Origin of the sequence: Affinundibacterium flavidum, assembly GCF_014284175.1 — a bacterium.
Taxonomy (GTDB): Bacteria; Pseudomonadota; Gammaproteobacteria; order Burkholderiales; family Burkholderiaceae_D; genus Undibacterium; species Undibacterium flavidum.
Genome location: NZ_JACOGA010000015.1, coordinates 71,102 through 128,772 on the forward strand (window position 1 = coordinate 71,102; position 57,671 = coordinate 128,772).

A 57,671-nucleotide genomic window follows, 5' to 3' on the forward strand; every position below is an offset into this window, starting at 1 on the left:
GTCCTCTGCCAAAGTCACCGCTTGATTGCTCAAGGTCGGTGCATCATTAACTGCAGCGACCGTCAAACTCACAGTCGCTTCATTTGAATCGACCGTACCATCGTTGACCACATAGCTGAAGGAATCAACAACATTGTAGTTTGCCGCTGGCGTGTACGTGAAGCTACCATTCGCGTTGATCGTGATCGTACCGTGCGCTGGTTGCGTTATGACACGTGCCGTTAATACGTCGCCATCGATATCTGCTGCTGTGACGAATGGCAGAATCGTGATGGTGCTGTCCTCTGCCAAAGTCACCGCTTGATCGCTCAAGGTTGGTGCATCGTTGACTGCTGTCACTGTCAAGCTCACTGCCGCTTCATTTGAATCGACCGTGCCATCATTAACCACGTAGCTGAAAGAATCAGTACCGTTATAATTCGCCGCTGGCGTGTACGTGAAGCTACCATTCGCGTTGACCGTGATCGTACCGTGTGCTGGTTGCGTTACTATGCGAGCCGTTAATGCATCACCATCAATATCCGCCGCTGTGACGAGTGGCAGAATCGTAATCGTGCTGTCTTCTGCCAAAGTCACCGCTTGATTGCTCAAGATTGGTGCATCGTTGACTGCTGTCACTGTCAAGCTCACTGCCGCTTCATTTGAATCGACCGTGCCATCGTTAACTACATAGCTGAAAGAATCAGTGCCGTTATAGTTCGCAGCTGGCGTATATGTGAAGCTGCCGTTGGCGTTGATCGTGATCGTACCGTGCGCTGGTTGCGTTACTACGCGAGCCGTTAAGACATCTCCATCGATATCTGCCGCTGTCACGAATGGCAAGATTGTGATGGTGCTGTCCTCTGCCAAAGTCACCGCTTGATTGCTCAAGGTCGGCGCATCATTGACTGCAGTGACCGTCAAACTCACAGTCGCTTCATTTGAATCGACCGTACCATCGTTGACCACATAGCTGAAAGAATCAACGCCGTTGTAATTCGCCGCTGGCGTGTACGTGAAGCTGCCGTTGGCATTGATTGTGATCATACCGTGAGCTGGTTGCGTTACGATGCGAGCGGTTAATGCATCACCATCAATATCGTTCGCCGTGACAAATGGCAAGATCGTTACTGCGGTGTCTTCGGCAAGCGTGAAGTCTTGGTTGCCCAAAACGGGGGCATCATTCACCGCAGCCACATTCAGATTCACTGTCGCTAATGCCGAATCAACTGCACCATCGTTGACAACATAGGTGAAGCTATCGTTGCCATTGTAGTTCGCCCCTGGTGTATAGGTGAAAGTGCCATCGGCATTCACCGTCACCGTGCCATGTGCAGCTTGCGTGACGATACGAACACTGATTGCATCTCCATCGACGTCAATTACTTTATTCGTCCAATTAATGTTGACACTGGTATCTTCATCTAAAGCCACAATACTGTCTGAAACAGTCGCTGCATGGTTGACGTGTTCTACGTGCAGACTGATAGTCGCTTCTTGTGAATTAAGCTTACCGTCATTCAATACGAAACGGATACTGTCGTCGCCATGGAAGTTCTGCGCGGGTACATAGGTGTAAGTACCATCGGCATTGTTAATCAAACTTCCGTGTGTTGGTTGCGCCGTGATCGTCGCTATCAACGCATCACCTTCTGCATCACTACCGAATAATCCCGCTTTGGCGAAGTTGATGTTGATACTGCCGTCTTCCAACAGTTCCAATTGAACATTGTTCGCAACAGGTGCCGTATTCGCTGGCACTACCGTGAAATGGAGCGTTACCATCGCAGAACTTGCATTGACGCCGCTACCATCCGTATTCGTATCGACCACGTGGAAGCTGACACTATCCGTACCAGCGTAATCGACATTCGCGGTATATGTCCAACTACCATCTGCATTCACGACCACACTACCATGCTCTGGCGGTGTATCGATGACGGCATGTAAGACGTCGCCATCTATATCGCTCGCTTGGCTCAGGTCTAATGGATGAATATCCGCCCCCTTGCCAGCCGTCACTGTCATCGCCAAGCTATCGCCTGTTACCACCGGAGCGTGATTCACATGATGCACATTGAGCGTGACGGTCGCTTGATTCGACAGGCGACCATCGACCGTGGTGGTGTAGGTGAAACTATCTGCCCCATAAAAATGCGGTGCAGGTGTATAGCTGATCGTCCCATCAGCATTCACCACAATACTGCCGTGAGTTGGCTGATTCACGATCGCCAATTGTGCCGCAGTATGATCGACACCTCCACCGAGCAAATCATTGCCCAGCACGTTGATCGTCGTGCTGACATCTTCATTCGTATTCACCGCATCATCGAAAGCAACTGGGTCTTGCACCAACTTAATATCGCGCAAGGAGATACGGCTACCCTGTGCACCAAAGCCCATCAAATCGAAGGACAAGGTAACTGGTGTACCTGTCACCAAACCATGGCTTTCATTCACTGCCTGCTGCAAATCAACGAAGTAAGTATCCGTGCCATCTGCATTATGAACTTTGCGAATCGAGCTCGACTTATTCTCCGTGCCATCACTCTGAATATTCAAAATCGCGTCACTATGCGTCAAGCCATTCGTACCCGCAACTGACAGACCAGTATTCGCGTTCAACAGCGCAACTTCAAAGGCATCGTCTGGACCGAACTCAGAACCGTCTTCATCGACACCATTGGTTTGCATATTGTTGGCAACTGTGAAGCTTAGGTAGCGGTCGCCTTGATGGACTGCGAATGATTGCGTCAAATGAGCATCAGCTTGATCATTTTCACCAAGAATGATAGTGCCATGATCAGTCGTGATACTGCCTTGTGCCTGCCAATTTTCGAGACCTCCAGGTTGATTCTCACTCATCACTCTGACATACCTTGCAGGTTGTCTTTGCGACAATACATGGTTTTCAACTCCACCACTCTGGACCAAAGTTTCAAAACTCTCACTCTGAGTGTTAGCCTGTAGCTCAACAAATATTCCCTCGATATCGGATTGAGAAGGAAGTCGGCGTGTACCGGGCACCAAATATTCATTCATAAGATCATTCGACTGAACATCATGCCCAAGTCCAATAACATGTCCTAGTTCATGTGCCAAAACAGTTAACAAATCGATTTTTCCAAATGCATCGCTACCAAGATTAGATGTAAATGAAGTAGCGCTCTCGTGACTATTAAATTCCTCACTAATTTGAGGTGTTTGATCTACAAACCATCCCCACCCAGCACCGTTCTCCGACAAGAATATTTTCCCATCCTGTGAATATGCAGCAACCCCTTCCGGTAATTTCGCAACAGAAAAACGGATACCATCAAGAACCTCTTGTGAGATACCCGCTCTCAACCAAAATAGTTTTGCAGCTGCAAAAGTTAATTCAACACTTTCTTCCGAAATGGGCGCGTATGAACCTCCACCTTCAAGATTGGGAACTAATTGTGTTGCTGGCCCCGTGGTGCCAGCTGGAAATTGCTGTGGTGAAAACTGTGCTCGCAGTACTGCAACGAGGTGTTTCAAATATGCATCCATATTCTTAAGTTCTACAGTGGCATTTTTCGAATCATACAACGCATCACCTGTCGACCAACTCAACATTTTGATCTGATAGTCGCTTGCAACATTTCCGCCTTTTGGTTTCACCCCTCGCATAAAACTTGGTCCAAAATTTGCACTACCGGTGTTTTGCTTATATTCGTCGCCAAGACCCAATGTATGTGCAGTCTCATGCGCCAACGTGGTACCAAATTCCATGCCAAGTTCACGGAACGTACTCGCAGCTGTCTGCCTTAAATGTGCATCGGTAACGAAAGTGACTTCTTTTTGCGGCCCATAGTCATGCATATACTTTTGCACCACGTACCTTTGTTGAGATGGCGCGAAACTTTTCAAGGGGGCGTAGTTATTATCGATCAATTTTCTAACTACACTAGGAACATACCCTGCTGTAGCATGCGCCGCTGCGACATCACGACGTAGTTGGATTTTCATGTTCGGATCGGATTTATATTTAGCCTTTGCTTGAGCAAAGGTAAACTGTTCAACCTTCACTTTTGTAAAAGACGAACTTGATCCCGCACCCCAATTCCAACTAAAGCTGTTACGATTTTTAAAGTCCTTATAAATTTCGTTCAAACCAGCTTCCATTCCTGCTTGGAATTCAGCCTTCGCTTTACTATCCCATTTTTGGGTTCCAAAATTATCGATAAAGTGCTGATACAGGCCTCCCAGTTTCGGATCTAACGGATTTCCGTCCTCTCCATTGGTGCCACCTTGAAGATTTTTTGTCGCCTTAACGCCATCCAAATCCCATAAAGCATACTTCGAGTTCGCCTTCCATTTCATTAACTCTACTTTATACTTTTCTAGGGAGTTCCAGATTTCATCCAAATTCACATCCACACTACGCGGTGCCATTCCTGTTCCTTGAAGTGTGTATTTTTCTAACGCCTCAACTCTCAATTTATTGCCTTCATCATCCAATGGACGACGAATTTCTAACATAGCTGTATCAGTTCCAGCACCTTTTTTGTACGGAGACTCTGGTGTGTATTCAAGTTTCGTGATGCCTTTATTGCTTGTACCAACCCTAAAGCGGTTTTTCGGATCAACAATTTTTAAATCATAATTCTTGGGATTAAAAACTCGCAATTCTCGCGTCTGCCCTGGAACGGTATCCATGAAACTAAGTAATTTGTTTCGAGAATCGTCAGTCAAATCGGCGATATACGTTACGATCTTCTCAGCTATTGGCTTTGTTGTCGCAACACCTTTCGTCACTCCAAAGACTTGAATTTTTGCATCATCAATCATCATCTCCGCATCATAAAATTGCTGAAGTGTCTTGGATAAAATTTTGTCTTTCCCTAAATCAGGCGTAAGTTTGATTTTCAACTCACTATTGGCAAGGATTTCTTTCTCTTCATAAATAACATTTTCTTTCTTTTCATCCGATGAATGACTCACACCTTTATCATCAACCCACTGCAAAAATCTATTTGGTGCAACTACAACTTTGACAAATATAGATACCTTTGATGAGTTCTTTATAGTTAAAAATTCGTTTGTTGCTTTCAACTCTGGTGCAGGTTCCGATGCAGGCACCGGTGCAGGCGTAGGCGTAGGCGTAGGCGATGAAGCGCTTGAACTTGAAGTATTTGACGCATTTTGCAAATCATCAAGAAATATTTCAGGGTCTGTATTATTTGTCGGCAGAGAGCTCTCGACGTTATCATCGGAAAGCAAGATATACTTATCATTTTCTATACCACTGGTATCTGTAACTCCTACACCTTTATGCGCAAAAATAGTCCCAGCAGGTGCGTAAGAACCAACCTCAATACGTTGTTCATTGAAAATTGATTCATCTCGTTGATCAGTAAATTTAATGTGATGAATCTCTCTATCTTTATCCGTCATCGCTAAGGCCGCATCGATCAAAGCACCTACGTTCCACACATGGGTTTGATGATCTTTTGAGATATTAGGATTGTCAGTACCAAATTTACCGTACAGTTGCCCAAGCAAAACTTTTCCATCTTCAGAAAGGCTGAGGCCTCGAATTCCGTAGCCATCTAATGGTAATGTAGCGCCAAGATACTTGGGCTCCCCCTTCTTTCCAAAAGGGTCTTGCACAATACCAATCTTCCCACCAACGGCAACCTTCTTAGCGCTTACGCTGCCACCGACCATAATCGGAGGTCCCATTGGTGTAAATAGGAACATGGGAGCTTCAAACATCGCACGGTAGTATGGATCATTAAAGTTCAAATTATCGTCAGCAACGATGGCATATTGCACACCGTCTTTTTCGATCAATACTGCACTGTCCGCGCGTTGAATGTCTAACCTATCGACAGAAATACGTTTTTGCCCCATTGAAATTGGCGTCATCACAGCTTGCGTTATTTTGCCTTTTTCACCTCGCGTCAATTTTAAGGTCGCCAACCCCTTATTGTAGTCAAGTACGTTGCTGATTAAGAACTGATCTGGGTCAGAAGTCGCGCTAATCGATTGCGGAAACTTTCCGCTAATGTTGTCGCTAGTTGAAGGAACGATAAATGGTGTATCTATCTTACCCGTCTTTAGATTAAGTGAATCAAGATCAAAAACAAAGAGATCGCCGCGTTTACTCACATTGCCTAATGCAACAGAGGCTCGATCTTTTGGAACTGCAACAACCAAAGTTCTACCGTCTGGCCCCACTGCCATTCCGGCAACACCATTGGCACTATTCTCGACACCAGATCCTTTCAACACGACAAATTTAGGTTTTACGCTAAATGGGTTTTCTTTTTTCGGCGTAAGATCTATTGCAATTAATCGAGCATTGCTCTTTCCAGAACTTGCAGTACTGCCTTCGCCTGCAATTAATAAATTACCCACTGCAGCCAAACTTACAATACTCTGTCCACCATCAATAGTTATGGTATCAATAAGTTTTCGACTAATTGTATCGATTACATAAATCTGCCCCTTACCACCAACATACAGTCTACTTAAATCTCCCGAAAATGCTAAAGGTTGAGCTTTCGTACCAATCTGGTAAGTACCATCTAATTCGTTAGAACCTAACATGCTTACAAGAGCCACTTCGTTTCCGAAAGGTTTGTTTTCTCTGAAGAAGGTAACACCTCTTCGAGTTAAGGCAGCACCAATATCAGGCTTGGGGCTTACCAATACGTTATTTCCGTAAAATTCGGATGGTTCACCCTTTTTTAGCGAACCATTTCCTTTTACCTTAATATTATCTATTACTCTGACAAGCTGCCAGCGAACACTTCCAATTGCAAACTTTGGTGGTACTTGAACGTTCAATACTCCCTGAACTTCCCCTCCGAATGTCTGTACGTCTTCGTACGTATCATCAGAAAAAACAGCACGAGCTACGATTTTCCCAATATTTTGTCCAGGGTCAGGATTTGAAATCGTAAATTTTAGTTGCGCCGTCGCGTCATCAAATTCAGCCTTCGTGATATTGGGTACAACGACTCTGTTATCGCCAATACCTACCGGTGGCGCAATTTTTCCAATGTCTACGATAATAGTGTCGCCGTTCGCTACTTTTGGAAGAGTGAAGTTAGCAAACTGCGGTTGCCCGAGATGGTAGTTCACTGCTGTTCCCTGCTCGGACATTGACGCAACTATGCCGATCATATCGCAGGTTATCGCGGTCTTCATTTTTTCGTTCTCATAGGCGAATGCTAATCCGCCGATATTGACCATATCACTCCAGCCATTCATGAGTTCAAATTTGTCTTTAAATGGAATACCTTTAATACGCTTCAGGACAACATACTCGCCTGATTCATCGGGGCCGTTGTAAGGCGGACTGCTAGTGCGGGCAATGCCGTCTGCTCCGATCACACCATTATCGATTAACCACCAAACTAGTTTTGTACTGCCATCTGGCTGAGGGAAATTACCTTTGCGCAGGAACCAAACTTCTTCGCCTGCATCAACTGCCATATTGTGTTGAACTGGAATTGCTAGTTGCATTGGTAATCGAGTATCTGTGCTACCGATATCAAGACGGAAAGCGCCGACCGCTTGCAACATATTCGATGCAGGAATATCAATGCCTGTGATACTAATCAATTGCTCCGTATCAATACGTTTAATCGATACATTGACATTTTCAACCAAAGCACCTGCTCCAATTTGTACAGTCTCTCCCGTAGAGCTAGAAACAACGCCGCCATGGGCAGCCGTTACTGCGACTCCACGTGTTGCACCTGTATCTTGATCTTCACTCAATTGCGCAGTTTCTACCGTGAGTGTAATGTCACTTTGTCCAAGGCCTTGCTGAATAATGGATCGGTCTTCATCAAGCGCTGTCGTTAGATGAATCACGCTGATTGTCACAGTTCCACGACGCAAGGCAGTAATGACACCCGTTGCACTAACTGTCGCAACAGACTCATCACTACTGACATAACGTGTTCCCGTTGGATAGGCTTCATAAATCGCTTGCGCATAACCATCATCCTTCAACACTTTGATCTGACGTGATCCACCCGGCACCAAAGCCAGTGTGGTTGGATAAAGATTCGGTGCGAATACCAAAGGCTCTAGTTGTTCTCCATCACTTTCATCACCTATCACCTCGATACTTGCTGGGTTGACGTTAAACGCAGAAACCGTCTGAATGGTATGCCCTGCCCCATCTGCATGACTCACCTGAATCATTGCAGACCCTTCTGCATTTGCATGTACGGTCGTTACCCCATCTTGTGTATTAACATTAATGGCGTTTGGCCCTACGTAACCCAATGAGGCGATCTCTGGTGTACTGATCTGCAGGTAGCCTGCATTACCGTCCAAGCTTACGCCTGCCTCATCTTCAAAATCTGCTGTCGCATGTAAAGCGATGGTTTGTCCTACCTGCAGATTCGGAAGAGCTGCCAAATGCAAAGCAACCAACTTCGCCCCACTAACATTCACGCCCATTTCAATCGGTGCACCTACCGCAAAGCCATCATCGGCTTGTACCGTGATCGTGGCATGACCCGCATAACCCACTTCGGGTGTAAACAAGACTGTCACCCCATCGGCTGCCAAGCGGGCTGTGCCATGTGTAGCACCGATCACGCGCCAGAACACCACGTCATTTTCTGTATCTTTGACAAACTGATTGAGCGCCACGCTGCCAGATAAATCTGTGTGGGTTTTGACTGCCGTATTGAGCTTATCTGGCGTTGCAGTTGAACTCAGTTGTGGCGCAAAGTTGGTGCGAACGCCAAAGTTGGCATACAACTCTTGGCGATCGGTCGCATTCAACACGCCATTACCATCAATATCAGCAAGGCGAATTGCCGCTGCATCGTTGTCGCGTAGGGCTTGTTCAAACATGGCGCTGTCGACACCATCGACGTTACCGTCATGGTTGAGGTCACCTGCCATACTCACCTTGACTGCGGCGTGACCACTACCCGTGAGTTTGAGTAATTTCAAGCCTGCTTCTGTGATGGCAATGATGCTGGTTGTGCGGTTGCCTGAGCGTGTTTGTCCCAACAAGCTGGCATCGGTCATTTGCAGTTGGACATCGTCGCCTTCGATTTCAACCACTAAAAGAATCTTACCTGTCGCACCTGCCACTTTAATGCTGGACGCCAATTCGCTGTCACGAATCGTATACGCCAAGTTGATGGCGTTACCTGCAATGAGATCACCACTCCAAGTATTGCTTGGCTGGGCAACACCGCCATTGCTGACCCAATTGACCATGGCACCTAAATTGGCCGTGATGGTGTCAGCAATCAGGCTACCGTCTTGGTGGTAGCCGATTTGTGTACCCGCATCGGTACTGCCTAGAGTACGGGCTAAGATTAAACGTCCTTGTGCGTCATAACGGTAGGCGATTGCTACACCATGATTGTTTGCACCAGCCGAGCCACTGCTTGAGCCGCTAGTTGGACCATTGACTTGAATGACTTGACCTTGATCATTACGGATAAAGTTGACTCGCGTTGCTGGGCTACCGACTAAGGCCACACCTGCGTCACTGATTTGCCATTGTTGGCCATCCGCGAAATCGATGCGTTGGATATTGCCGTTAGCATCTAATTGATAACGTGTGCCGTCTGGTCCCGTTAGCGTGTAGGCCTGTGGCTGCCATGGTAGACCAGTATTTTGGTCATACAGACGACTACCTTGTGCCTGTAAAGCGGGAGACTCAACAGTGAGCCCATTTTGGGTGTCTATCGTCGTGGCAACGAGTGTCCAGCCTTGGCTGGCAGCATTGGCGACAAAGCTTGGATGCAAGATGCTAGGTGCCGAACTTGCACTACTACCACTGGCCATTTTTTCTTTGCTGGTGGTCAACGTGAAGCTTAAGTTTTTCAGCGCAGTATTGGCATTGGTATTGGCTACCGTCAAGAATGCTGGCACTTGCAACCAGACTCGTGCACCTTGGTTCCAGGGCGCGAACGCTCCTAAACCATCTTGGACGATCTGGTCATGTGTTAGTTGGGTATCAAATAGACTGAGGTTCCAATTGCCAAGTGCGTTGGCAGATGTGGCAACTTGGCTGCCGGAATCAAGATTGCGGTTGAGGGCAAATTGATGGTTCCCCAATTGGAACAAGGCGTCTGTTGCACTTGCCTGGTTCAAGGCTTTGTTACCAGAATCGATCACGAGACGGCTGGTGATTTCACTGGTTCGTCCCGATACATCCCATGCGCTCAAGCGTAACTGATAGCTGCCGTTGGCGAACATGGCGGGATCTATGCTGCCGACGTCGAGTAATCCATTCTGAGCCATGGCTTCGGTGTTGGCATGGGCAACCGTCATCCAATTGCTTTGTACGCCAACACCAAAAGAAACTGCTGGGGCGATTTCTAACTTCCAGCCCATCAATTGAGCTTCACTAATGCGGGCTTGAATACTGCTCAATTGCGCAATAGTCAACGGCATGGTGACGCTAGAACTGCCTTGTAAAGCACCACCCCATGTGAGCGTCGGTGCCGTACTGTCTTGCGGATTGCGTACACGAATGGTTTGTACGGTAGTGCCTACAAATCCATCAATATCCGTGGCGGTTACGCGCAACTCTATCAATCCTGCATGCTCTGGCGTGACATAGACACGACCACTGGCATCTAAACTGACATTGGTCCATGCGTTCCAGCTGACTGCACCCGTCATGGCATCGATGTTTTGCGTACGGGATTGTGCTTGTACGGTATTGATTGCGCCATAGCTATTCGCACGGATTGTCGCTAACACGCGCTGGCCTGGCAGAACTGGAGTCGATGGTGTCAGGTCGACCAAGGCGCTTGGTTGATTACCGCTGGCATCACTCACTACCCGCAGCGTGAAGCTTTCTGTGACGACGTTTTTACCGTCACTGACATGTGCATAGATAACGAAGTCACCCATCTGACCTGGGCCAGGTATCCAATGGAAATCGCCACTGAGAGGATCGTAGCTTGCGCCTTCTGGCATGTGATCGAAGCTTACGCTCAATGCTGCCGTTTGTGCTGCACCGTCTGCATCACTGACCGCAATGGCGTTACCTGCTTGATTCAAAGAGGAAGCGCGAATGATCGGGATGCTGAAGTTTTGACCGACGATCAAGGCATGGTTGTTGACCTTGATTTGTGGCTCACGATTGACATCGAGCACACGCACTTTGACTTCGCTGATAGTGCTGAGTTGACCGTCACTTACCGAGAATCTAAAAGTGAATACGCCATTATTGTTGGCAAGATTGTTGACCACATTCGCATCTGGCGTCCATTCGAACATGCCTGTACGTTCGTCAAAATAGACACCTGCTGGCGTGTTGGCATCGCGCAGCAAGCTGGCGCTCATGGCATCACTATCAGGATCCACATCATGTAGAACAAAACCTAAAGTCTCGCCCTCATGCACAATTTGAATAGGCATCGGTGTGACCAGAGGGGCCTGATTGACGTTATTGATGTGTAACTCAATATTTTGTAAGGCAACGCTTGATCCATCACTTGCGCGCAATACGATGCGGTAAGTTCCCATAGGATCTGTACCGATGGTATTAGCACCTTTTGTCTGTGCGGCATAGAAGCCTGGTGTCCAACGCAATACGAGTTTCGATTGCCCGTCGCTCACATTGGTGCGCTCCATCAACATACCGGATGGCATGCCCGAAACAGTCCAATCTATTGCGTCGAAGTCGCTATCTCGTACAATGATCGTCACATTCATTGGTACACCTTCAGACGCGGCAAACACCGTTGTTGCTGGGGTATTAACACTTGCTGGCACGTTGGCAATTTGTGTCATGCCACTCGATTGCACCCCTAAAACATCAGGGGCAATATTACTTGCGCGCACCACAATGCGAACGTCTTTTGAAACGGTGTTTGGCTGTGCCACAAAATTGGCAGGTAAATCAACGCCGGTGTTTTGCGGTGGTAAGCCTCTATCAGTCACTTGCAAACTGACGTCATGATTGCCTAACTGATCAGCAGTAGGTGTCCACACGATCCAGGCATGTCCATACTGTGGATCTTGTTCAATCCGTGCACCATTGGGGAGGCCTTGGGCATCGTAACTTAAGGTATCTTGATCGGCATCGGTGGCGATGATGGGGATACGTAGCTCTTGTCCAACGACCGCCACTGAACGCGCTGGTACATTGACCAACGGTGCTTGCGTCAGACTCGTAGCTGAGAGTACGAAACTCGTTGAGGTCGCCAGTGCCTTGCTTGGGTCGCCTCCACCGTCATTGACAGCGATCACTGTGATCGTGTAATCACCTCGATCGTAAGTTCCCGGCGCAAAGTGGATTTGTGCCTGTGCGTTGGCACCTGTGCCTGTTTGTATGAATGTCGCAAAACTTGGTAATCCTAATACACTCAACGTGACTGCCTGACCACCCGGATCAGCAGCTACCACGGGAATATCGAGGACACCACCCACACCGATCGTGGCGTTGCTGATATTGGCTAAAACAGGTGAACGATAAGCTTCATCTACAATAATGGCTAATGTGATTTGGCTGAAAGCTGGAATTCCAGTGCCATTACCATCATCAGTCGCGGTGACAACAACGTTATAAGTACCCGCCTGAGCATAACCTGGTGTCCACCGAATTTCTAAGGTATCTTCATCAAACACCGCGCCTGCAGGCAAACCAGCAACATGATAGCGCACAGGGGAGATACCATTACCTTCACTCAGAGGCGATTGTGGCGTGAGGCGAATTTTTGGCTCAAAATCTGGATTATCTGGATCATAAGCAAACACACTGACCTGTAATGGCTGACCTTCCGTAATATGCCATGCTTCTACCGGAGCAAATACCGGAGCACCGTTCTTGTTCAGAACATTGAGTTGTAGATTTTGTGTGACTTCTGTGGTGATCGGTTCAGTGCCATCATTTCTGACATACGTGGCCGTGACTGTGACTGGAATACTGAAAACGCCGTGCTGATTGTAATCAGGCGTCCAGCTAAACCAACCTGTGTCTTCATTCAAGCTTGCACCTGCAGGAGTCCAAGGTGCCGAATAGGTCAAGGTCACGACCGTACCATCTGCCTGATGATAGACACTGGCGGGTTCACCTGCATGGTGAACGGCACCAGGCAAACTACTGCCCAATTGAATATTAAAGCTATCACCTTCGCGCAATTGCTGTTGCGCAGGTATCACCAAGACAGGTTTTGCGTAGCCCTGCTGAACACGGATATCGAAGCTGTGTGTCGTGACAGCTTTTCCATCGCTGACAACGACGGTGACATTGCGGTAGTCACCTGCTTGATCGTAGCTAGGTGTCCAGTTCAACATGCCCGTACTAGCGTTATAGCTTGCACCAGCCGGTAAATTACGAACACTGATACTCAAAGTATCGCCATTGGCATCTGATACATTAATCGGTAAAGCAAGGGATTGCCCTTCTGTCAGCGTGATATTGCTACCAGTATTGACTACTGGTGCGATATTTCCTCCATTGACAGGAATCACAAAGGTCTTTAACGACACGCCGCCACGGCTATCTTGAACACGAATCACAACCTCGGTATTCATCAAATCACGACTACTTGGCGTCCACTGTAAGGTCGCCGTATTCGTATAACCAATCGTTGCAGGATTGACGGTTGCACTCGGTGTCAAAGTAAGTCCTAACGGTGCCTTCACAATCTGCCAGAAAAACTTAGTCCCGTCAGAATCGCTGGCTTCCAATGTTCCTGTCCATGGTGTTCCTACAGCAGCGCTACCAAATACGATAGAAGGTTCAGTATCAGTTCCTTGACTTGTAAACAATGTGTTAATGACTGCATACAAGGCTGTCAACTCTGCCTCAGGAAGCGTTGATGGTAGTCCCATGACAGCTAAGAGATCAGCGTCAGTTTCAACATCAGAAAAGTCTTTTTGTAAAATCAATGCAGTCAATGCATCTTGTGAACTTAAATGCATTCTTTGCAGCAAACTAGCCAATGCCGCAGCATCAATAGACGCAGTTGTCGTCGTCGAATTCGATCCTGCAATTTTCAAACTTGGTGGTTGATTCACAAAAGGAACAGCATAAACACTGTGTCCCATATTGAATTTAACCAATTGACCGACGGAATCAGTGCTAACCATATTAGCGGCAGGTCTGACCGTAATCGTCTGATTAGCAACGGTCGCACCAACGCGTAAAATACCACCTTGAGAAGCCAAAGCAGCGCTGAGATCGATCATCCACAATCCCGCTTGTGCGCCACTTCCGAGCGTAGATGGGGCAACCGCGCCACCAAAGTATTGACCTGGATCGAGCAGCAAAGTCATCGGGCCACGTAAATCATCACTCCCCACATTTTGAATGGTAATGTCGTAACTGACTTCACCCGTGGCGTGATTTGCGCGGGTATTGTTGAAACTCAGTTTGAGATTGCTACTAAAATTGAGCAATGTCGTGAAATTACTGATATAGCCGTGATCCAATCCAAGTTGGTGGCTACTCTGGATTTGTGGCGATACCTGTAAACTCCACGCACCCGCGACCAGTTCAGGCAAAACTACAATCGCAGAACGCGTCGCCGCATTCCATGTCACGGAGACTGGATGCAAAGTCAGATTACTATTGGCACCTGTCGCCTGCAATGTGTAGTTGAGTGGGTTGAGGACGCTGTGTTCATCGTCTGGATCCGCACCGTTCTCACCTACCCACATATCCTGATCAAAGTTAATTGCCACTTGATTCAACGGCATTGGAATCATCGCACCATCTGGGATGGTGCTGGCAAGAATACGGGGTGGTTTCAGGGTGGCGATCTCATCGATGTGCGAGGTTTGCGCAACGAGGATACGACCATCGTCTGTGGTTAGAATAGATTCACCACGCGTTCCGCCACTTGCAATTTGCAAGAGACGATGGCTTTGCAGCTCTATCATCCAAACACCCGTGTTGTGTGGCGTAGCATTGGCAGCATTGGTATTGACCGCACGTTGCATAGGGCTGGTACTGGCCAGTAACAGGCCTGCTAAAGTCGACCCTGTCTTACCAAAGCTAATACTATCGATATTTCCAGCGATACGGTATTCCAACTGTGGACGTCCTATTTCACGACCTGACATGGGGAAACTAATAATGTCCGTCGTGACGGTTGGCAAAGAGGAATCGATCTGTCCATCCGTCCAGCGTACGGCCCATAGACGGCCATCTGTACCGAAGGCTAAATCGCTAACCTTGGTATTGGAGAAGTGCTTCCACGCTTTGCCAGCATTGGTTTCACGTGGATTGTAAATTTCAATCCCATTACCTGACGACACATAGATCAATCCATTATCCGGATTGATTGCCAAGGCATGCGTTAAGGTATTGCCACTAGGTCCTTGATGGCGACTAATGATCGCTACATTAGACCCACTTTGGGCGTCGATCAACAAAAGCTCATTGCCCGTCATCACCCAAACTTGACCTAATTGATCGACCGCCATATCCAAGATGGGCGAATCTAAAGAGGCCAACGGAGTCGTGTTGTGACCACCATCCTTACCATAAATGAATAATTCGTTGCGACCAGCGCCAGCGCTTGCCAACACACGTCCGTCCGGCAATTGCACCATCGCTAAGACGCCTATATCGCCTTGACTACCAGAGAAACCATCAGCGAATGCTCGCACCGTCATCGGTGAGACTACCTGTTGCAGATCCCCCGCCTGGGTGGCGATGATAGTACCCGGTGTTCCTTGTAATGCAGTCTGGAAGAGAGGGTTGCTGACGTAGGTTCGGTCTTGCGGTGCCGCCGGCATTTCGGCACTCGTTTGTACGGTTTGATTGTTCCCTAAGTTCACGGCATTACCGCCATCGTCTGGTAATACGGCATTGACGATCGTTGTCGCTTCACGATTGCCAGCGCTGTCGGTAGCCGCTGCAAGGAATTCGTAAGTATGACCTGCCGTGCCCGTGAACACCAACTGACCATTGGCAGTTGTCATCTGCTTTTGCCAGATATGGAAATCACCACCATCTTCTGCTACATACAGCGTGACATACTTGACACCACTGGCATCATCGCTCGATTGCCACTTGACATTCAAGCTCACTTCGTTGGCACGATTATTCGGCAAGGAGGTGACTGTTAATGTTGTTTGTGGCGGTTTTGCATCGAGATTAAGCGAATTTTTCTCACTATCGATTGGCGGCAGGTCATCAAAGAGGATACGCGCACGCGTATCGATCGTTGCACCAACAAGCGCCTTCGGATTTGCTTGGACTGTGTAGCTGACAAAACCTATTTTGTTTCCACCTTTATCATCAGGAATGAGCAAGCCACGAATAGGATCATTCAGCACTTCACCTGTATCTGGATTGATCGCTTGTAATAACCATGTTGCTGTGCGACTTTCTGCATCTACACCACCACTCACACGCAAAATAAAGCCTTTGTTCCGAGTGAAATCAAAATCGCCTTGGAACACTGCCTTATCGGCAGGGATATGAATATTAATATCACCAAGCTTGATGTCATTCAAACGCAAAGTGCGTGCGTCTACATCCGCGTCCAATTGCGTCACAATACGGACTTGACCCAATGCGTGATCACTGGTGTTTTTAAAGTCGAGCGTATAAGGCAAATCGACATTAGCTGGCACATAAGGAACGCCTTGTGTATTCAATACTGGTTGTGGCCCTTTAATGCTGATGACGGCAGCCCCTGCTGTTTCTTTGGCAGCCGCTTGCGCGAGATACTGAACCAAATTAATCGCTTGAGGCCCGATAGGTTTAAAGTCCATATCCAGCAAACCAATATGTCGCAAGTACTCTTGTTCAGCGCGGTTACCTGCAAACACATTGAAGTTAACGAAATGCGTTTCATTCGATGCGTGGGCGTTGTAGTCGGCAGGATTCGGAGCGACTGGCACCGGCACTTCGACATCTTCACCCTGATCCACAGGCCGGTTTTCCATGTAATCGATAGTCGCTGTTTTGGCTAACGGGTCACCCGAGTAACGCGCCGTATCACCGTACCAACTTTGAACACGATTAAAGAAGTCCAGAATGCTCGCCTGTGTCTTATAGTTCTCGCCCCCTTTACCTAACAAGATGCCAGTCGCTAAAGTCGCATTAAGGCTCACCACTTTGGCTTGCAAACGAATCGGAGGCGCTTGATCAACAGGTCGTAACATCCCCGCCGCTTCGAGCGCAGCTAACCAGCCTTGCGTCCATTGCGCGCTATCGGCTGCGAGGATTTGCAGGTTGGCTGGAGCACTCGTGTCTTTCAAGATGGCATCGCGCAAACGTAAGGCATAGGCAGTCTGTTCAGCAATGAATTCTTCGCGAGTGATAGGAGTCGCGTTACCAAAAATATTGAAACGGAACGGCAGCGCGACTGATTCGATTTTAGACAAATGCGTTTCAGGCTCACGAGAGACGAAGCGTCTGGCTAATCCCGGGGCAATCTTGTCAAGATCGGCAATGCCATTATCGAGTAATCCCGACGCCTTCCATTCCGGACGAATTTCATACAGCTTATTACGTAAGCCCGGGAAATCGTACTCCATCCACTCTTTCAAACCAGGATAGGTTTGCACACTAAAGCTAGCTGCAGCCATACCACTACCCGCGATATCGAACGCATACCCTGGTGCTAGATTAAAGCCGGTAGTATTGGTTTGTCCATCTAACGAAGCCCATGGAATATCCTTACGCAACGTACCATCTGTTGGCGTCGTACCGTAGGTTTGGGTATTAGCAATATCTGGATAAATCACGCCTTCTGGTTGACCACCGACGTTACTCGCAAAGGTAATGAAGGGTAGATTCAATCCATCTAAAACATTACTCGCATTACCCATGTTGGTCACACCAACGTCAAAGCGGACATAGGGAGTATCGACGTTCGTTAAACTTTGTAGTGCCACACTGTAGGTATTTGCTGCACCAGGGGCCAGTTGATCACTACCACCGATACCAATGGTGACATCAGGATCGATCATACGGTCGACCAAGTAACGATAGGTTTCCGTCACCGTCTTGCCATCTGGATTAATAACTTGGACGTCATATAGGCCATGCGGTACGTTTTGTAGATTAAAAATCGCCCGGATATGTGTCGCATCAATCACTTGCCAACGCTCAGGTTGAATCTCAAAAACACCAGGTCGCGACAATTTCACCAAGGCACCTGCCTGGAATTGTGCACCCGTAATATCCATAGTCACCCAACGATGCCCATCATCCCCCGTACCACCCGTATTCGGCGTGATATTGGTAATGGCCAACGGCATCAAGTCAGCACGAATCGTGACTGGCGTATTCGCCGCAGATTGACGCGCACGGACTAACACATAGTAATCACCTGCTTTGGTGCTCGGAATAATCGCCTGTTGATCAGGGGAAATCGCTGACAAGTAAGCGGCGTCGTAGTTATAGCCATTCGGTGTATCGCCATAACGGATATACACTTCATTGGCACCATCGCTTGCGGAAGAATCAAGCAAAACACGCAAAGTTTGACCTGCGGCGACGCTCACTTTGTAGAGCTTGCTTTGACCAGTACTGAGGGTGATCGACACATTATTGCCAACCGTCAAAGTCGGTACAGTGACATGCATCGTACCGCCCACCGCGACCAAGTTATTAAGCTTGCCCTGTGGGAGATGCAAACCATTCGCATCAAAGCTAATAGGCCCTTCATACACTTGATTGTAAATATCAGGACGCACCACGATATGCCAATGACCATCTTTTAAGGGTGGTAACTTCGCAGTCAAACTGCCAGAATAATTCGCCCCACTCACTAAATCGCCGTTGTGTTCTACTTTGCCAAGTAAAATATCACCGAGATCCCAGCCGTTATCAGCAGAAAGATACACGGAATCCGTCCAGCTACCGTAGGCGGTGTTCGTAGAGTTATTGGTGATGGTGTAATCAATGCGCACCGGATCACCGACAATCGCCTCAGTAGGAACATTAACGGTCAATACTTGTAAATCGGCTGGTGGCGGCGTCACGATCAATAATGGTTGCGCTGCGGCGACCACATTATTGTCTTTATCTTGTTCGATCACCGTGCCGTTATTGGACGATCCTTGCGCCCGCGTAGGATCACTGACCACAAAGACATAATAGGGTCCATCAAGATTGACCGGCGCTTTAAAGTTCAAACTGACATCGTAGTTGCTGCCCGCCTTCAAGCCGCCATTGTGGGTAACATAGCCCAAATACTTATCACTCTTCAGATCGAGATTACGGTCTTTAGAGATATAAATTAAATCCGTCCAATTGGATTGATCCGATGGCGTATCACCTCCTTGATTATTAACACGGTAAGTCATCGCGAAGTCTTGGCCCGCCACCACCGATTGCGGAATCGTGATTTGCGTGACCACCAGATCCGGTGGAGTAGCTAGCGTAATCGGTAACGCAATACTCGCCACGTTATTCGCTTCATCTTTAAACTCGCCAACCAAACCACCGCCATACTGCGCATCCACCGTAGCCAATCCAGCTTTAATCGAACTCGGCGTGGCATATCCTGATAAGTCATTATAAATATCCGTATCGGCTTTGACGATTAAACGGAAGTTACCGCTAATTGATGTTGGCAGCGTAAAAGTGGCCGAATTGGTATATGACTCACCAACAGCAAGATAGCGCGGCGCACCTGTTTGTTGGTCGTATAAGCCCGTTTGTCGAACACGCAACAGACGCTCTGCATCACTACCACGATCCACCAAGGGGTTATCAGCCATGTCAATCGCATCATCATTCGACAAATAGATACCGTCAAACCAGCCATTGGTTCGCACTGCACGCGTACCATTATTGGTGACAGTCCAGGTCGCCGTAATGGTTTGACCAGAGAATGGATTAGGATTAGATAATTCAATCTTAGTGACTTGAAGATCCGGTTCTTTATAGCGAATATTGAGCGTACCGCGACCAACATTATTCAGATTATTCGTGCCTTCAAACACGCTAACCTGATAAGCCTCGTAGGCCTCCTTATTGCGATAAGGCTCGCCAGTCAACAACTCTGTCGCAATGTGGTTGTCGTAACTAATTCGTCCAACATTAGATGGTGGCAAATCACTATCAAGCGCAGCATGACCGACATCTGTTAGGACATAAATATAATATTGCCCTTCAGTACCCGGCGGTAAAGCAAGGTTTGCACTCGCTGTATAACTCTGACCTGCAGCCAATCCCGCGGTATTGCGATGAGTGAGTGAGCCCATGTATTTAGCACGACCAGGGATGAAGGTCGAGTCTTTACTAATATAGACTTCGTCAACCCATGCTTTCGTACCCGACCAGACATCTGCTCCATTGTTGGTGACCGTCCAAGAAATAGTAGTGAGCTCACCGGAATCGTTGTCTGGAAGTGTTTGTACACTCGTTACCTGGAGATCAGACGCTGCATTAGTTACTTGAGCAGCGACGGCTTTCACATTATTGGTTTCGTCAAACTCTGCAATTTGCGGCACCAAACTCGGCGCATCTGTTTCGACAATGACGAAAGCGCCCGAAACGGAAGGTCCTAATTTCACAGTCTCACTGACGGTATAGGTTTCACCATTGCCTAAGCTACGATCTTGATCATATCGCGCAATCTCCCACTTCACTTTCGCCAATTTGAGATCGGCATTATCTGCAATCCAGACGCGATCGGTCCATTTTGCAGACAGTGAACTGGCCACACTTTGTACTGTATAAGAGAAACTAAAATCGTTACCCGCAACGATATTCGGATTAAAGCTAACGGACTTCACTTCCAGATCCGGTTTAGTCACTCCCAGAATTTTGATGGCACGCGCTTTGTAATCAGAACTTTGAATCGTGGTCGGATCATCTGAATTGACATTGATTGCCAAAGAATCTTGCGGAATCACACCATAGGTATCGGTCCACACCGTGATATTGTAGTTTCCTGAAATGACATTATCGGGAATTTTGACATTAAATTGACCGAGGTAATCTTCACCGACAGCCAACATACCTGTATGAGTCACTTGACCGAGATAGATGTCACCTTTCGATGGGGATGGTTTGCCTTTACTTGTAGTCAACCAAACACTATCGGTCCATCCAGTGACACTACTGCTCTCTCCTTTGGTGGCGGCACTCCCTTTGTTCGATACACGATAAGAAACATCAATAGTTGCGCCATAGCTTGCTTGATCCGGCGCGACCACATTACTGGCCACTAAATCGGCAAAGGGAACAGGTTCAATAGTGATCTTCTTGACGGCGATATTGTTCACTTCATTCGGGTATTCATCGATACGGTTATCGATATCAGCAGCCACAATAATGTATGCATCACCACGATAACGCAGTGGAATCGTGAATGAGTCTAATAGACTGGTATAGCTTTGTTCTGGCGCGAGTGCACTGGAGCTCTCGATGCGTCCGAGTAAAACGGCATTTGCATCCAGTTGTCCGCTCAACGACAAGTAGACGGCGTCAGTCCACTTCCCAGAGGTAGGAATACTGCCATTATTGGTAATCGTAAAGCGCAGACCGGTCGAATTACCCGCCTTGATGGTATCGACCATACTAATTTGACCAGCACGTAAATCTGGGCGTGGCGTGTAGTTGACCACGATCTGTTGGCCAGAGAGACTGACATTATTCGTACGCGCAGAGCCATGTTCGTAGACCTGCTCATTGACTCTATTTTGGTTACCGAGAACACTATTGGTCGTGACACGAATTCGATACGCGCCCTCAATTTTACTAGGCAGACGGATTTCTTCTGTCCGTGTATAGTTTTTACCCGATGTCAAACCATGATTGTAGGCAAATTCACCGATGGTGATAGTTGCACCTGTTCCACTGACGGGTACTAACTCGACTTTATCTAACCATTGACCTTCCGCATCACCTGCACCTGTATTCTGCACTGTCCAGGAGATCGTCGTCACTGAGCCTTCTTGCGCAATGGCGGGCACCGTAATATCACCAACCACCAGATCAGGGGAAACAGACAATTGAATCGGTGTCGCGATCGACCTACCTACATTATTATTGGTGTGCGTGAACTCAAACGGACCCACTGTAGCAACGTTCACATAGTAGGTACCAAACAAACCATCGGGAATATTTACCGTCAAGGTGCTGGTATATTGTCCATTAATAGCCAATTGTCCTAAGTGCGTCGAACTTCCCAACTCAACACGATTACCCGTACCATCTGGATTAGCACTGAGCCACACATTGTCAGTCCACGTATTCGTATCCGTAATGCCTATACCACGATTGGCAATACTCCATGTCACTTGCAGCGGACGGCCACTCATAGGTGTGCCGGAAGTCGTCACCGAATCGACCATCAGATCCGCATAGGGCTTCGTCATGACATCTAAGGCAACATTCGACTCCATGACATTGTTGGCGTTGAAATTATTTTCCCAAACCTTGCCTTCGCTATTGGTCTTGACAAAAACATGACCATGCCGATTCAGGCCTGGTCGTAATTCATAGGTCACATCCGTTGTATAACTCGCCCCCACATCAAGACCATCGTTATGTGTCAATTTACCCATCACGATATCATCGGCATTCCCCAAGATCTCGTCTTCAGAATAAACAACCACATCCGTCCAAGACAAGGTACGGCCTCGTCCCGTCCCTTGATTAGTAACGGTATAGCTCACTCTGACCAGGGCCGGATCAGCAATGATTTGTGCAGGATTGGTAATCGATGTCACCGCCAGATCGGCGAATTGATCTTGTTCAATGACCAGATCTTTGCTGACAATGTTGTTGGCCAACAGGCCATTTTCATCAACCGTACCCTGTTGATCTGTGACCACGATCAGGCGATAAGCGCCAGACGTTGACACGGGAAGCTGTACATTCACAGCGGCATCAATACTACCGCCCGCCAGGACCAGCGCATGGTTCACTTCGCCAAGCTTGATGTCGTCTGCACTGAGACTTCCATCCCGTGAGAGGTAGATGGTATCTTTAATATTGGTCGCGTTCTTCGTGCCAATATTACGTGTTGACCAGCTCAACCCTACCGTTTCGCCGCCCTTCAACAACCCAGAAACCGCCAAATCCTGCACGGCAAGATCTGGGCTCACTACAGTAATAGTTTGACTCGCGATATTGTCTGTCTCGTTCAATTCATTGACGTAATTAAACGCATCGGCTGCCACCTCTAAACGCCAAGAACCTGACGGAATGGACGCCACGCGAATATTCACATTCCGATTGACTACACCAGTCATGTCTAAACGCTGGTTAACTGCAGGGTATGCGAGGTCGATGACTTGTGCTGGATTATTTGTATTGACTAAGCGAATACGCTCTTGTAGCCAAGAATCGGCTACTTCATTTCCTGAGTTCTTCACAGAGTAACTGACCTGCACATATTCACCTGCAGCCCAATTGCTCGGTGCGGACAATCCAATGATTTGTAAGTTCGGCTTCGGTTCTGGCGTAATAACGGTCGCATTTGCCGCAACGACCGCATTGTTTTCCAGATGACCTGGCTCGTAGGTATTGCCAAAAACGTCTGTTTTTACGACAAAATAATACGTACCGACCACATCTCTAGGAATTTGAATATCCGCGGTCGCGTTATAACTTGCGCCTTCCGCTACCGCACCCACATGAGTGACACGTCCTAAGCTTCGTAAGCTGCCAGATAAATTGGGGGTAGTAGAAATGAAGACTTCATCTACCCAATTGCTCACGTCACTGATGGTGTTACCAGTATTCGTGACGCTCCATTCGAGATGCACATTGCGATTTGCAAAGGCGGATGCCGGAATCACATTGAGCGTTGGTACCAGGTCGGTGTACGTATTAATTACATTGATAGCACTTGAAAACTTGACGTTATTGGCTCTGCTATCCGGTTCGACCAAAGTCGAATCTGCGTCCGTAATGATCGCAATTCTGTATTCGCCTTCCAAGCGCGTAGGGATTTTAACCGATGCGGTACGATCATAACTAGCGCCACTGATCAAGACGCCATTATGCGTAACACTGGACAAAACGATGTCATCAGCATTGCCGACAATACTATCGCGCGTCAATACAATACGGTCAACCCAGGACGCAGGCGTACTCACAGGACCAGTATTGCTCACTCGCCACGCAACATCGATGGTATTACCAGCGCTCACGCTCGTTGGCACGGTCACAGTACCGACAACCAAATCCGCATACGGTTTGCTTAGTGAAACAATGCTGGTGAGTGCCTGATTATTCGCTTCTGCGTTGCCAGTCAGATTCGCTTCAAAAATCGTTCCCACACCTGAGGTATTGCGGTCTGCGGTCACACTCACTTCAATATCACCAACACCGCGCAAACCATCCGGTAATTTAAAGCTAAAGCTACGCGCCCTTAATTGACCCGCCGCAATGACACCATTTCCCGCAACAGCGGGGTCATAATAGACCGTCGATCTATTCAGCTCTTCACCCGTCGATCGATTCCTTACTACGATCAAATCGTAAAATGCCCCATTGATAGCCGCATTGCCAGCATTGACGTCGTTCCACTGGAGGTTAATGGTGTCTCCAGCCTGAGCACTTGTTTGCCTAATCGCCAAATCTTGAATGAGCAAATCAGGATACGGAGCAAGCGCTGAAGTGATGCTAATGTGTGCGGCATTGTTCGTTTCGGCGGTGCCGTCCAGAGCACTTTCAAAAATCTGATTGTAGTAATCAGATGTCACCTGAATATCCAAGTTACCGACGCCTCTCAAACCATCTGGCAATGTGAATTGAGCACTACGAGCACCTGTTTCGCCCGCCGCTATCTGCGCGCCATTAAAATAGATAACCGTATCCAGCAACACTTCATTGCTTGTCAGATTGCGAATATAGACACGATCATAGTATCCCGTTTTCACAGAACCATTGCCGTTATTCAAGTCGTTCCAACGAATGGTGAGGTGATCACCTGAGAATACAGAAGCTGGTTCAACGACCAAATTCTGCACTTGTAAATCGGGATAGGTCGCCAAAACAGAAGAAAACACGACCTGTCCAGCATTATTGGATTCCGCAGTCGCATCCGTATTGCTTTCAAAGATTTGATTGTAAATATCCGAAGACAACTGAACTTGGAAATTACCTGCACCTCGCACGCCTTCTGGCATGTCGAATGTAAAACTATTCGCACGTGTTTCACCCGCGGCGATTTCTGTCGACGGGATATAGATATCCGTCGACATCAAGCTTTCATTGGTCACCGTATTGCGAATACTGACACGTGTATAGTAAGCACCCCGCACAGGCGCGGATCCTGAATTGAGATCGTCCCAACGGATCGTAATAGTATCGCCGGACTCAATGTCCGCAGGTAACACTTGCAGATTGCGAATTTCAAGATCTGGGTAAGGCGCCAGCGTTGATGAGAAACTTATCTGAGCTATGTTATTTGTTTCCGCAGTTCCTGACGGATTTGTTTCATAAAAAGCGTTTCCATAATCCGCTTGAATGTCGACCACAAATGAACCGGTCCCAGTTACACCATCTGGTAATACAAAATTATAGCTACGCGCTTGTCCGCTGCCTGCAGTTAATTGATCGGCACTAACATATACAGAAGTGCGCACGATAACTTGATTCGTTAAAGTATTACGGACGGTCACGCGGTCATAGTAGCCACCACTGACCAATTCAGTACCCTCGTTTACATCTGTCCAACGAATCGTGACTGAATTTCCTGATTGTGGTGACGAAGGTTCAACTGCTAAATCGCGTACCTGCAAATCAAAATCAGGTCGAACCAAATGAATAGCATCGAGCGCCAGTACATTATTGGTTTCGTCAGATTCTGCAACATGACCAAATTCATCCGCACGTACGACGATGTAGTAATCCCCTGTTGGCCAATCAACGCTCACGGGTAAAACCACTTGTACATTGCCACTCGACACCGCACCCGGTTCTATGGCCGCGCCATTGGTCTGAACATACGCTAAACGAACTGCACCACTTAAAGTTCCATCACGAGACAACCAAATACCGTCGTAACGATAGCCAGACGCAGCATTCGTACCAATATTCGTGACATTCCAAGACAAGTCCAAGGTTTGCCCAAATCTCGAGACAGTGGATGCATTGATCGCGCTGACCGCCAAATCTGGTGAACGAACGGTGATCACGGCACGATAACGATCATCCACCTCACCATTGACACCATTGGCGTTTTGATCCATACGATTACCGACCATATCAGTGATATCCGGACCAATCACAATTTGATAGTCGCCATAACGCATTTGCGCATTAAATTCGACCCGAACTGTATTCCCTGTTGTCGTCACACGGGATATTTGATTACGCAAATCAGCGCCATCTGGTCCTCTTAATTCAAGAATATCGGCTACGGAAACACTAGCTGCATTGAGCGCTTCGCTGAAGTTGAACTCGATCGCACTAAATGGCGCATTGACACTAGACGTGGGAGTTTGTCCAATGACACGTGGGCCACCGTGATCGACTGTGAAACTTCCACTAAAGCTGACGTTGTTTTCACCCTGCAAATCTTGCAGTACATTAGATAACAAGGTGTAGCGATAAGTGAGCTCTTCATCTCTGGCATCAATAAAGAATCGCACGGTACGACCGTCAAGAATTTGCAGTCCCGTAGCAACCGCACCATTATCCAAAATCAGGTCAGACGCTTGAATCGTATCTAAGCGTAGTCCTTCAGAAAACGTCAAATCAATATGAGATGGTGGTACTGCTACAATCTGTGCTTCTGCAGGTGACTGACGTGACACACGCGGTGGCGTACCAGATCCAGTAGCTCCAGCCACTGAAAGTACAAAACTACCTTGTGTATTGTTTTCACTGACCACTTTAACCCGATAAATACCCGCCTTACCAACCGGTACTGTGTATTCAATACGACCATTCTTGCCGTCAATACCATTCGCATTGACCGCGACTTCTGTTCCGTCTGGCGCGATTAAAATCAACTTGGTATCCAGCGTATTGACTGGCTCACCATCACCATCACCTGGCGTCGTGGTTGAGATGACCAACGAGTCGCCTTCATTCACATTAATCAAATACTGATTTCCACCACCCAGACCTAGTGGCGACGTTGTTGTGATGATGGAGTTGAGACTGTAAGTACCAGTGTAGCCACCATAAGAATCGGCGACGATATAGTAATCACCTGTATAGGTAAAATTCGCGAAATCGATGTAGGCCGTAACACCGAAAGTATCGTCGTTATACGCGAGACGCTGTCCCAAATTATTATACAAATGCAAGTAGGTATCGGCGAACGAAATACCGTCCATACGGACGCGCAAACGGTCTCCTGGTGCAGCATGAAACTTAAAGAAGTCCCAATCGCCATCACTACCTAGACTAATTTGCCCGCGAACAATGGCCTGATAATCGTTCCCTCCGATTGACGTAAACGAACCAGATAAATCATTCGCAGTCGCTAACGCGCCATTGTTTTCAGTTTCTGCCAAAATCTGTTGTGCATATTGACGCAAAGCGCCCTGTACCGTTGCCACTGCACTAGAAGGATCGGTGTTAATAACTTGCGCATTCGTCGGCAAGTTATTCGGTTGACGATCAAAACTGGCACCACGGTTCAGAAGCAGACTATAGGCTCCCGCCGTAGTTCCGCTCACACGAACATAGTATGTTCCCGTAAGTGCCGGAACGAAATCGGCAATGTACTGATCCAAATTCGATGCATCGCCTAAGCCCATGGCGATCAAAGTATTGTCTGGGCCAAATAACTCTAATGTGATCCCGGTATTACTTGGATGCAAATCGTGCGTCAATGCCACTGTCGATGCCTGACCAGCGTTGAGCGTAAAACGATACCAGTCGCTTTCTACACCATTGAGTGTCCCCCTTACTGCGCCACGCGTAGCATCCCCCCCCAAACTAATGAAGCTAGCATCGAGTTGCTGCGCTGTTTCACGTGTATTATTGCCAGTTGTTTCTACTGCAGCATTGAGCACCACACGAATTCGATACTGCCCTGCTCCCGTCACGCTACGTGCATCAATACGATAAACGCCTGCCTGCGTAACGTGAAGACTTTGCAATAATACTGGTTGACCAGCACTCGTCGCCTCCGCGGAGCCTAAAATAGCGCTGCCATCTGGTGCAACTAAACTTAGCTGCGCTTGCACCGAAGCATCCAGCGCAATCAACTCCAGCGTGACTGATTGACCGACATCGAGTGAAACATTGAAGCTATCTAGATCACCGATATCGTAGAATGAAGACGTGACCGTGCTCTCAAAAATCAAAGAACCGGAAGGCTGCTTATCCAAAAACGGTGTAGGGAGCAAGGTCGTCGCGGAATCAACTGCAAAATGCACGACAAAGTCACTACCACCATTGAGTGCGTTTCCACATACATCTTTAAAACCGGACTGCAACAGAGTAATTTGATAATGCCCCTCTGGCAATTGAGGAATATGCGCGCTGAGTTGATTCGTCGTAGCGTTATAACTAAACGCACTCAAAGAGAGCTGGTTACCCGTGGTCAAATCAGTCAACACAAGTTTTGACTGATTGATCAAAGCCGTATCCAAGCCTTCACTAAACTGGATAATCAAATCTCTAGCATCCATGCTCAACACGGAGCCCGTGGGAATCGATATCGAACTAACGACAGGCGCGACTGCATCGTATTCAAATTGTTGCGTGTAAGTCGGGATGAGATTGCCACGAAGGTCGGCCACTCCACTCAGTTCAATTGCATTGGTCCCGTCCAACATCTGCAATCCGGAAATATCAAATTCAATGGTTTGTCCATCAATAATCTGAAATCCCGTGACAGGCAAACCATTCACCTTCAAGGTATCCGTAGAAATACTACTGAGCAAAACAGAATCTGAGAATGTGAAACGAATACTCTGCGGCAAACTATTGGCACCATATTTCGCACCAACAGGTAAAGAGCTATGCGCCACAGCAAAATTCGCGGAAGCTGTTCCCGTCGCCCCCAATACTGAAAGAACATAATTACCATGCGTGCCATCGACACTTTGCACTTCCACTCGATAAGCACCCGCCATTCCAATAGGAATAACATAGTCAATCCGTCCATTGCGCCCATCAGGTTGGAGAACACTCTCTGCAACAACCTCACCATCGGGCGCGATCAAGAATAACTTGGTCGCCAGCAGATTATCGGGCTCACCCGCACCATCTCCAGGCGTCTGCGTGGTGATCTGCAATTGGTCCCCTTCGTTGGCCTGCACCAGATAATGATCGTTGCCACCCACAGCGTGACTGGACAGATCAAAATTGGCAACAGCACTCAACTCTGCGGCACTCATTCCCTCCAATGCGTCTAATTCCAGATTTTCAAGTTGCACTGCACGCGCATTAGCCGTTTGTTGATCGCCACCTTGACTCGCAAAATGCATAATAATTTGCGTTTCGCCGGGTGCTAATGTGAGGTGATATGCGTAAGCGATATTGTCGCCAGAACGCGTGAAACTGGAAGGACGCAAACGGCCATCAGCACCCGCAATCACGTGCGTGACAACAGGATCCCCGCCACTTGTCCCAGGATTGCTGTCATCGGTGATCAGCCAATTATCATCAACACCGACATGTGCATCACCTGTCGATGTAAGAACAAAACGTTCACTACCGTCGGACCCTAAATTGGTAGCAATCGACACATTGTAAGTAACAGTCCTACTGCTATCGTTAGTAATAATTTCTAAAAAGCGCGCATAACTTTGTCCTGTTGGCACAAAGATTTTTCGCGTTTGACGAACTCCACTCTCACTTATCCTACCCTCTAAAGTGACGACTCTGCCATCTTCAGACACCAAGTCGTTACCACTACGGATAAAACTTGGGCTATTGAGTCCACCATCAAAGGCGTCAGAACTTCCATCGCCAATACTACCGTTATTTGCAATATCCCAACGATAACCAGCGGCATCAACAAGATTGACAGGAAACGATGAGATCGGCACACCGTCGTCCTGCGCGACTGCCTCCGGTGCACCACTTGCAATAACTTGACCTGTACGGGTAATGTCTTGTAAGGTGCCCGCCTGTTTCGGAGTGATCTCCAGGGCAGCACCCCTTGCTACCTGTAGAGTATAAAGACCATTCGTGCTTCCACTGACATGCGCAAAATAAGTGCCCGTCACTGTCGGCACATAATCGGTCAAATACGTATCCACATTGGCTGCATCTGTTCGACCGACTGCTTGCAAGAAACCATTCGGGCCAATTAATTCCAAACGAATGTCATTGGATACAGGATGAATCGCATGCGTTAAACTAAAACTCGCTGGCTCACCTGCTGTAAGTTCAAAACTATACCAGTCACTGCTATCGCTGTTATTACTATCAAAACGTCCTTCCACAGAACCAAGCGTTGCGGTACTGCCCAAATGCACAAAAGCGGCATCTATATGCTGCGCAGTCTGCTGTGTATGATTAACTCCTTGATCTACCGCGGCATTTAATAGCGCGCGAACAGAATAACTACCCGCCCCCAACAAGCTACTCGCATCGATTCGATACGTGCCACTCACATTCAGCGCAACAGATTGCAGTATCGTTTTTTGTCCTACCGCATCGGTATGCTGGGTAGCCAAAACGGTCGTACCATCTGGCCCTACTAGTGCTAATTCCCCTGTAAATGCACCTTCCGCACCTTCCGCAGGAAGTAATTCAATCGTGATTGTTTGTCCCGCGTCGAGATGAATCGTAAAACTATCGACATCACCATCGCCATGAAATACCCCGGTTACATTCGATTCAAAAATGTTGGAACCTGCGCTGTATCGCACCTCTGCCATCAAAGGCATCTGTCGCACAGCACTGTCCGCATTAAATTCAACTGTATAATCGCTTCCCCAATTTAATGGAATGCCATCAGTATCTACAAAATCGGTATTCTTAAGGCTGAGGCTATAATGCCCCTCTACTAAAGCAGGAAATTCAAAACGAACTTGTTTACTATCACTATCGTAGGTCGCCGCATTCGCGGTAACCTCCAAGCCCGACAGGGTATTCACCACATGCACGCTGTTAGGGCTGATACGATCTGGATTCAGTTGTGTATTGAAACCAAATTGCATGTTGACGGGGCTTCCCACCGCGACTGCGCCAGCATTAAGAGACGAAGAGCTTACCGCCGGTGCGATCACACCAGGGTAGCCATGAACGACTGTTTGCCCCGTCTTTTGACCCAGTAAGTCATATTGAAATAAGGTACGTGTATCGAGTGGACGTTTCAAGCCGAGCGTCAAATCAGATAAATAGACTTGCTCACGCCTTTGTACCGGAATGATCGACGCATACACTCGCTCTTCACGCAAGATACCAGCACCGTCATAGAGATACTCTGTCAGTTGCCCATTTACATCGACATGCCCAGTTTTTAAACCATCATTATCGTAATAATAGAAATGCGATAGATCAGTTTCACTCACTTGCAGAGAGACATCAGAGTAAAAAACTTGCGTTCCCCACTCGACTACATTGGCCGCCTGCGCATATTGCGTTGTGCGTATGACCTGGGTGTTCATATCGTAAAAATATTGTGTGACCATTCCATCTTGGTCAATCATCAATTCTTGACGCCCCATTTCATCGTACACATACCACGTTTTTTGATTCCAACTATCGGTCAATGGGCGAACTTCATCAAAGGTCCATTCGACAGGTTGCCCACTCTCGTCCACTAAAGTTTGCACATCAACGATGGTATCGTAATGGCGAGAATGTACTACTTGATTGGCCGCATCGTAAAAGTACTCAGTCGCATAGCCTACGTCATCAATCTCGGCTATTTCTCTGCCGCCTTGATCATAAAAATACCAGGTACGAGCACCAGTCGCCGCTTCCAGCATGCGCACATGCCCCGCTTCATCATAAAAATACTTTTCTGCAGACGCTGCATTCGCCGCTAAAGAGGACAGCAAACGACCATCTTTGTCGTATTGATTAACGGTCAACGAACTATCGGTCAGGGTAAGAATCGTGCGTTGATGAATATCGTCATAAACCGTCGTAGAAACACCGACATCGCTATCATTCACACCCGTCAATCTTCCCAAACCATCGTAGCTATAAACCGCAGTATGTCCACTTGCAACATCATATTGACTGAGTAGGCGGCCCGACTGATCATAGACCCGTCTGGTTTCATTACTACCGGCCAAGGCACCCGACAACTCAGCATCGTCATTCACCGCTGCATAACGTGTGACGGTTGAAACTTGACCATGCACATCATAACTAGTGTCGACACGCAACACATCGTGCCGTATAGAATGGGGTGTCGGCGTCGAACCTGAAGAACCACTACCGTCTTGACCATCGCCGATCAACATTGCCGCGATTTCTACTACTGACTCAGCACCTGAAAGAGAATGGGTGTCGAGATATGTGTTGAGGTATTCCAAATTCGAAATTCGCTGTCCCAAGGCATCATAACGGAACTCACTCACACGTCCTTGTGCACTGATACTAAAACGCAGTAATCCCGAATCGTCATAGTAAAAACGTGATATTGCACGGTCGTCAGCTCCTAAATGTGCAACAGAGGCATATTGCACACCTTCGCCCGTTGGCGTATCTGGTACATCAGCATATTTTTGAATACTTTCGACTTGCCCTCTCGCGTTAAATTGCCGCTCAATCGTAAAGCCTGACGCATCGCGTACTAACACCTGATGACCGTGTTGATCATACTCTTGCAAAGTGACCTGCCCCAACGGATCCGTCAATTGCGTCAAATTTCCTTGCGGATCATACTCGTAGTAAGTACTCGCGATTCCATCTTGATTGACTTGATCAGATTGATGCAGCCGCCCTTCATCATCAAAATGTAAAATCTTTGTTTCGCCAGAATCAATTGACACCGTCGTCGTTCTCGCCTCAGCGTCGTAATCAAAGCGTATCGTTTCGTTTTCACCAGTGGTGATGGTCTCTAAACGAAATTCCCCCTCAAACTCCACATAGGTGAACGCCTGACTGACACCATTGCTTTGCTCGATACTCGCTACCCGCGTACTATCACCATCATACGAATAACTCGTCACATACGTTACACTATCGATAATCTGACCGTCAGCAGGAGTCAAATCCACCGTGACTGAACTCAGTCTATCTTGCGCATCGTATGCATAACGTACCGTCGTTTGCTCCTGCCAAGAACCATCTTCATTCTGAGTCTTGGTTCGAATGGCACTTTGATTGAAACTATCGTAATCATAAAAAACTGCCTCTCCAGTATCACTAATGGCACTCTCGAGCAGGCCGTTTTCGGAATAAGTAAATTGAACTTGCGATCCACCAATACGATCCAGTGTAGAAAGTAAACGCCCAGTCGCAGCGTCATAGCGCTCCTCCAATTTTCCAGCGCGATCTTGCCAAACCAGATTCTCACCATCAATGCTGATGCCATTTTGAAAATCTTGCTCAACGACATCGATATAATTCTGCGTCTCATTTTGCCATTCGTAATTCCTTTGACCACCACGCTGATCCCATAAAATAAGGCTACTATCAGGGCGCCCTAACTCACCACTCAACTCAACACGCTTCGCATAAAAGCCCGTATTCCAGTTATCGCCGTTATCGTCGTTAAATCGTCCTTGACTGTTATACGTACGAAGCACGCCAAGATCTAAACCATGATCCTGCAAAAATTCATCTTGATTATCAATTAATAAACGTCCGTGAGAAGCATCGATGGCAATCTTTTGTCCATTCGCCTGCGGCGTTGCGAGATCAATCTGACTATTCTTCCCCCTCAAACCCAAAGACGAAAAGTTCAGGACAGAGTTGCTTCCATTAACATTAGCTACCATTTTTGATTCCAATCAGATAATTTTAATTAGCAGAATTTTCATCAAGATTAGTATTATTTCTTACAAATCTTGGCGTTACTGCAACATATCCATGAAAATCAAAAATGGTTTAGAAAAATGAGAACTTTTTATTGAAGCAAGACAAAATTTAAACTCCCAGGTCAAGAATTTAAAAACGACAATCGCTGTTTATCCCTTAATAAACAGTGATTAAAATGAATATAGTCAACAGTTTTTAGCCTTCTATTTGGGACGCAAAGAGAGGCTTCGCCACATAAACTGAATTTTCGATAGGAGTTAGCCAGTCGCGTCAAACATTATTCGAAACGAGAGGTAGCAGAGAAAGCTCAAGTTGAAGCATCTTTGGTTCAACTTGCTTGATGCGTTTATTGTGTTAGTCTAAAAATCTGCATGACGCAAACGAACAAGTGAACGCAAAGATATCGGATGACGTATCAACTGCAAGACACGATAATTTTCTTGGAACTGCTCGCATTTTTTCAAGAGTCAATTTTTAACAATGACGCTCGAGAAGCTCAAAGGGAGTGACTGCCTCTACATTGGACAAATCTGGGGATCCGCCACGACACATTTTTACTTCAAAATCGTGCGCCCTGTCTGTTGCTGCTTTATGCGACTCAAAAGTTCTCACTTGAGTTCGATAGCGTTACGCTGAACTAAGGCAGAAACTAATAAGAACTACAATTGATAATTGATGTTATATATTGCCCCCAAAAAAGTTATGGGAACAAGGTCTCGCAGTCCATGTATACGACTACGAAATAATCCAACAGACGAAAAAAAAGCCTACATTATGTAGGCTTTTAATTTCACTGAAATCTTGGTTGCGGGGGCAGGATTTGAACCTACGACCTTCGGGTTATGAGCCCGACGAGCTGCCAGACTGCTCCACCCCGCGTCTGATAAGTAGAACTATACAGGACTTTGCTGCTTTGCGCAATTTCTTTCTATGCTTAAGCATTATTCACAAGCCTATTTCTATTACAGCTTCATGACCTAGAGTAGTTTTATCATCTACTCACGCAGAGAAACAAGCAGGCGGTGATACACTTTCACAGATTCAATTTACGTCATTGCTCCGAAAGCTTTACACCATGAAATTTTGCTCTGTTTGCGCTGCGCCAGTAGCTTTGAAAGTTCCCGCCGACGATACGCGTGAACGCTTTGTTTGCACAGACTGTGGCACGATTCACTATCAAAATCCGAACATGGTGGTTGGCACCTTGCCGATTTGGAATATCGCGGGCGAAGTTAAGGTACTCCTTTGCAAACGCGCCATTGAGCCACGTTACGGCTATTGGACTTTGCCTGCGGGTTTTATGGAGAATCAAGAAACCTGCCGCCAAGCGGCACAGCGCGAGACGATAGAGGAAGCTGGCGCAAATATAACGCTGCATGAATTGTTTTCTGTACTCAGTGTGCCGCATGTGGATCAAGTCCACCTATTCTATAGAGCGACATTAATTGATACGAATTATTTGGCGGGTACTGAGAGTCTCGAAGTGGCTTTGTTTAGCGAAGATGAAATCCCGTGGAATGAAATTGCCTTTCCTACAGTAAGCCAGACTTTAAAGTTCTTTTTTGAAGATCTAAAAAAAGTCCGGACTGGTGGGCAATTTAGTCTGCACGAACATGATTTTTTTAAATCGCACCGCCCTGACTAAACATATCGGCATCCAGCACCTATGATTCCTTGGTTAGAAATTGACAGCCCCTTTCCTGATGTAGAACAAGCCTTAACAGAAGAACAAGGTGCAGCAGGCTTATTAGCGGCAGGCGCAAATTTATCGCCAGAGCGCTTATTAAATGCTTATCAGCACGGCATCTTTCCATGGTTTTCTGAAGGTCAGCCGGTGTTGTGGTGGTCAACCGATCCACGTATGGTATTGAATACCGCAGAATTTAAACTCTCAGATAGTTTAAGGAAGCGACTGACCAAATCGCTCAAAGATCCGCGCTGGCGCTTTCGCTTTAACACGGCATTCGAGCAAGTCATGCGTCACTGCGCAGAACCACGCAAGAATCAGGATGGCACCTGGATTTCAGAAGAGATCATCGCAGGCTACACTGCCCTACACAAACTAGGCTATGCACATAGTTCTGAAGTCTGGCTAGATGGCGAGCTGGTCGGCGGTGCCTATGGCATTTGCATAGGTAAGATGTTTTATGGTGAGTCTATGTTTGCGAAGGTAACAGATGCTTCTAAAATGGCATTAAGTCAGTTAGTCGTTTTCTTACGCAAGCATGATGTGGAAATGATAGACTGCCAGCAAGAGACTTCGCATCTGGCAACATTCGGTGCCAAGCCAATTAGTCGACACGATTTTATGCAACATGTGAAGCTGGCGATTATGCAAGATACGATCCAAAATTGGCAGCCTTTAGATTTACTCAGCTTCAAGGAATACTTACATACAACGCATCCCCAAGCCAGCAGAAAGATGAACAGCGATGCAATCCCGAACTAATTCGCCAGCGCCGCCAAGCCTGCCCATAGTTGAAGAGGCAGACGATCGCAACATTGATGGAGAGCCTGAGAGCGCCGATGTTAGCAATAATGCGGACGACTACATCACGCTGCATTATTACGCGACTGCGCCCTATGCTTGCAGTTATCTGGATGACCGGCAAGCACGCTCGCAGGTAGCCACACCAGCTCACCTGATTGGCAATGAAGTGTATTCGGAATTAGTCAGCCGTGGCTTTCGGCGCAGCGGTGTTTTTATCTACCGTCCTTATTGCGATCATTGTTCGGCTTGCACACCCGTACGTACCGTCGTCGGTGAATTCAAAACCAATCGCAGCCAGCGTCGCGCATTAAATTTGCACGCTGATCTGCGCGCTGAAATTCTGCCTCTGGAATTTGTCGAAGAACATTTTGAACTCTATCAACGCTATCAAAGTCGCCGTCATGCTGGCGGTGGGATGGATCAAGATGGGCGCGATCAATATGCGCAATTTTTATTGCAGAGCAGAGTTAATACACGACTGATCGCGTTTCGTGATGCACAAAATATTTTGCGCATGGTCAGTATCATCGATATTTTGAATGACGGCTTATCGTCCGTGTATACCTTCTACGATCCCGATGTGCCGCATAGTTCTTACGGTACCTTTAACGTCTTATGGCAAATCGCACAAACCAAAATCCTTGGACTGCCTTATCTGTATCTCGGTTACTGGATAGAAGCCAGTCGCAAAATGTCGTACAAAACTAATTTCAAACCGCTGCAAGCTTTACTCGACGGCAGCTGGAAATCTCTCTAAATTCAATCCATTTAAAATTCCTCAAATATTATGTCCAATCAATTGCTCTACTCATTAGTCCGCCCTTTCCTCTTCTTCATGGATCCAGAAAGCGCGCATGATTTGACGCTGCCAGGTTTAAAGCGTGCTCACAATATGGGGCTGACGCGATTACTACCCAAACCAGCCGCTGATCCGCGCAAGGTGATGGGAATTACATTTCCAAATCCCGTGGGTTTAGCTGCTGGTTTGGATAAAGATGGACGTTATATCGACGGTTTGGCATCGTTAGGTTTTGGCTCTATAGAAATCGGCACAGTCACGCCGCGCGCGCAAGCTGGCAATCCTAAACCACGTATGTTCCGCCTGCCGCAAGCCAATGCGATTATTAATCGCATGGGATTTAATAACGGTGGCGTCGATGCTTTTGTCGCCAATGTACAAGCTTCACGTTTTTACCAAGAGAAGCAAGGCGTACTCGGTTTAAATATCGGCAAGAACGCCGACACGCCGATAGAAAAAGCCGCCGATGATTATTTACTGTGCTTGAACAAAGTCTATCCTTACGCCAGCTATGTGACTGTCAACATCTCCTCACCGAACACCAAAAACCTACGCCAGTTGCAAGGCGCATCAGAACTCGATGATCTTTTATCCAAACTCAAAGATGCACAACAACGCTTAGCTGATCAACACAAACGCTATGTACCCATCACCTTAAAAATTGCACCGGACATCGACAGCGAGCAAATCAAAAACATCGCTGAGTCTTTATTGCGCCATAAAATCGACGGTGTGATTGCAACCAACACGACGATTACTCGCGATGCAGTTAAAGGCTTGCAGCATGGTGAAGAAGCTGGTGGATTGTCCGGCGAACCGGTATTTGAATTGTCGAATAAAGTCATACGCGCTTTGAAATCCGAACTCGGTGACGCGCTGCCTATCATCGGTGTTGGCGGCATCTTTTCTGGTAAAGATGCAGTGGCAAAAATGGATGCTGGGGCGTCTCTGGTGCAAGTGTATTCCGGCTTAATTTATCGAGGCCCTGCCTTGGTGCGTGAATGTGCATTGGCGATACGCAACAACAAATAAATCAGCAAACAAATTAGCAAATACCTTCGTGCAAAAAATTCGGATCAATAATGAAATACAAAAAACTAGGTAGCAGCGATTTAATGGTGTCAGAAGTATGTCTTGGCACCATGACGTTTGGCGAACAAAATACAGAAGCAGAAGCACATCAGCAACTAGATTTCGCCTTAGCAAATGAGATCAATTTCATCGACACCGCAGAAATGTACCCCGTCATGCCACGCGCTGAAACAGTCCATCGTACCGAGCAATACATAGGCAGTTGGATCAAGCAATCCGGTCAACGTGACAAAGTTATTTTAGCCACCAAAGTCGCAGGCCCATCGCGCGGCATGTCATGGATACGCAATGGCGATAATGATCTTGATGAAAAAAATATTCGTATCGCGGTTGAAGCTAGCTTGCGACGTCTGAATACGGATTACATCGACCTGTATCAATTACATTGGCCCAGCCGCAACGCGCCTATCTTCGGTCAAAAAGAATTTAATCCCGATTTAGAACATGACAGCGTCGCGATTGAAGCGACTTTGGATGTGTTAGATAGTCTGGTCAAAGAGGGCAAAATTCGGCACATAGGCGTATCCAACGAAACCCCATGGGGCGTGAGCGAATTCATCAAACATGCAGAACGCAAACAACAAGCGCGCATCATCTCAATTCAAAACCCTTACCACCTGATGAACCGCAGCTACGAACAAGGCTTAACAGAAACCTGCTATCGTGAACAAGTTGGCTTGCTCGCATACAGCCCACTTGCCTTCGGACGTTTAACAGGTAAATATGTAGACGACACACAAGCCAAAGGTCGTTTGACAAAATTCCCTCCAACATGGAGTCCTCGCTATATGCGCCCAGAGGTGATCGCCACCAGTGCACGTTATACGACTTTGGCGCGCGCGCATGGATTAACGCCAACACAACTTGCATTGGCATGGTGTTACTCACGTTGGTTTGTTGCAAGTACGATTATCGGCGCGACAGATTTGCGGCAGTTAGAAGAGAATATTCGGGCAACTGACGTTCACCTAAGTAATGAGTTGATTTTAGCGATCAATCAAATTCATGCTGAGGGTGCAAACCCCGCGCAATAATTACAAAACCTCATCACAAAATATCATCGCCATAGGCGTGAACACATATCACTTCACGCCTATGGTTCGAGATGATGGTTCAAAGCGATGGCTTATGTTGAAGGTTGATGGTGAAGATTTAAGGTGATCCCGAAACCGAAGCAGCACGCCCAAGCGCAAATTTCCACCACGATTGATAAGCAGAATTGGACAAGCCTTCACCATGTGCTTTACCACCACGCACAGGCTTATCCAGAGCGCCGACATTCGCCGCTGGAATCTGCAAAGCACGGTAAATTTCTGCCATCACATTCGCCGTAGGCTCTTCAACATGATAAGTCGCAAACCAGCGCTCAGGCTGTGTTGCACTAGGCTTGACGTACCAGTCGGCAATCTCAGCGGGCGCGCTCATATCCCAGCCACCCGACAACATAATGACGCGCGCCACAGGCTTCGTTTTAGCGATAAAAGCTGCATGCCCACCGCCCTGCGATTGGCCACCAACCGCAATACGCTCCCACCGTGGACTGCCATCAGTGTTCAGATATTGATCCCAATTCTCATCACGGCGCGTCTCTTTTAAATGTTGCAAAAGTTTAACGAATCGATACTGAATCGCGTCTTGTGGCTGATCCGCGATCAATGAAAATCCCTCATCACCAAAAATTCGTTTGCGTCGAAAATCTTCTGCACACGAGCGATTGCTGCGCAAGTTTTTACCGACGCAAATACCCGACACAGCCTGATCTGTAATGTAAGATAAAATAATGACGCGATAACCCTGTTGTGCTGCAAATTGCGGGAAATCTAATTGCGCACCCAAATGCGGGCGTCCCAAAGTCCCCGGCATCCACAACAAAAGATCGCCTGCCCCGCCGCCAGAATCAATAAGAACGATATGCGGTGAATCGGCCGTCTTGATCTCCGGCGCCGTCGCGGAAGGTCGCACATCCACGCGTACTACTTCAGCCTGAGCGTAACTCACCAGCATAAAAGCCATGCCAGCAATTAATTTCTTCATCTTCATGATCAACTTTTTCTCCAAGAGTCTTCAATAATTTGGATATCTGGACGACGAGCACTGATTACTGACTATGTTTTGAATTTCCTAGAATGTCAAAGAGGTGACAAGCAATGAAAGACTAAGCAGCGTTATTTACCGTAACGTGGCCATGACCACCGACAGGTTGCGTCTCAAAACGTTCACCAAATCCCGCAATAATTGGCCGCGCCTTGGCGATTGCCGATTGTACCGAAGCCAGCGATAGCGAATCTTTGTGCGCCTGTTGACTCTCCCATGCTTCTGTAATCCATACCGCATCTGGATCTGTCGGATCTTTAGCGACAACATAACTCAGGCAACCGGGCATTCCAGATACGCCTTCCAACAAAATAGAAATCAAAAAATCTCGCTGCCCCGGTGTGCACTTCATTTTTCCGATAAGACCGTACATAGTTTGTCTCTCCAAATTGAGATTTGTAAAACGAATGAGACAGCCATTGTAGCGGTTACCATGACGACGATGACAGGCTTTTATTAAGCGCGATTGGACAAATTAAAGTCATTCAGATCAAGGACTTCATCGCCGATATGCGATAGCAGCAGTAAGAGTAGAAAAGACTTCAAGTTACCCGCCATTGCAATATTGTCCTCTCAAATTAACTCTAAAACATTTCATCGGTATTCAATACGAAATTTAAGCGGCACCGTGGGCGTGGGTTGGAATGCATGGCGGGACAAATTTCTATCGAAGTTATTACCAATATAGCGCCAAGCAAATGAAGAAAAATACTATCCATGGTATTACTCGCGCCAGTAACGAAATCTGTTTGATACGATAAGGCACGGCAAACAAATAAACAGCAATACCGATAAGTCCTTCAAGCGCAATTAGGGTGAGCAGAGCTCGTTCAAAATGGAGTGTTTGATTTTTGTCATAGCCCACCGACAGTGCGATAATTATCGACAACACAGAAACGATAAGCACTAAATTTTTGCACACCAGTGACACCGTAATGGGCTGTTTGCAACCTTTGCAGGCAGCGATGCCTCCAAACGAGCTTATGACCAAGGAGGATCTTGATACCTCGTTCGCATTACACATGGGGCATGTTATTGGGTTCATTAGTATCCATTTTTCAAAATAACTAGCCGCCGGAACAGGCAACGGAGAAGCAGCTAAGTTAATTAACAAGCGAGATTATCAAAGCTCATTGAGGAGCGCCATCTTTGCAATATTAGCGGCTTTGTCGACATAAAGAAATTAATGTTTAACGTTAAAACTAAACCGCGAGCGGCAAATTGCCGACACGATTCGACTCGTGTGAGGGGATGAACTCTCTCGTCCCTTTTTTCGTTATGAAGCGCACGAGTGCACTTAGAAGATGAGGATCAGATTCCAACGTAAGAAGTCCAAAAAGAAAGCGCTAAGCATCACGAATCGCAACACCCATCACCTTCACTTTACCGCCGTAAGGTAGCCCTGCCGCTTGGTACACCGTACGTGCGGGGCGCTTTCCTTCTGGGAATAGCTCAGCAAACAGGTCATTGACTTGAGGCAGATCGCTGAGATCTACAAATGCGATGTCAATGAAAGTGATCTCATCAAGAGAAAAGCCCGCAGCGCGTACCGCGCAGAACAGATTCTCAAATGCTCGTCGGGCTTCTTCCAATGCAGTACCGGGCACGTATGTGCCTGATGCGCTAATGGAAATCTGTCCACTCAAATAGCAGATGTTATTGACAACGACGGCATGACTAATTGGTGAAGTCCATTGTGGCAAACCTTCGCCACTTGTGATGTGCTTACGCATGGTTTTGATTATCCGTTTCGAATGTTGAATGTTTTTCTAACGCGCTTGAATGCAGTGCCTAACTCCAAGATGGCGAGATCACCATGACGGTCAAAAAATTAGGCGAAATATTCATTAGCGATTATCTGTTGATCGAATTGTTATGTACAACTACAAACCTGGATAAATAGTGAATTTTGGAATAATGTCATTTGAAACGCCAACTAGTAAGCCGCAGCCTGGCACAGCTTTTCCATCTTTACATTCAAATCCCACAGTCCAGCCAATATCATCAATATTTTTTGGCCTATTAGATGACGAGTAATACATGAAATCTATACGCCCAAGTTTGTAATTTTTCAGATCGATACGTTTTTCTTTGTACAAATACTTTTCTGTTAATTCAATCACCTTTTCAGGAGAAAGACGCGGCATAGAAAATTTAATTGTCCGTAACTCATTATTGCCTGCGGAAACAGAGATGCTATAAATAAATACAACAATAAAAATAAATAATTTCATTTCAATTTCGCTCCTGCGGAATGATGTGCAAAACGTTTGAGATAAGGGCGCGGCGGTACGTCATCGGCCTTGAATGAATTGTTAGGGTTTGGCTACGACTCAATCCCAGGAAAGAACTCTTGAAATTGAATTTTTTTAAGCCTTACTTTTTTACTCTTTCCGGCTTTGTGGCGACTATCTAGAACAACTCCGGTTAGATAGTTGGTACTGATATGGAAATCCTCAGTGCTTTTATCTTGGGGCGCATCTCCATGATAATAGGATTGAGTTTCCATGCCTATTAGAGTTAGGTCTTTTCCAATTTTCTTAAATTGATAATTGGTGACAATAGCAGTTTGGCTGCCGGGGATTGAAATGTGAATAAATAATGAGTTCTTCTTTATTTCTAATGAGAGGTCATAAATTCCATCGGTATCAAATTTGCCTGTCTTGCTTGCGATGAAGTACTTTCCATCGGAGTCTTTTGTTAGAACAAGTATAAGTTGAAGGCTGGAGTAGTCATTTTTGGAGCTCTTGCAGCCAACCACGACGGCAATATCTGAACTCGATTCTCCATATAAAGACCCGGTGACGGGCGTTGAAAGGTCACACTGCGGGAAGGAGTTATTGATTAGGCGGATAACATTATCTGGGACTTCAATTTTCGCGTTTGAAGTGTTTATAAAGGACGCTAGAAATAGAGTAAATAGAAGTGTTCTTACATTCACAAGATGGCCTCTCTTTGCATGAAGAATACAAATCCTAACGCAACGGTGAGGATGGTCGCCCACAAATTTATAGAAGACTGAGCAGCGTCATGGCCAGCCCGCGCGAGCATCCTGTTAGAACTCACTTGATTGTCCCCATAGCATTTTTTCTGACATTCTCACGAATGTAAGCTCGCTCGTCCAAAAGTTTTTTTCGCATCGAAATACCGTCAGAGTATGCTATATCATCAACGACATACTTTTCATTTTCAAAAATAATTTTGTATGTAATCGTTTTGTTATAGTAAGCGACTGCATTCTTCTCCGAGGGATATACGTTGAGTTTGACTCGCACCGTGCCTAGGGAAATTTCTTTAATCGATATCCGTGAATTGGAATACGTCAAATTTGGGTCTATTTCCTGAGTATCTAAATATTTATCCCCATCATCGCCCCAACCGCATGGTCCCTCTCCGAATCTTTTGCAATCGACCGTGGACTTCTTTACTTCATTTGAGAACGCCTTCGACAATGAGATATCGGGTTGTGAAACACCCTGTGTTTTTGTGTGATCAAATGCTAGGTATCTTCTGTAAAACTCGTCGACTAATTTAACTGCGGGCGACTGTTCAAAAGCGCCCGCAAAACTAATACTTGAACAAATCACGAGTAACATAAATTGGCTAAGCAATATTTTTCGAATACTCATTGGATTTGAGCTCTACGTGCGAATTCAGCGGGCGCCGTAGGCGATCCGCTGGAATAAAAGGTTGGGCTGTTTAAATTCATTCGACACCAAATCCATCCTGCCAGTGCACCTGACCCAGTTCATAAGCATTGATCTCAAATCCATCCGGGTGTTCTCGGAAACCAGACTTCAAGCGCAGCGTTACGGTGGCCGCTCGCGCTAAATCATCCGAAGGAAACACACCAATGAGCTTTGCATTTTCCTTGTATTCGTCATCACCACGAACATGCCAGAGCAGATATACCGTTTCCATTATGCGGCCCAACACCGAGCTGCCCGGCACTGCGCGTTACGGGCGAGAGCCGAAGAGCAAGTCATTGAAAAACTACGACGAATCGAGATGTCATAATGCGCAGTGTCAGTACCGAGCGTCTTGTTAAACAAAATCATCATTCTGACTTAAGCGGTTTTTCATGCGGCTCGACGGGAGAAATATCGTCACCATAAAGTAACTCCGACAAGTCCTCGGGAGAAAGCCTCTTCATCTTATCCTCAATTTTCCGATCATAATTCCTATCGTTCGGATCCCAACCTTTATGAGCCTTGCGTGCATACTCTTGCACAAAACGTCCTAGCTGTCCGGCAAGTTGAGACTTTGTGCGCTTGGGAATCATATGTTTAACGTCGAATTGTGCGGCGCGCTCGCACGTGAACAAAATCGAAGAAAGCGCTAATTTGCGCGTCTGTCACGAATGAAACGTTAAACCTCAGTCTGCGAGCTGAACTTCGCATGGTTGGCCTCCTTTAAACAGCACTGTAATCATGGCATCCGGCCAGTCCGAAAGCGAAAACTCTACAGCGATCTCCTGTGGCTCGTAAACGGTAAATCCATCACAAATAAGTTTCCCACCAGACTGCAAAAACTCCGTAGCTTGCGAGTCTTGCGTTAAAAACTCCTCAGCTACAGAAGTTATATGGTTACCTTCGCGTAAAAGCCTACGCGCTACGTCAAGTGATTGCTGAAACGGGCGATCTTTACTACCTTCTACGGTGATGCTTGGTGCTCCTTCTTTTGACATTGAATACCACATGCCTTTGCCCGCACGTTTGAGAATCCCGATCTCGGGATCTGTAAATTCAGGGGTACGCCAGAACTTGAACATTGAGGTTTAACGCAACGGTGAGCAGATGGCCGCACACAAATTAGTAAAATACTGAACCATATCGCGGCCAGTCTGATCGACCATCTTGTTATGCATTTTGCTCATGCTCTTCCATATCAATTTCTTCCGCAACCGATTTATAACCGCTTGGATGAAGTGCAACACTCGTTATTGAATCGATTTCTTCGTTTCTACTAGGCACGCTTCTTTCGAGAGACATAAGCCGACCATCATGTAAAACGACATTAGTAGTTTTTGTTTTGCCATTCAATTTATACGATACTTTAGCAAAACAGTATTCATACCCAAGATACGGCAACTGAGAAACCTTGTTTTTATTCGAATAGTACGCAACCACCAGCCTTCTTGGATTCGGACGTTGAACTAGTGAAACAGTTGAAATTTGTTGGAAAAAAATTTTTGCTTCCGTTTCTGGAAGTTTATTTAAAATAGCCTTTAGAAGTAACATTTCTACTTCACTAAATGTACTTGTGCCTCCACGTAGAAACGCAGATATTTTCTTTACGATAGGTCTAAGCACGATCAAACTCCAAGTGCATAACGCTGAAATGAGCGGATGGCTGCCCGCAAATAAAAAAAGAACCCAATAGCAGCACGGCCAGTCCGATCGATTGTCCAGTTATATTTCATATGCGCCCCAGTACACTTCTGTATTTTCGGTACAGTAGAAACCTTCAAACTTTTCAACTTCTAAGATTCTTTCGATGATCTCTTTTGACGAACATAAGAAAGAGCAATGGCTGTCCCAATGAGTCGTTACTAGCAAACTATGATCGTGAGTAAATACACAGCCGTGACTTGGGATTTCATCATTCTTCATTAAGTCATCGATCCAATGTAGCTTTCTCTCCGTTCCAAATTCGTTTCCAACCCACAACCACTCATATCCCAAAACTTTAATCGCTTCATAAATTCGATTTTCAAGAAGAGGTGGAAGTTGTCCCTCTGAAGGGTGAATAATATTTTCTTTTTCGGTCAATTCGATTAAACGAAATGCGTAGTCTTCATTCGCAATTTCTCTATATAAACCGTGAATACTTGTCCTTAGTCCGACATCTATTTGCGCGAAAGAAGATAAGTCGGTCAATTCAATAATTCGTTTCCAAGACACTCTTTCACAAGTCTCGATAATTTCGAGCTTGGTTGGCCAATGCTCTGGACAGAAGCGATCAATGTTAATTTTCCGAGGATAAAAGAAAGGATGAAGTAACATAAACACTGCGTCAAATTGACCTTTGTAGAAATCGAGTATCTTTTCATCGTATGGGCACGATGCAAACTTTTCTGGTTGTGGCAATACTCTATCAGCCATTCGTCAGTCGTCCTCTTGAAATATAACGTTTTAGTTGTGGGGCGGCGCAGCAGTCCAAAACGAACGACCAGTTATAGGTCAACTTATTCATATATTTTTCCACAGTACAAGAAGACCGCGAATTGCCGCCACGGATTAGCGGCACTTAACCCTTGTTTGAGACCAAAATCCGAAGATTCTGCCCAAGCACTCGCCGCCTCAAGAAAACTCTCAATGGTGTGATTTTCCCAGCCGTTCGAACCGCGCCCAAAATCGTCAACTTCTTTATGAGATTGGACTTCTAATTCCCGATCAGATCGCAATTCAGCAACAAATGCTAGAAATGATGGGCCGTCTGTGACTGCGTCAAGAAGTTCATTTAATTTTTCAGCCATATTAGAAATAAGACCTATAGCGCAAAGTTAAAGGGCACGCTGGAGCGAAGCGTAAGCGTGTCCCAGCGGAACGAAGTGGAGCGATTTTGAACGTTTTGTTATGCACTAACGCACCTTGTTATCTACTAATTGCAATTCTTGAATGAATTTATTCGCAACTGGTAAATAAGCTGTCGGAAATTCCTGCACTGGGGATCGATGTGATACCTCGATTTGAACTGCTATTGCTTTATTTGATGGATGCCGACAAACCATGCCCATTGTTTTTAGATACTGAGTAGCATTGCCTGTAACTCCTTTTGCGCCATGGTCAGCACTTGACGTTTTGTATGTAAAGCACCTAGCGCCCTTGAAGTCTACCAACTCATTGGTAACAGATACGACCGTGAATCGAGTTGCGTCATTTTTCGCCGCCCTTTCTTTCATTATTTGATTTAAATATGTGTCGTCGTCGGCGTTGTACTCAAACATAAAAAAAGTGGAACTCGCAATAAGGCTTTCGGATCGCGACGGTAGCCGTTTACCTAAAGCAAGATTGACTTGATTTACTCCTATGAGGTACCAGTCGGGCTCATTCGGTGCTTGAACAATTGCACCAAGCAGTTCGAATTTGGCACCGAGCGGGACAGATTGAAAAGGCGGTGATGAAGCGCACCCAACTAAAGCCAAAGCAAGCAATGCAAGAATTGATTTCACATAAACTCCTTGTGCATAACTTGTTTTAAAGTGAAAAAACCGACGTTAACACAAACGTACAAATTGAGCAACACTGTTTCAACTTTCACAAAAGGCTTATGTTTATTACCTCTTTTTTGTTATACTGTACAAATATACAGTATAACAAGAGGAGCATATATGGACGCTAAACCGCCTCGTCTATTAGATCAAGTGCGCGAGAGCATACGTTATAAACATTACAGTCTTGCAACAGAAAAACTGTATATTTACTGGATCCGCTTTTTTATTCGTTGGTCAGGTCTTCGACATCCGAAAGACATGTGAGCACCAGAGGTGGAAGCATTTTTATCGATGTTGGTTGTAGAGCGTAATATTTCGCCTTCGACACATCGTCAAGCTTTAAGCGCACTTCTCTACTTGTATAAAGAAGTGCTCAAAATCGAATTGCCGTGGCTAAACGAAATTGGTCGCCCTAAGGAAAAAAAGCATTTACCAGTTGTGCTTACAAAGTTACGTAGCCCACTTGATAGCCTCTGACACCGTTTTTCGTGTGTTTTCCAAACGTCAAGCAAATGCAAAAATTTTCATATTTCACATCTAATTTAGCGCGACAAGTCGTGCTAAGCCTCTGATTTTTAAAATAAAACTGCTATTTTCAACTTTCTTCCTTGAAAAAGCCCCACCCCGCCCATATAATTAGCACTCAGCGAGAGAGAGTGCTAACAATCTTATTTTTAGTGTTGATTGTGTTTTCCTCTAGCAAGAATTTTCTAGTGAAATAAGACTTGAATTGACTTGCTTTGCTCTTATTTAGTGCGCTTGCTGCGCTTTAGCGAGTAGAGACAAGTTGGCTTAAGTTTCTTGTTTTGCAATTTTATTTACTTTGGTAATTTTACTTTTGTAATTTTTTTAGGAGTTAGTATGAATCTTCGTCCCCTGCACGATCGCATTATCGTTAAACGTTTGGATCAAGAAACAAAAACAGCATCCGGTATCGTTTTGCCTGACGCAGCAGCTGAGAAACCAGATCAAGGTGAAGTACTGGCTGTAGGTAACGGCAAGGTATTGGAAAACGGCACTGTGCGCGCTTTAGAAGTTAAAGTTGGTGACCGCGTTTTGTTCGGTAAATATTCTGGTCAAGCTGTCAAAGTTGACGGCAATGAAGTCTTGGTAATGCGCGAAGAAGACATCTTCGCAATCGTCCAAAAATAATTGAACCCCTGATTAAGCTACTGCGCGGCCGAATTTTGAACCTGCGATGCTCTTCGTACTAAAGTACGATTGCGCTTCTCGATTCAAACTTCAGCCGCTCGCTACGCTTACTCAGACATTCAAATGACTGACTCCGCGCTTGCTTTTCACAAAGCGAGACCGGAAAACAAATTCAGAGTTTCATCCTTATTCGGAGAATTTTATTATGGCAGCTAAACAAGTTGTATTCGGCGATGACGCACGTGCAAAAATCGTTAACGGTGTTAACGTTTTGGCTAACGCAGTTAAAGTAACTTTGGGCCCTAAAGGTCGTAACGTAGTTTTGGAGCGTTCATACGGCGCGCCTACCGTGACTAAAGACGGTGTGTCAGTTGCTAAAGAAATCGAACTCAAAGACAAGCTCGAAAACATGGGCGCGCAGTTGGTGAAAGAAGTTGCTTCCCGCACTTCTGACAACGCTGGTGACGGTACAACAACAGCGACAGTATTGGCACAAGCAATCGTGCGCGAAGGCTTTAAATATGTGGCTGCTGGTTTCAATCCAACGGATTTGAAGCGCGGTATCGACAAAGCAGTTGTGGCTTTGGTAGCGGAAGTTAAAAACATCGCTCGCCCAACAACGACTAACAAAGAAATCGCTCAAGTTGGTTCTATCTCTGCAAACTCTGACCAAAACATCGGTGACATCATTGCTAAAGCAATGGACAAAGTCGGCAAAGAAGGCGTGATCACTGTTGAAGATGGTAAGTCTTTGGAAAACGAATTGGATATCGTTGAAGGTATGCAATTTGACCGTGGCTACTTGTCACCGTACTTCATCAACAATCCAGAAAAACAAGCTGTGATTTTGGATAACCCATTTGTTTTGTTATACGACAAAAAAGTATCCAACATCCGTGATTTGCTGCCGGTGTTGGAACAAGTTGCAAAATCTGGTCGTCCATTGTTGATCATCGCAGAAGACGTCGATGGCGAAGCATTGGCAACTTTGGTTGTGAACAACATCCGTGGCATCTTGAAAACTGCTGCTGTTAAAGCGCCAGGTTTTGGTGATCGTCGTAAAGCGATGTTGGAAGATATCGCGATTTTGACTGGCGGCCAAGTGATTGCAGAAGAAGTTGGTTTGACTTTGGAAAAAGCGACTTTGGATCAATTGGGTCAAGCTAAGCGTATCGAAATCAGCAAAGAAAACACCATCATCATCGACGGTGCAGGTCCTGCTGTTGGTATTGAAGGCCGCGTTAAACAAATCCGCGCACAAATCGAAGAAGCAACATCTGACTACGATAAAGAAAAATTGCAAGAACGCGTTGCCAAGTTGGCTGGCGGTGTTGCAGTGATCAAAGTTGGTGCTGCTACTGAAGTTGAAATGAAAGAGAAAAAAGCACGCGTTGAAGACGCATTGCACGCTACTCGTGCAGCGGTTGAAGAAGGCGTTGTTCCTGGCGGTGGCGTTGCCTTGCTCCGCGCACGTGCAGCAGCTGGCGTGATCAAAGGCGACAATCCAGATCAAGACGCAGGTATCAAACTCGTTTTGAAAGCAATCGAAGCACCATTGCGTGAAATCGTGGCAAATGCTGGTGGCGAAGCAAGTGTAGTGATCAATGCTGTAGTCAACGGCACTGGCAACTACGGCTTCAATGCAGCTAACGACACTTACGGCGACATGATCGAAATGGGTATTCTCGATCCAGCTAAAGTAACACGCTCTGCATTGCAAAACGCAGCATCTGTTGCTGGCTTGATTTTGACAACCGATGCATTGGTTGCTGAATTGCCAGAAGACAAAGCTGCTGGCGGCGGTCATGGTCACGATATGGGTGGCATGGGCGGTATGGGTGGTATGGGCGGCATGATGTAATCATGTCCTCTTTGGGCGAACGTAGGTGACATATCAGTAATACATCAGTAACACATCATCGTTCGCCTGATTTGCGGTCTAGGCAATAACAGCAACACTGCAACACTGCAACACTGCAACACTGCAACACAGCATTACACACACAATGAGAAAGCCTCGTTATTTCGATAGCGGGGCTTTTTTATTGCAAACTTCTCGCGCTAATTCATCGCGTTGCGAATCACAATTTACCTTTAATGCTAGTACTTATCGCGGTCAAATCGTTGGTATTTTCATTTTCGGCCTGATGTAATCGAATACAAAATCGCGCTTTTGCTAAGGGCTTCAGTGTTCCATCGGAGCGAGCTGGCACAATGATCCAACGCCCAGGCTCACGGATAATTTTTCCATCGGGAAGTCGTGCTTGAAAAACACAATCGAGCGTCCCCATCGCGACGGCAAATTTTTCGCTCTTGCTCAATTTGGCAGAGTTTGATCGCACATCTTGCGCCGCTTGTTGTGCGGGTGTAGGTGTATCTTCTACAACAGATTTTGGCACCTGTAATTTGTAACGATTCGCGATGTTTCCTAAGGTCGCCCAATCTTTGACTGCAACAGCATTACTTGATGACTCGCTCGCCAATTCGAGTGTACGCCCTTTTTTCGCAGAAGTTTGTGAACTATCGTTTGCATCGACAGACTTAGCGGACTTATTAATTGCGGCTTTTGGCTCAACTGGTTTGTCTACTGGCTTATCTACTGTTTTAGACGGAGTCCTCTTCGCAGCATTGTTGGCAAGAGGTATAGGATCAGGTGCTCGTAAGCGATTGAATTGCACGATAGTCATGACAGCATTGGAGGACGTAGTACTCATCCACCCGCGTGTACGACTCAGAAAAACCATGATCAGTGCATGGAACGACACGATCAAGCACCATATCGAATCAACCGTGATACGCGAGCGGAACTTACTAATCCTGTTTTTATCATCGGCGACAATGTTTTATATTAAAAAAATAAAGATAATACAGTAGGATTTGTGTAAATTTGACTCGTAGGATGCGCCGCGCGCATCATGATTCGAGCTTGCCCCCAATCTGAAGCTGTGCGCACCGCGCACCCTACGTCATTTATTGTTCTGAATACATCACTCAGCTTGACAGCACTACCACTGCCCTTGATACTTCTTGCACAACAAAAGTCAGGAGATCGCAGTGGCAATTCAACAGCTCAATGAAGAACAAGTGAAATCCTGGTCGCGCCAGCAAAAAGATCAGTGGTGGCTAGATCATGTCTATCGCGGCGATATGGCGCAACTCAGTTGGCGCTCTGGTTTGACTGGTTTTTTATTGGGCGGAATACTGTCGGCTACTGCGATGTACATCGGTGCTAAGACTGGTATTTCTATCGGTGTGAATTTGATTTCTGTGATTCTCGCCTTCGGCTTATTCAGAGCTTTAGACAATGCTGGTATCGCAAAAAATTTCACCATTCTAGAAAATAATTGCACGCAATCGATCGCCACTTCTGCTGGTTATATGACGATGCCTTTAGTCGCTTGCCTGCCCGCCTACATGATGATTACGTCGACGATTCCTTCGTGGTGGCAAATGCTGATCTGGATGGTGATTATTGCGATCCTTGGTGTCTTATTAGCTTTTCCGCTCAAGCGTCGTTTCATCAATGAAGATCAACTCCCCTTCCCCGAAGGCAATGCCTGCGGTGTGGTGCTTGATACGCTCTACACTGGCGATGCTGACTCCGGCATTTTTAAAGCAAAATTATTAGCTAAAGTAGGGTTATGGACTGCAGCCTTGCAAGTCATTCTCAGCGATGGTTGGATGAAGTTAATCCAGTTCAAAGTACTGCGCATGGATCAGTGGGCTGGGCTCACCGAGCCGTGGTTTCTGAAAGAGCGTCTCGATACCTATTATTATCAAGCGGCTGTTAAATACGATTTGTGGATACCCAAAATTCTGGGCACAGATTTTCGTACCTTGGGTTTACGCTTTACGCTAGACGCCACGATGTTAGGTGTTGGCGCATTGATGGGCATCCGTGTTGCCACCAGTTGTCTGATCGGTGCGGTACTCAATTTTGCGATTCTGGGACCGATCATGATTAGCCGTGGCGAGATCGCACCACGTATGGGACTAGATGGTCAGCTTGTACCTTTGTCGCGCGTAGAGATATTGAATCAGTGGTCGCTGTGGTGGGGCATCGTGATCATGGTGGTCGCCGCTTTGATCAGCTTATTTGCCAAGCCAGAAATTTTTAAAGGCTTATCGCGCCTGTTCAAATCTGAAGCAAAAAGCAATCAGACGCACGATCCCTTAGCGCATATTGAAGTGCCGCTGTGGATCTCTTATCTGGGTGTGCCTGTCTTTAGTTTTTTAGGTGTGTGGGCGACGCATAGTTTTTTTGGCGTGCCATGGATGTTCGCGTTTATCTCTTTAGCGTTAGTGTATTTGCTAACCGTGATCTGTATTAATTCTATGGCGCTGACATCTTGGATACCAACCAGCGGCTTATCGAAGATTACGCAATTTTCTATGGGTGCTTTAGATCGCAGCAATCCGGCGACGAATTTAATTCCGGCCGGGATGTCAGCAGAAGTCGCTTCCAGTGCTGCTAGTCTATTATCGGACATCAAACCTGGCTATATGTTGGGTGCCAAACCGCGGCATCAAGTCTTAGGTCATTTGATCGGGATTTTTTCCGGCACATTGGCGTGCATCCCTGTGTATTTTTTATTGTTCTTGCCACCAGATGCAAACGGCGTACGTCATACTGCGACCATTATCACGGATCAATTCGCCTTCCCTGCCGCGATGCAATGGAAAGGCGTCGCCGAACTGATAGGCCATGGTTTCAATAACCTATCGCATAGCGCGATCATCTCCATCATCGTCGCTGCAATTGCTGCGGTGGTGTTTGAAATCGCTACCATCGTGAGCAAAGGCCGCTTCCCGATTTCCGCCATCTCTATCGGTCTGGGTGTGGTCTTGCCACCAGAAGCGGTGCTGGCAATGTGGATAGGCGCGTTTGTATTTTGGCTGATGGAAAACAAGCATCGCAGCGGTCCAAAAGACAGTACGGGTTATAGCGTTTGGGTTGACGGTATGCAAGCGGTCGCAGCAGGTTTATTAGCTGGCTCTGCCTTGATAGGTATAGGTAATGCGATGTTGAATGTCTTGATGTAAGACGGCACAGCTGAATCACTAATGCCATTCAGCTAAGCAGACAAGCTCATAGTTTGTCGTTCCCGCGTTGGCGAGACCTCTGCACAACCTACTGCGCGACCGAATTTTGAGCCTGCGATGCTCGCTGTGCTCTAGCACAGGTGCGCTTCTCGGCTCAAACTTCGACCGCTCGCTACGGTTGTGCAGAGGTCTCTAGGCGGGAATCCAGTGACGTAACAGCTTAAAGACACTAGATTCCCGCCTGCGCGGGAATGACAGTTCATCTTGCAGGGCTTAACTGAACGGCATCATCGCTAAATAAATGGAATAGCACCGATGTCCTTCGCAAGTATGCAAGACTGGTGCTATTTTTTTACGCGCAGTAAATTATTCACACCAAACTCTATCTGCAGCGCATTGAATGCATCAAAGGCTAGTAACAAATCTGCGACTTGCGGATTGTGCGGTTCGACTTGCATCAAGGCATAAGTGCAAGCCTCTAAAGTCGAGAGCTGATCCTCTGCATGCGCATGCCGGATCTGATAGCGCGATGTTGGCACTTCACTCAATGCGTAGCGCGGCATTTCTTGTAGTAAGGGATTTTGCAGCAGCATTTGTTTACTGTGGCGCCAGCTTGCATCAATCAATACGAGTCGAATCGCTGTGTCTGAGCCGGGTTGATACGATGACGCTGCTGGCAAGCTAGCAACCGTGCTATCAGGATACAGTAACACGTTGGTTTTTCCATCAGTATGTAAGCGTTGCCTCAATGTATTTGCATCAAACACTTCACCCACCGCAATCGTGCTCTGTGGCAAACATAAGTGCAACAATCGTGCGCTGCCTTTGACATGATGCACCTCGGCAGGATGCTGCAAAATCAGTACTTCGGTTTCGCATTCCACTCGACGTGCGCAGGCACAAATACAGGCGCGAAGTGCGCGCTGACACTGCGAGCAAACTGGCCGCCTTTTTTGTGCAAGTGTGCTCGACCCTGCGTTCGCTTGTAGATTTTCTTCAGCGTCTTCTAGCTGGGTTTGCGCCATTTTCGCCAAGACTTTACCGCTTAAGTAAATTGGCTAATGCAGCGGATAAGTCTGGAAATTCAAATTGAAATCCCCTCGCCAGCAAGGCTTTCGGCAATACTTTTTGCCCAGTCAATAGCAAATCTGCACGTTCGCCTAATACCAAGTTCAACACAAATGCAGGCGTAGTAAACAGCGCAGGACGATGCAAAGTATGGGCGAGAATCTGCGTGAATTCTGCATTAGTAACAACCATAGGCGCCGTCAAATTAAATGCGCCGTGGGCTTGTTCATCATCTAGCAGGCGCAACACCGCGCGTTGGTAATCTTGTCGATGTATCCAACTCATCCATTGCTTGCCATTACCTAAACGGCTACCCAACCCCCATTGGAATGGTAGCAGCATTTTTTTGAGTACCCCGCCCGCCTCGTCTAAAACCAGGCCAGTTCTTAGGTAGCCAAGGCGCACACCCAGTTCTTTTGCAGGTGCCGCGGCTTCCTCCCATTGCTTACAAAGCATGGCTGAAAAATCGTCGCCAGCGGCTGCATCTTCGTAGTTGATTTCTTCTGGATGGATACCGTAATAACCTATCGCTGAACCACTCAAGAGTACGCGTGGTTTGATCTGTGCTTGACGAATTTTCTCGATGAGTTTGTGCGTCAAACCAACCCTGCTATCGAGTAATACCTGCTTACGCCGCGCACTCCAGGCTTTATCGATAATCGGCTCGCCCGCCAAATTAATAATCGCGTCAACATGTTGATCTGGCTGCCAGTCATCCAGACTTGTCAGAACACGTACATCTGCACCACACAGACTGGCCACCATATGCGGACGACGACTCACGACGGTCACCTGATCGCCACGTGCTGTCAACGCCGCACATAAGCGACGCCCGATCAATCCGGTTCCACCAGTAATCAAAATATGCATGTTATTTCCGTTCTTATTTGCATTCCTATTTCTGGGCGCAACTTTTGCAACTGAACTTGCAGCCGAACTTGCAGCTAAACTGAGATCTGAACTCAGCACTAAAAAGTCGATGGCAAATTATCCAGAATGCGTAATTTATCGCCAAAACTCCACACTCGCTGGATCTCAATCACATCGTATTTCAATGCCAATGCGGGAGGAAACGCAGAATACGGTGAATTCGCCATAATAATATTGCGCGCCTTTTCGTCAATCGCACGAGAACCGCTACTGCGCATGATCGTTACTTCTTCTATGCTGCCATCACTGCGCACGACCATATTGATCTGCACATTATGTTCGACATCGCTCAAAGTCCGTCGCTCATAAATCAAATTACCATTGCGTTCCAGCTTATGTTTCAAACTATCGACATACATGCGCAAGGGAACTTCCTTGTCATAAGCGCCCAGAAAACTGCGTCTGCGCGCCGATTTTTCATCAGCTAATTTACTATTCGACGGCGTTGATTTCAACAAATCGGTATTGCGTGCTTGTTCGCGCAAACGACTGGCGAGATCACCTTTTCCTAAATTTTGCGTGAGCGCTCCACTGTTATTCGCGTTACCCGAGGTGCCACTGCCACCCTTGCCATCGCCAAAGACATCACTGCGATTGGATGCTGCTTGACGCGATGCGGCAATCGCTGCTTCGCGTTCGGCATTGGCGCGTGCTGCATCGGCCAAAGCCTTTTGCTCTGCTAATCTTTGTTCCTGTGCTTTTTGCTCGGCTAGCTTTTGTTCCGCCAATTTTTGTTGTGCGATCTTTTGCTCTAGCGCGCGTTGCTCCGCTAACTTTTGCTCAGCGATTTTTTGTTCCAACAATTTTTGCTCTAGCTGTTTTTGCTCGGCTGCCTTTTGTTCTGCGACCTTTTGTTCTGCAATTTGTAACTGACGTTGGGCTTCTGCGCGTTTCGCTTCTAATTCTTCTTGGCGCTGACGTTCAGCAATTTCTAAGGCGCGCTTTTTCTCCGCTTGCTCTTCCGCCAATTTCTGACGCAACTGCGCCTGTGCCAAGGCTTCTTGTTTTTGCTGTTCTTGTTCTTGCGCTAATTGGCGCAAACGCTTTTGCTCCGCTTGTCGAGTTTGTTCTTCTTGTTTCAGCGTTTCTTGCGTTAATAACTCTTGACGCTTGGCTTCACGCATAGCATCTTCCAAAGCCTGCTCGCGTTGCTTTTGTTCGACGGTTGCCTTCTGTTGCGCTAGAATTTTTTGCTGTGCTAATTGTTCATTCTGTTGGCGCTTTAATTCGTTCGCTTGCTGCTGAATCTGCTGCAAACGTTCCGCCTCTTGCTGTTTTTGTTTTTCTTCATTCGCTTTCGCAATTTGTTGCAGGCGCTCCGCTTCTTGCTGTTTTTTCTCTGCTAAAAGTTTTTCCTGTGCCAGTTTTTTTTGTTTTAACTCCTCTTCGCGCTTTTGTTCTGCGAGCAAATCCGCTTCCGCGTTTTTGTCGATAATCGCATCCTCTGGAATCGCTTCTAATTTTTGCTTGCTCTCTTTCTTATCTTGCGCATGTCGTTCTAACTCTTCTTCGCTCGTCAGTGGCACCACGAAATCATCATTCTTGATGCGATCTTGTGCGATGATGCGCGTCGGCGATTCAGATGGCGGTGGCACACGTTTTTCAGGCAGTGGCGATGGTACAGGCTTTACACTCTTAAGCGGTTTGGTCGGTTTCTTAGCGGGTGGAACTGGTTCTGGCTTAGCTTGCATAGCCAGCACTTGCAAACCTGTCGGCGGGGCCGTCAACTTAGGGATGGGCGCTGGTAAGATGGGGATAGGTAACTTAAAAAGCTCAGGCGTGGTCACTGCGGGAGTCGGTAGCACTGGTGCCGCCTTCGGAGCTGGGCTGGCGATTTCTACCTGCAGGGTTTGAACTGGTGTACGCCGTTCTTTCCATGGCACCTCAAGGCTAGGAAAATCCAAGCCAGGAATACCAAATTGCAAAGATAAAATCAGGGCGTGTGCGATCAGTGATACCAGAATACCACCCATCAAGCGGCGATTTGCCAAAGCATCATCGCGCATTACCTGGGGTTCTTCGGGAGTAGAATCAAAACGCATGC

General features: G+C 46.7%; 26 protein-coding genes, 1 tRNA gene and 1 pseudogene. 9 read left to right on the forward strand and 19 right to left on the reverse strand.

Annotated features, from left to right (window positions below):
- Together H8K55_RS15920 and H8K55_RS15925 are read right to left on the reverse strand one after the other, a co-directional pair.
- The coding region (locus H8K55_RS15920; RefSeq protein ID WP_186943053.1) for a tandem-95 repeat protein at positions 1–33,702 on the reverse strand (33,702 nt) is incomplete at its 3' end.
- Positions 33,703–34,544: 842 nt separating this feature from the next.
- Positions 34,545–34,621, reverse strand: a tRNA-Met gene (locus H8K55_RS15925).
- 196 nt (positions 34,622–34,817) lie between these two features.
- On the opposite strand from H8K55_RS15925, the gene H8K55_RS15930 reads away from it, so the two are divergent.
- The 5 genes from H8K55_RS15930 to H8K55_RS15950 are packed head-to-tail and all read left to right on the forward strand — an operon-like array spanning position 34,818 to position 39,158.
- Positions 34,818–35,387, forward strand: a complete 570-nt coding sequence (locus H8K55_RS15930) for an NUDIX hydrolase (RefSeq protein ID WP_186943054.1) — start codon at positions 34,818–34,820, stop codon at positions 35,385–35,387.
- A 21-nt stretch (positions 35,388–35,408) separates the two neighbouring features.
- Positions 35,409–36,191, forward strand: a complete 783-nt coding sequence (gene aat / locus H8K55_RS15935; RefSeq protein ID WP_186943055.1) for a leucyl/phenylalanyl-tRNA--protein transferase — start codon at positions 35,409–35,411, stop codon at positions 36,189–36,191.
- Positions 36,175–36,990: an arginyltransferase gene (locus H8K55_RS15940; RefSeq protein WP_186943056.1), complete on the forward strand. Its 816-nt coding sequence runs from the start codon at positions 36,175–36,177 to the stop codon at positions 36,988–36,990. Before aat ends, H8K55_RS15940 begins: the two co-directional genes overlap by 17 nt.
- Before the next feature lie 30 nt (positions 36,991–37,020).
- Entirely contained in the window at positions 37,021–38,064 is a 1,044-nt protein-coding gene (locus H8K55_RS15945; protein ID WP_186943057.1) for a quinone-dependent dihydroorotate dehydrogenase, read from the forward strand.
- Positions 38,065–38,114: 50 nt separating this feature from the next.
- On the forward strand, positions 38,115–39,158 hold the full coding sequence (locus H8K55_RS15950) for an aldo/keto reductase (protein ID WP_186943058.1): 1,044 nt from the start codon (positions 38,115–38,117) through the stop codon (positions 39,156–39,158).
- A gap of 118 nt (positions 39,159–39,276) precedes the next feature.
- Here H8K55_RS15950 and H8K55_RS15955 read toward each other — a convergent pair whose 3' ends face one another.
- The 13 genes from H8K55_RS15955 to H8K55_RS16015 all read right to left on the reverse strand — a co-directional run bounded on the left by H8K55_RS15955 (position 39,277) and on the right by H8K55_RS16015 (position 47,392).
- A complete protein-coding gene (locus tag H8K55_RS15955; protein WP_222612500.1) occupies positions 39,277–40,164 on the reverse strand; it encodes a BPSS1187 family protein in 888 nt (295 codons plus the stop codon).
- A gap of 115 nt (positions 40,165–40,279) precedes the next feature.
- Positions 40,280–40,591 (reverse strand): putative quinol monooxygenase, encoded by a 312-nt coding sequence (locus H8K55_RS15960; RefSeq protein WP_186943060.1) that lies wholly within the window; start codon positions 40,589–40,591, stop codon positions 40,280–40,282.
- Between the two features lie 303 nt (positions 40,592–40,894).
- Positions 40,895–41,332, reverse strand: coding sequence for a hypothetical protein (locus tag H8K55_RS15965; protein WP_186943061.1), 438 nt, complete (start codon positions 41,330–41,332; stop codon positions 40,895–40,897).
- A 232-nt stretch (positions 41,333–41,564) separates the two neighbouring features.
- Complete coding sequence (locus H8K55_RS15970) at positions 41,565–41,951, reverse strand: RidA family protein (RefSeq protein WP_186943062.1); 387 nt, start codon at positions 41,949–41,951, stop codon at positions 41,565–41,567.
- A gap of 150 nt (positions 41,952–42,101) precedes the next feature.
- Positions 42,102–42,452, reverse strand: a complete 351-nt coding sequence (locus H8K55_RS15975) for a hypothetical protein (protein ID WP_186943063.1) — start codon at positions 42,450–42,452, stop codon at positions 42,102–42,104.
- A gap of 92 nt (positions 42,453–42,544) precedes the next feature.
- Positions 42,545–43,159 carry a hypothetical protein gene (locus tag H8K55_RS15980; RefSeq protein WP_186943064.1) on the reverse strand — a complete coding sequence of 205 codons (615 nt, stop codon included), beginning with the start codon at positions 43,157–43,159 and terminating at the stop codon, positions 42,545–42,547.
- Between the two features lie 121 nt (positions 43,160–43,280).
- The gene (locus H8K55_RS15985; RefSeq protein ID WP_186943065.1) at positions 43,281–43,847 is read right to left on the reverse strand and encodes a hypothetical protein; all 567 of its coding nucleotides are present in this window, start codon (positions 43,845–43,847) and stop codon (positions 43,281–43,283) included.
- A gap of 76 nt (positions 43,848–43,923) precedes the next feature.
- Positions 43,924–44,139 carry a DUF7336 domain-containing protein gene (locus tag H8K55_RS15990; RefSeq protein WP_186943066.1) on the reverse strand — a complete coding sequence of 72 codons (216 nt, stop codon included), beginning with the start codon at positions 44,137–44,139 and terminating at the stop codon, positions 43,924–43,926.
- Positions 44,140–44,593: 454 nt separating this feature from the next.
- Positions 44,594–44,989 carry a hypothetical protein gene (locus H8K55_RS15995; RefSeq protein ID WP_186943067.1) on the reverse strand — a complete coding sequence of 132 codons (396 nt, stop codon included), beginning with the start codon at positions 44,987–44,989 and terminating at the stop codon, positions 44,594–44,596.
- A gap of 88 nt (positions 44,990–45,077) precedes the next feature.
- Entirely contained in the window at positions 45,078–45,530 is a 453-nt protein-coding gene (locus H8K55_RS16000) for a hypothetical protein (RefSeq protein WP_186943068.1), read from the reverse strand.
- 99 nt (positions 45,531–45,629) lie between these two features.
- Positions 45,630–46,322: a DUF2711 family protein gene (locus tag H8K55_RS16005; RefSeq protein ID WP_186943069.1), complete on the reverse strand. Its 693-nt coding sequence runs from the start codon at positions 46,320–46,322 to the stop codon at positions 45,630–45,632.
- An 83-nt stretch (positions 46,323–46,405) separates the two neighbouring features.
- Positions 46,406–46,696 carry a DUF7660 family protein gene (locus tag H8K55_RS16010; RefSeq protein WP_186943070.1) on the reverse strand — a complete coding sequence of 97 codons (291 nt, stop codon included), beginning with the start codon at positions 46,694–46,696 and terminating at the stop codon, positions 46,406–46,408.
- A gap of 105 nt (positions 46,697–46,801) precedes the next feature.
- On the reverse strand, positions 46,802–47,392 hold the full coding sequence (locus H8K55_RS16015; RefSeq protein WP_186943071.1) for a hypothetical protein: 591 nt from the start codon (positions 47,390–47,392) through the stop codon (positions 46,802–46,804).
- A 159-nt stretch (positions 47,393–47,551) separates the two neighbouring features.
- On the opposite strand from H8K55_RS16015, the pseudogene H8K55_RS21905 reads away from it, so the two are divergent.
- The 3 genes and pseudogenes from H8K55_RS21905 to groL all read left to right on the forward strand — a co-directional run bounded on the left by H8K55_RS21905 (position 47,552) and on the right by groL (position 50,447).
- Positions 47,552–47,911, forward strand: a pseudogene (locus tag H8K55_RS21905) (phage integrase N-terminal SAM-like domain-containing protein).
- A gap of 384 nt (positions 47,912–48,295) precedes the next feature.
- Entirely contained in the window at positions 48,296–48,586 is a 291-nt protein-coding gene (groES, locus tag H8K55_RS16030; RefSeq protein ID WP_186943074.1) for a co-chaperone GroES, read from the forward strand.
- Between the two features lie 205 nt (positions 48,587–48,791).
- Positions 48,792–50,447, forward strand: coding sequence for a chaperonin GroEL (gene groL / locus H8K55_RS16035; protein WP_186943075.1), 1,656 nt, complete (start codon positions 48,792–48,794; stop codon positions 50,445–50,447).
- A gap of 220 nt (positions 50,448–50,667) precedes the next feature.
- Here groL and H8K55_RS16040 read toward each other — a convergent pair whose 3' ends face one another.
- On the reverse strand, positions 50,668–51,300 hold the full coding sequence (locus H8K55_RS16040) for a hypothetical protein (RefSeq protein ID WP_186943076.1): 633 nt from the start codon (positions 51,298–51,300) through the stop codon (positions 50,668–50,670).
- A 340-nt stretch (positions 51,301–51,640) separates the two neighbouring features.
- Between H8K55_RS16040 and H8K55_RS16045 the strand changes: the two genes are divergently transcribed.
- Positions 51,641–53,629, forward strand: coding sequence for an OPT family oligopeptide transporter (locus tag H8K55_RS16045; RefSeq protein WP_186943077.1), 1,989 nt, complete (start codon positions 51,641–51,643; stop codon positions 53,627–53,629).
- Between the two features lie 344 nt (positions 53,630–53,973).
- Here the strand turns inward: H8K55_RS16045 and H8K55_RS16050 are convergent, their stop codons facing one another.
- The 3 genes from H8K55_RS16050 to H8K55_RS16060 form a co-directional block, all read right to left on the reverse strand.
- Positions 53,974–54,654, reverse strand: a complete 681-nt coding sequence (locus tag H8K55_RS16050; protein ID WP_186943097.1) for a tRNA-uridine aminocarboxypropyltransferase — start codon at positions 54,652–54,654, stop codon at positions 53,974–53,976.
- A 13-nt stretch (positions 54,655–54,667) separates the two neighbouring features.
- Positions 54,668–55,567: a TIGR01777 family oxidoreductase gene (locus H8K55_RS16055; RefSeq protein WP_186943078.1), complete on the reverse strand. Its 900-nt coding sequence runs from the start codon at positions 55,565–55,567 to the stop codon at positions 54,668–54,670.
- A gap of 98 nt (positions 55,568–55,665) precedes the next feature.
- Positions 55,666–57,669 carry an energy transducer TonB gene (locus H8K55_RS16060; protein WP_186943079.1) on the reverse strand — a complete coding sequence of 668 codons (2,004 nt, stop codon included), beginning with the start codon at positions 57,667–57,669 and terminating at the stop codon, positions 55,666–55,668.
- Positions 57,670–57,671 lie beyond the last annotated feature (2 nt).

Excerpts from the sequence above, each read along its gene's own strand:
- H8K55_RS15955 (WP_222612500.1), bottom strand. The coding sequence starts at position 40,164 with ATGAAGATGAAGAAATTAATTGCTGGCATGGCTTTTATGCTGGTGAGT.
- H8K55_RS16040 (WP_186943076.1), bottom strand. The coding sequence starts at position 51,300 with ATGAGTACTACGTCCTCCAATGCTGTCATGACTATCGTGCAATTCAAT.
- H8K55_RS15990 (WP_186943066.1), bottom strand. The coding sequence starts at position 44,139 with ATGGAAACGGTATATCTGCTCTGGCATGTTCGTGGTGATGACGAATAC.
- groL (WP_186943075.1), top strand. The coding sequence starts at position 48,792 with ATGGCAGCTAAACAAGTTGTATTCGGCGATGACGCACGTGCAAAAATC.
- groES (WP_186943074.1), top strand. The coding sequence starts at position 48,296 with ATGAATCTTCGTCCCCTGCACGATCGCATTATCGTTAAACGTTTGGAT.
- H8K55_RS15945 (WP_186943057.1), top strand. The coding sequence starts at position 37,021 with ATGTCCAATCAATTGCTCTACTCATTAGTCCGCCCTTTCCTCTTCTTC.
- H8K55_RS15930 (WP_186943054.1), top strand. The coding sequence starts at position 34,818 with ATGAAATTTTGCTCTGTTTGCGCTGCGCCAGTAGCTTTGAAAGTTCCC.
- H8K55_RS15985 (WP_186943065.1), bottom strand. The coding sequence starts at position 43,847 with ATGAGTATTCGAAAAATATTGCTTAGCCAATTTATGTTACTCGTGATT.
- H8K55_RS15960 (WP_186943060.1), bottom strand. The coding sequence starts at position 40,591 with ATGTACGGTCTTATCGGAAAAATGAAGTGCACACCGGGGCAGCGAGAT.
- H8K55_RS16010 (WP_186943070.1), bottom strand. The coding sequence starts at position 46,696 with ATGGCTGAAAAATTAAATGAACTTCTTGACGCAGTCACAGACGGCCCA.
- H8K55_RS16005 (WP_186943069.1), bottom strand. The coding sequence starts at position 46,322 with ATGGCTGATAGAGTATTGCCACAACCAGAAAAGTTTGCATCGTGCCCA.
- H8K55_RS16055 (WP_186943078.1), bottom strand. The coding sequence starts at position 55,567 with ATGCATATTTTGATTACTGGTGGAACCGGATTGATCGGGCGTCGCTTA.
- H8K55_RS15995 (WP_186943067.1), bottom strand. The coding sequence starts at position 44,989 with ATGTTCAAGTTCTGGCGTACCCCTGAATTTACAGATCCCGAGATCGGG.
- H8K55_RS15950 (WP_186943058.1), top strand. The coding sequence starts at position 38,115 with ATGAAATACAAAAAACTAGGTAGCAGCGATTTAATGGTGTCAGAAGTA.
- H8K55_RS15975 (WP_186943063.1), bottom strand. The coding sequence starts at position 42,452 with ATGAAATTATTTATTTTTATTGTTGTATTTATTTATAGCATCTCTGTT.
- aat (WP_186943055.1), top strand. The coding sequence starts at position 35,409 with ATGATTCCTTGGTTAGAAATTGACAGCCCCTTTCCTGATGTAGAACAA.
- H8K55_RS15970 (WP_186943062.1), bottom strand. The coding sequence starts at position 41,951 with ATGCGTAAGCACATCACAAGTGGCGAAGGTTTGCCACAATGGACTTCA.
- H8K55_RS16050 (WP_186943097.1), bottom strand. The coding sequence starts at position 54,654 with ATGGCGCAAACCCAGCTAGAAGACGCTGAAGAAAATCTACAAGCGAAC.
- H8K55_RS15940 (WP_186943056.1), top strand. The coding sequence starts at position 36,175 with ATGCAATCCCGAACTAATTCGCCAGCGCCGCCAAGCCTGCCCATAGTT.
- H8K55_RS16060 (WP_186943079.1), bottom strand. The coding sequence starts at position 57,669 with ATGCGTTTTGATTCTACTCCCGAAGAACCCCAGGTAATGCGCGATGAT.